Here is a 57671-nt window from a genome sequence, read left to right as displayed (position 1 = left end):
TCAAAATGTAGGTCCGCTGAAGCAATATTTTAATAAAATTGATGAAACAGGATTTCCGTATTTAGATGTTCACGTGGTGACGGAGAAAGAAAAGATGGAAGAAGAGTTGTTCTTAGGACTTCGAAAAACAAAAGGTGTATCTAAAATAGCATTTCAAAAGAAATTTAATATGGAGATGGATCAAGTTTTCGCGAAGCAGTTACAAAACAACCAAGAACAAGGATTGCTTGAAGAGAGCGATGGATATGTTCGTTTAACGCGAAAAGGAAAATTATTAGGGAATGAAGTATTCCAATCATTTTTAATTGACTAATTAAATGTTCCATTAACGTGAAAAAGTTTCATTATTTCGTGACGTTTCCGTTGACAATTGAATGTCAATTTTGGTAAGTTATTAATAGATTTAGCACTCAAAGACAAAGAGTGCTAACAGAGGTGATGATGAGATGCTTACGGAACGTCAGCTCTTAATTTTACAAACAATTATTGATGACTTTATTGGATCAGCGCAGCCTGTTGGGTCTAGAACGTTGGCTAAAAAAGATGAAATTACATTTAGTTCAGCTACTATTCGAAATGAAATGGCGGACTTAGAAGAATTAGGTTTTATTGAAAAAACGCACAGTTCTTCTGGACGTGTTCCTTCTGAGAAAGGCTACCGATTTTATGTAGACCATCTTTTAGCGCCGCAAAACTTACCGAACGCTGAAATTGTACAAATTAAAGATTTATTTGCTGAAAGAATTTTTGAAGCGGAAAAAATTGCACAGCAATCTGCTCAAATTTTATCAGAACTTACGAATTATACGGCCATTGTTCTTGGACCGAAGTTAAGCACAAATAAACTTAAAAATGTACAAATTGTGCCGCTTGATCGTCAAACTGCAGTCGCTATTATTGTAACTGATACAGGGCATGTACAAAGTAAAACGATTACCGTTCCGGAATCTGTTGATTTATCAGATTTAGAAAAAATGGTTAATGTTTTAAATGAAAAGCTATCTGGCGTACCGATGGAAGAACTTCATAATAAAATCTTTAAGGAAATTGTTACAGTTTTACGTGGGTATGTTCATAATTATGATAGTGCAATAAGAATGTTAGATGGTACATTTCAAGTTCCGTTATCGGAAAAGATATACTTTGGAGGAAAAGCAAATATGCTTTCGCAGCCAGAGTTCCATGACATTCAAAAGGTTAGATCTTTGCTTACCATGATTGATAATGAAGCTGAATTTTATGACATTTTGCGTCATAAACAAGTCGGGATTCAAGTGAAAATTGGTAGGGAAAACACTTCGACGGCTATGGAGGATTGCAGTTTAATTTCTGCAACATATTCGATCGGCGAAGAGCAACTTGGAACAATTGCTATTTTAGGTCCGACAAGAATGCAATATTCTCGTGTAATTAGTTTGTTACAGTTATTTACGAGACAATTTACAGATGGACTTAAAAAGTAAATGAGAGTAATACATTCGCTCAAGTGATGAAATTTTCATTGCTGTGTGTAATATATAATGCTTAGGTAATCATGCTATGCATGATACCTAATACCTTTTAAGGAGGTGAATATTGTGGAAGAGCGTAACGAACAAGTGGTAGAAGAAGTAAAAGAAGCGCAAGTTGAAGAAGCTGTCACGCCAGAAAACAGTGAAGAAACTGTAGAAGAAAAAAGTGAGGCTGCTCTTTTACAAGAAAAAGTAGATGAGTTACAAGCGAAACTAACGGAAACGGAAGGTCGCACATTACGTCTACAAGCTGATTTTGAAAATTATAAGCGCCGTGTCCAAATGGATAAACAGGCTGCTGAAAAATATAGAGCACAAAGTCTAGTTTCAGACATCTTGCCAGCTCTTGATAATTTTGAAAGAGCAATGCAAGTGGAAGTGACTGATGAGCAAACGAAATCCTTGTTACAAGGCATGGAAATGGTGCATCGTCAATTGTTAGAAGCGCTGACTAAAGAAGGTGTGGAAGTGATTGAAGCTGTTGGTAAACAGTTTGATCCTAATGAACACCAAGCTATTATGCAAGTGGAAGATAGTGAATTTGAATCAAACGCGGTTGTGGAAGAATTCCAAAAAGGTTATAAATTAAAAGACCGTGTGATTCGCCCATCAATGGTAAAAGTAAATCAATAATTTACATAAAACTAGGAGGATTCGCCATGAGTAAAATTATCGGTATTGACTTAGGTACAACAAACTCTTGTGTAGCTGTTATGGAAGGTGGAGAACCAAAGGTTATCCCAAATCCAGAAGGAAACCGTACAACACCTTCTGTTGTAGCTTTCAAAAATGAAGAACGTCAAGTTGGGGAAGTTGCAAAGCGCCAAGCAATTACAAACCCAAATACAATCATGTCTGTTAAACGTCATATGGGTACAGACTACAAAGTAGAAGTTGAAGGTAAAGATTATACACCTCAAGAAATTTCTGCAATCATTTTACAAAACTTAAAAGCTTCTGCTGAAGCATACTTAGGTGAAACAGTAACGAAAGCTGTTATTACAGTACCTGCATACTTCAACGATGCAGAGCGTCAAGCAACGAAAGATGCTGGTCGTATCGCTGGTTTAGAAGTTGAGCGTATCATTAACGAGCCAACAGCAGCAGCACTTGCTTACGGTTTAGAAAAACAAGACGAAGAACAAAAAATCTTAGTATATGACTTAGGTGGCGGTACATTTGACGTATCTATCCTTGAGTTAGCAGACGGCACATTCGAAGTTATTTCAACTGCTGGTGACAACCGTCTTGGTGGCGATGACTTTGACCAAGTTATCATCGATCACTTAGTAGCTGAGTTCAAAAAAGAAAATAACATTGATTTAAGCCAAGATAAAATGGCGCTTCAACGCTTGAAAGATGCAGCTGAAAAAGCGAAAAAAGATCTTTCTGGTGTAACACAAACTCAAATTTCATTACCATTCATTAGTGCTGGAGCTGCTGGTCCATTACACCTAGAATTAACGTTAACAAGAGCGAAATTCGAAGAGCTTTCAGCAGGTCTTGTTGAAAGAACATTAGAGCCAACTCGTCGTGCATTAAAAGACGCTGGTTTTGCTCCAAGCGAATTAGATAAAGTTATTCTTGTTGGTGGATCTACTCGTATCCCAGCTGTACAAGAAGCTATTAAACGTGAAACTGGTAAAGAGCCATATAAAGGTGTAAACCCTGATGAAGTTGTAGCATTAGGTGCTGCAGTTCAAGGTGGCGTACTTACTGGTGATGTAGAAGGCGTTCTATTATTAGACGTAACTCCACTTTCTTTAGGTATTGAAACTATGGGTGGCGTGTTCACGAAATTAATCGAGCGTAACACTACAATTCCAACAAGTAAGTCACAAGTATTCTCGACAGCTGCTGATAATCAACCAGCAGTAGACATTCACGTATTACAAGGTGAGCGTCCAATGTCAGCTGACAACAAAACGTTAGGTCGTTTCCAATTAACTGACCTTCCACCAGCACCACGTGGTATTCCACAAATCGAAGTAACATTCGATATTGATGCGAACGGTATCGTTAACGTACGTGCGAAAGACTTAGGAACAAGCAAAGAGCAAGCTATTACAATCCAATCTTCTTCAGGTCTTTCTGATGAAGAAGTAGAACGTATGGTACAAGAAGCGGAAGCAAATGCTGACGCTGACCAAAAACGTAAGGAAGAAGTTGAACTTCGTAACGAAGCTGACCAACTTGTATTCCAAACAGACAAAGTTGTAAAAGATTTAGAAGGTAAAGTAGATGCAGCTGAAGTTGCAAAAGCAACAGAAGCGAAAGAAGCATTACAAGCTGCAATTGAGAAAAACGAGCTTGAAGAAATTCGTGCGAAAAAAGATGCTTTACAAGAAATCGTACAACAATTAACTGTTAAATTATACGAGCAAGCTCAAGCAGCTGCTGGTCAAGCAGAAGGTGCGCAAGGTGCACAAGACGCTGGCACGAAGAAAGACAATGTAGTTGACGCTGAGTTTGAAGAAGTAAAAGAAGACAAGTAATTCAACTGTAAACATAATAAGTAAGATGACAAAAAGTCAAAGTCAAGCGTGCCTTGACTTTGGCTTTTTTCACGAATGAGAAGTGATGTGTGAGGATCTTAAGTTTTTCGCTTTGCATACTGTAAGTGAGGAAACTTTGTTGCAAAGCACTTTCTTTCGGTGTTAAAATTACGTTTATGTGAAAGATTCGGGGGTTGTAAATTTATGAGTAAACGAGACTATTATGAGGTCCTTGGACTTAGCAAGGGCGCTTCAACAGATGAAATAAAAAAAGCGTATCGTCGTTTGGCTAAAAAATACCATCCAGACGTAAGCAAAGAAGAAAATGCAATTGAAAAGTTTAAAGAAGTACAAGAAGCATACGAAGTGTTAAGTGATGATCAAAAGCGTGCGCAGTACGATCAATTTGGTCATGCTGGTGCAAATCAAGGATTCGGTGGATTTGGCGGCGGAGGAGACTTCGGCGGTGGCTTCGGTTTTGAAGATATATTTAGTTCTTTCTTTGGCGGTGGCGGCGGCAGACGCCGTGATCCAAATGCTCCGCGCCAAGGTGCTGACTTACAATATCAAGTCACTTTAGATTTTGAAGAAGCTATTTTTGGTAAGGAATTAAATGTGGAAATTCCAGTAGAAGATCCATGTGATACTTGTAAAGGTAGTGGAGCAAAACCAGGAACTTCAAAAGAAACATGTAAACATTGTTCAGGCTCTGGTCAAGTGAGTGTAGAGCAAAACACACCGTTTGGTCGTATCGTAAACCGTCAAGCTTGTGGTCATTGTTCAGGAACTGGACAAATTATTAAAGAAAAATGTACGACATGTCACGGTTCAGGTAAAGTTCGTAAACGTAAAAAAATCAATGTTAAAATTCCAGCGGGTATCGATAATGGTCAACAAATTCGTGTGTCTGGAAAAGGTGAAGCCGGCGTAAATGGCGGACCAGCAGGAGACTTATATGTTGTCGTTCATGTAAGAAATCATGAATTCTTCGAGCGTGAAGGAGATCACATTATTTGCGAAATGCCATTAACATTTGCGCAAATGGCGCTTGGTGATGAAGTGGAAGTTCCTACTGTTCATGGTAAAGTGAAGCTGAAAATTCCAGCAGGAACACAAACTGGAACAGAATTCCGCTTAAAAGGAAAAGGTGCTCCGAACGTACGTGGATACGGCCAAGGAGATCAATATGTAGTCGTTCGTGTTGTTGTACCGACGAAATTGACTTCACAGCAAAAAGATTTATTACGTGAATTTGCAGGACAAGAAGAGCAGGATGATAGTTTATTCGGAAAGCTTAAACGTGCTTTCAAAGGGGAATAATGGAAATAAAAAATGGAGTTGGTAAATTGTGAAATGGTCAGAAATTAGTATTCATACAACAGAAGAAGCAGTAGAAGCTGTCTCTCATATTTTACATGAAGCTGGTGCTAGCGGAGTTGCGATTGAGGATCCAGCGGAGTTAACGAAAGAGCGCGAGCAACAATATGGTGAAATTTATGCATTGAATCCAGATGAATATCCGGCGGAAGGTGTATTAATAAAAGCATATTTCCCGCAAACGGATTCTTTACATGAAACGATTGCAGGTGTAAAATCATCTATTGATGTGCTTCCATCTTACGACATTGAAATTGGTACTGGAAATATTACCGTTAACGAAGTCAATGAAGAAGATTGGGCTACTGCTTGGAAAAAATATTACCATCCAGTACAAATTTCTGATACATTCACAATCGTACCGACGTGGGAAGAATATACACCATCTTCTCCTGATGAAAAAATCATTGAATTAGACCCAGGTATGGCGTTTGGTACAGGAACTCATCCAACAACAACGATGTGTATTCGTGCTTTAGAAAAAACAGTACAGCCAGGTGACGCTATCATTGATGTAGGAACAGGTTCTGGTGTGCTTAGTATTGCAGCGGCAAAATTAGGTGCGTCTTCTGTTCAAGCATATGATTTAGATCCGGTTGCAGTTGAAAGTGCAGAAATGAATGTGCGTTTAAATAAAACAGATGATATCGTGTCTGTTGGGCAAAATAGTCTTTTAGAAGGTATTGAAGGTCCTGTTGATTTAATCGTAGCTAACTTATTAGCAGAAATTATTCTTTTATTCCCTGAAGATGCAGCGAGAGTTGTGAAGTCAGGTGGATTATTTATTACATCGGGCATTATTGCTGCGAAGGAAAAAGTAATTTCTGAGGCGTTAGAACAAGCTGGATTTACAATTGAAGAAGTGTTACGAATGGAAGATTGGGTAGCAATTATTGCACGAAATGCGTAATATAGATTTTAGTCTATAATGAAAAGGGGAGTCTCTCACTATAAGGTGAGGGACTTGCCGTTTGTTATATGAAAAATGATAATGTTTCGTTCTTTTCGTAAGTGTTGACTTACGAAAGGAACGAAACTCTACTAAGGTGATTATATGCAACGTTATTTTGTAGAAGAAAAACATGTAAGTGAAGCAAAAATTCGCATTGTAGGTGATGATGTACATCACATTGCGAGAGTAATGCGTATGACAGCTGGCGATCAAATTTATTGCTGTGTAAACGGAAAAACAGCAGTATGTTCAATTGATGAAATTACCAGTGAATTTATTAATACGGCTATTGTAGAATGGGTAGAGGCGTCAAGTGAACTTCCTGTTTTCGTGACGATTGCAAGTGGACTGCCAAAAGGAGACAAGCTAGAGTTGATTTTTCAAAAAGGAACTGAGCTTGGGGCAGCTGCATTCTTACCATTTCAAGCATCTCGCTCTATCGTAAAATGGGATGCGAAAAAAGCTGATAAAAAAGTTGAGCGTTTAAGAAAAATTGTGAAAGAAGCTGCGGAACAATCACATAGAAGTGAAATTCCGGAAGTACATGCTCCGGCATCATTTAAGCAACTGCTTACAATGAGTGGTGAGTATGATGTTTGTCTTGTTGCTTACGAAGAGGAAGCGAAACAAGGCGAGAAATCTAATTTTGCGAAAGCTTTAACGACAATGAAACCAGGTCAAAAGCTATTGATTGTATTTGGCCCAGAAGGCGGTTTAGCTGAGGAAGAGATTACAGCGCTTCGTGAACATAAATTTGTACCATGTAGTTTAGGACCAAGAATTTTAAGAACAGAAACGGCGCCGTTATACGCGTTAAGTGCTGCTTCGTATCATTTTGAATTGATGGGGTGATGATCAATGTCAACTGTTGCGTTCCATACGTTAGGTTGTAAAGTAAACCACTATGAAACAGAAGCCATTTGGCAATTGTTTAAACAAGGTGGTTATGAAAGAACAGAATATGAAAAGAAAGCTGATGTTTATGTTATTAACACATGTACAGTAACGAATACTGGGGACAAAAAAAGCCGTCAAGTAATCAGACGTGCTGTGCGTCAAAATCCAGATGCAGTTATTTGCGTAACGGGATGTTATGCACAAACATCTCCAGCTGAAATTATGGCGATTCCAGGTGTAGATATTGTAGTTGGTACACAGGATCGTGAAAAGATGTTAGGTTACATCGAAGAATTCCGTAAAGAGCGTCAACCAATTAATGCTGTCCGCAATATTATGAAAACACGTGTGTACGAAGAACTTGATGTACCTTATTTCACGGATCGTACACGTGCGTCTTTAAAAATACAAGAGGGTTGCAATAACTTCTGTACATTCTGTATCATTCCTTGGGCGCGTGGTTTAATGCGTTCTCGTGATGGAAAAGAGGTTATTAAACAAGCACAACAATTAGTGGATGCAGGCTATAAAGAAATCGTATTAACGGGTATTCATACAGGTGGATACGGCGAAGATATAAAAGATTATAACTTAGCTGGATTACTTCGTGATATGGAAGCGGAAGTAGGCGGATTAAAACGTCTTCGTATTTCTTCTATTGAAGCGAGTCAAATTTCAGATGAAGTAATTGAAGTGTTAGATAAATCTGAAGTAGTTGTACGTCACTTGCATATTCCGTTGCAATCTGGTTCTAATACTGTATTAAAACGTATGCGTCGTAAATATACGATGGAATTCTTCCAAGAGCGTTTAGATCGTTTGAAAGAAGCGTTACCAGGCCTTGCGATTACATCTGACGTAATCGTTGGTTTCCCAGGTGAAACAGAAGAAGAATTCATGGAAACATACAATTTCATTAAAGAGAACCGCTTCTCTGAGTTACACGTGTTCCCTTATTCAAAACGTACAGGAACACCTGCAGCACGCATGGAAGATCAAGTTCCTGAAGATGTGAAGAACGATCGTGTTCATCGTTTAATTGAGCTATCTAATCAATTAGCGAAAGAATATGCATCAGCGTTTGAAGGTGAAGTGCTTGAAATCATTCCAGAAGAGCAATTTAAAGACGGCGACCGTGAAGGGTTATATGTAGGGTATACAGATAACTACTTGAAAATTGTATTTGAAGGATCAGAAGAATTAATTGGTAAGCTAGTGAAAGTGAAAATTACGAAGGCTGGCTATCCATATAACGAAGCGCAATTTGTTCGTGTTCTTGAAGATGATGTGAAAAAAGAATCAGCAAGCGCATAAAAAAGAGCGTGCAACCGGAAATGGTTTGCATGCTTTCTTTATTTGAAGCGGTTAAGTACTAGAAGGTAGGGAGGCGTTTCGTGCATCCCTGTATGAAAAAAGTTGAAATGATAAAAATATAGTTGTCTTCATGAAAGAAGGATACTAGATATTTGTATAACTTTTGAAAAGGAAATGCTTCTATTCTTCTTTTATTCTGCCAAATAGTTGACCTGAAGTGATAAAATGTATTATAATCGTAAAAGACATGCTGAAGAAGTGTTTCTTTTTGCATGCTGAAGTTAGTATGTAAGTGTGATGTTTCGGAGGGAGGGAAAGAGAATGTCAAAAACAGTCGTTCGTAAAAACGAGTCTTTGGAGGATGCACTTCGCCGTTTTAAAAGATCGGTTTCTAAAACTGGTACACTTGCTGAAGCAAGAAAGCGCGAGTTTTATGAAAAACCAAGTGTAAAACGTAAGAAGAAATCTGAAGCGGCAAGAAAGCGTAAATTCTAAGAGAGGGTGTAAGTTATGAGTCTTCTCGGTCGTTTAAACGATGATATGAAACAAGCGATGAAGAATAAACAAAAAGAAAAATTAACCGTTATTCGTATGGTTAAGGCTGCTTTACAAAATGAAGGTATTAAACTGCAACATACTCTTACTGAAGAAGAGGAAGTAACAGTTTTAGCTCGTGAAGTAAAACAGTATAAGGACTCCCTCCTTGAATTTAAAAAAGCTGGTCGTGAAGACCTTGTTAATAAACTGCAAAGTGAAATTCAGATTTTAAGCGCATATTTGCCAGAGCAATTAACTGAAGAAGAACTAGTTGATGTAATCAAACAAGTTATTTCTGAAGTTGGTGCGACTTCTAAAGCAGATATGGGTAAGGTGATGACTGCTGTTATGCCGAAAGTAAAAGGTAAAACAGACGGATCACTTGTGAATAAGTTGGTTATCCAGCTATTAGCATAAAAAAACGTCTCATTTCGTATGAGACGTTTTTTTATTGTTCTTATTAAGGAAAAACACTATATTGCTTAAAAAGCGTTTCTGTAAGTGATAGAAACGCCTCTGGTATGTAAAAAAGGATAACGGCCTTAGTTATGATTAATCCCACCATAAAAAAAGCTTTTTCGTTTTCTTAATTTCTTCGACTAACTCCTCAATGCTTTCTGTTCCTTGTTCCACTATATCTGGACAAAATTCATACATTTCTTGCGCGAAAGATTGCATTTCGGCGTCTGTAGGTAACACGCTAAAAATGGTATCAACCCAGTCATAATCTGCACTGATTATGATAAAAGGATAGCGATCATTCCATTTTCTTAGTTTAAAAATAACATCTTTATTGCTAACTTCGTAATTAACGCCATTTGTTGGTTGGATTGCAAGGATATCAAATTGGCCATTTCCTTGTATACTTCCAATGCTACACTTACTCTTACTTCCTTGACTAAAACTTCTTTCACAAATAAAAGCTAAGTATGGGGGGCTGAAGTTCAGATTGAAGTTTTATAACTTGCTGTTCAGCATAATCTTCAAAGGTAACGACAGAGACTCCAGCTATTTTAGATTTTGAATCAGTTGCATAGAAGGGCTAGATGCTACTGTCAGTGACTTGTTTTATAACATTCAAAATTTCTTGACTAAATCCAATTTCCTTTCGTATTTCCTCGCTTATTAATTCATTTTTTTGTTTTTTAGTGAATCCTAATATTTTTTGAAATTCATATAACAACTACCTATAAAGTATTCTTACTTACAACGTAAAATTTAGAGTGGAGCAATTTCTTTTTCGAATTTTATTTCATTTGTCTAATGAATGACAACTACTTATTCTATGGTCAGTATGTCACGCCCAGAACAAATTGTAACAGGGTTTTTCAAGTTTCTAACTTCTCACTAGGCTCAATTTCTTCATGCAACTTGTACTGATATCCCCTAGGGGCGCATATTCTTGTATTAATACTTCTATTATTAAGGATCACATCCTCTGATCCATCATTGTCCCGATAAATATGATTTCATATAGCGACTGTTTTATTAACATGATATGAACTCTTACAGAATATAGTTATGTTAGTGAAGTCGTTATAACACGATAGGCACTTGTGAAGAAATACATATATGGGATGAGAGGGGGGTCTTTCGAGATGAAGAAATTAGAACAAATGAAAAATTGGTTAACAAAACAAGTAGACCTACCAGTGGATGTATTAATGGATCTACCTCGGATTACTCTTGTTGGGCAAATACATATTTATATAGAAAATCATCGGGGACTATTAGTGTTTTCAGATAAAGAAGTGCGATTGCTTTTAAAACACGGTCAATTACTAATTAAAGGACAATCCTTTGTTATTAAAACGATTCTTCCAGAAGAGCTTTTGCTCGAAGGGATAATTGAGCAAGTAACATTTTTAGAAAATGAAAAAAAAGGTGATTGAAGTGAAACTTCCATTAGTGAAGTTTTTCTTCTTTATCCTGTAAAAGTTTCGTTGATAGAGATCGATTACAGTTTTACTTTGTTTCATTTTAGTACGAGCTATTTTAATGCTTCAAATCTACTTTTAGAAAGGTAGTGAAGGTGGTAAATGAAAAATAAATGGTTTATAAAGTGGCTTGGATATGTAAAAGTGCGAATTGAAGGTAGAGGAGCGGAACGGTTTGTTAATGAATGTGTACGGAGGAATTTATTAGTTTGGGATGTTAAGAAGATAGCTGATGAAACGTTAGTTTTTTGTATGTTGTTACGCGATGTGAAAAAAATAAAACCAATTTATAGAAAAAATGAATGTAAATTATACTTTATTGGACGTTATGGTTTTCCTTTTTGGAATAAGCGTTTAATTAAAAACAGTGGATTTTTAATTGGGTTTTTAATTTTCTTTTTTGGCGTGATTGCAATGTCCAATATGGTTTGGAAAATTGAAATTACAGGAGCAAAACCTGAAACAGAATATATATTGATGAAAGAATTGGATAAAATGGGTATTAAAAAAGGAAAACTACAGTTTCAAATGCCGAATGTAGAAGATGTACAACGCCATTTGACAGATAATATTAATGCCATTACTTGGGCGGGATTAGAAGTAAGAGGAACGACGTATCATTTTAAAATTGTTGAAAAAAACGAACCGAAAAAAGAAAAGGAACAAATGCCGCAAAATTTAGTAGCAAAAAAAGAAGCGATTATTACAAAAACGTTTGTAGAAGTTGGAAAGCCGGTTGTACTGAAAAATGATCATGTGGAAAAAGGGCAGATTCTCGTATCGGGAATATATGGTAATGAGGAAAGTCCAACGATTGTTTCAGCGAAAGGTATTGTGTATGGCGAAACGTGGTATACATCTAAGGTGGATGTCCCGTTAAAGACGCAATTCCAAGTGTATACTGGTAATGTATACAATGAACATTTTCTTAAATTTGGGGGTACGAAAATAAAAATATGGGGATTTCAACATGATAAGTATAAACGCTCTCGTACTGAAAGCGTAAAGCATGATGTGAAATTATTTGGTTTTACACTGCCGATTGCATATGAAAAAGATGTTGTGAGAGAAGAGGAAGAAGCGAACCGAGAATATACAGAAAAGCAAGCGCTGAAAGTAGCGAAAGAGATGGCCGAAAAAGAACTAAAGAAAAAATTGGATGAACATGCTATGATTGTAAGTGATAAGATTTTGAGTAAAGAGGTTGAGGCGGATCAACTAAAAGTCACATTGCATTATACTGTGATTGAAAATATTGCAGAGCCACAACCAATATCCGAATCCGATATTCAAGGAGACTGAGTAATGGCAGAACAATTAGTAGAAATGAACCAACAATTGGAAAATACTAACGAAGCAATCGCTCTTTTTGGAGTCAATGATGCGCATTTAAAAGTAATTGAACGAGAACTGAATGTATCGATCGTAACTAGAGGAGAAACTGTTCATGTATCTGGGGCAGTTGAAACGGTGACACTCGTAGAAAAAATCTTACAGCAATTACTTGTTGTAATTCGTAAAAGTATATCAATTTCAGAGAGAGATGTTGCGTATGCAATTCAGCTCGCACAACAAGGGAAAGTTGCTCAATTTGAAGAGTTATATGAAGAAGAAATTTTCAAGACTGCAAAAGGTAAATCCATTCGTGTAAAAACAATGGGGCAAAGACGATATATTCATGCAATGAAGAAGAATGATATTGTCTTTGGGATAGGGCCTGCAGGAACTGGAAAAACATACTTAGCCGTAGTAATGGCTGTGAGAGCTTTAAAACAAGGATATGTAAAGAAAATCATTCTAACAAGACCTGCTGTAGAAGCTGGAGAAAATTTAGGTTTTTTACCAGGGGATTTGAAAGAGAAGGTAGATCCATACTTACGCCCATTATATGATGCCTTACATGATATTCTTGGACAAGAATATACGCAGCGTATGATGGAACGAGGAGTAATTGAAATCGCGCCGCTTGCTTATATGAGGGGGCGTACGCTTGATGATTCATTTGTTATTTTAGATGAGGCTCAAAATACAACGGGTGCTCAAATAAAAATGTTTTTAACAAGATTAGGTTTTAGTTCTAAAATGGTTATTACAGGGGACCCTTCACAAGTAGACTTGCCAAAAGGGGTAAAATCAGGGCTATCTATAGCTGCTAATATTTTATCTGGTGTATCAGGTCTGTCATTTATTACATTAGAACAAACAGACGTTGTCAGACATCCATTGGTGCAACGTATTATTGAGGCATATGATAAAATGGAATGATCCTATTTGTCAGGATCATTTCTTTTTGTATGATAAGGTTGGCGAACGGCATATTTTTTACTATCATGAAAGATAAGGAAAATAAACTATAGGTACTGGTGTATAAAATGTTACCTCAAAGTATCTTTGGGTAGAAGAAATGAAAGCTATAAATAGTTTCACTTTATTTCTGGAGAGGAGAAGGTATTGAAATCATGTCAAGATCTCAAGAAATTTCTAAGTGGTTTCGTAATTTACAACATTCGAAAAAACTAAGTTGGATTTCTTACGTTGTATTAGGAGCAGTGCTGTTTTTTGCGCTTATGAATAATGTAAAACCAGAGCAATTAGATGTTAACATGTATTCTATTGCGAAAAAGACAATCCATTCTCCTATAAAAATTGAAGATAAAGTTACAACGGATAAAAAGAAAAAAGAAGCCTCTACAAAAGTTGAAGATCAATATACATATAAAAGTGAGTATAAACAAAATAAAGTTGATATTGTGAATGACGTCTTTGCTAAAGTGGATGAAGTGGTGCAAGAGATTAAAGCTGTTGGACCGGATGATCAAAAAAAGATGACTGATGCTGAGAAAGTGGACAAGTTAAAAAAGAAACTACCCGCTGACTTAACGAAAGAATTATCTGATTCAAACTTACTAAATTTGATTAATGCAGATTCGAGCCAATTAGTATTAGCGAAAGATGCTGCGGTCACAGCGATTAATAGTATCATGACTGAGCACATTAAAATGGACGAATTGAAAGATGCGAAAGAACGATATGTAAGTGAGATGAATAGTGTTAATGTTGATAATGGTTTAAAAGAGTCAATTAAGGCGCTAGGAAGATATGCAATTTCAGCGAATTATTTTTATGACCCGATCTTAACGAAAGAGAAGAGAAAAGCAGAGGAAGATTTAGTTCCACCTGTTTATATTCTTCAAGGACAAGTTCTCGTTAGAGAAGGTGAAACAATTTCAAGTGATGTGTATAATCAGTTGAAATTAGTTGGCTTGTTAGAAAAAGGGAACGGTTTTCAACCTTATGTTGGATTAGCGGTACTCATTGGTGTGTTACTATACTTTATGCATAAACAATTTGAATTATTTTTAAAGAGAAAAAGAGAAGATAGACCGTATGTTTTAGCGTATATCACAATTTTGTCTATCACAATCGTTTTAATGAAAATCATTAGTTTGTTTCAAAAACTTGAATATGCAGGGATTGCATATGTTGTCCCGGTTGCGATGGGAACAATACTTGTGAAATTAATGATTGGTGATCGATTTGTCTTTTTAACGAGTATGATTTTTTCTGTATGCGGAAGTATTATGTTTAATGAAGGAGTAACGAGTACATTAAATTATAGTGTAGGGATTTACGTATTGTTAAGTTCATTATCGGTTAGTATTTTCTTGAGAGAAAAAAATCGTCGTACAATGATTTTACAAGCTGGTATACTCGTTTCTGTATTAAATGTAGTCGTATTGGCGGCGCTCTTATTATTACGTAATGGGAATTTTTCGCCTCTTGAAATTGGTACGCAATTATTAATGGCTTCACTTTCAGGGATTATATCATCCGTTTTGGCTATGGGGATTTTACCATATTTAGAAAGTGGACTTGGAATCGTATCAAGTATGAAGCTTATGGAACTATCAAGTCCAAATCATCCGCTTTTACGCAGAATTTTGTTAGAAGCGCCAGGGACATATCATCATAGTGTAATGGTAGCGAATCTTTCTGAAGCTGCTTGCGAAGCAGTCGGGGCAAATGGTGTATTAGCGCGTGTAGGGGCATATTATCATGATGTAGGAAAAACAGTACAACCACAATTCTTTATTGAAAACCAAATGGGGATTGAAAACCCGCATGATAAATTAGATCCTGTAACGAGTAAAGATATTATAATTGCTCACGTAACGGATGGAGTAAGAATGCTCGAAGAATATCATATTCCACAAGAAATTATTGATATCGCTGGGCAACATCACGGTACAACGTTACTGAAATATTTTTATTATAAAGCGATTAAAGAAGATAAAGAAAAATATACAGAAGAGATGTTCCGTTATCCGGGTTCAAAAGCAACTTCGAAGGAATCGGCAATTGTTGGTATTGCTGATAGTGTAGAAGCTGCGGTACGTTCTATGAATCACCCAACGCCAGAACAAATTAATAATTTAGTGCAAAGCATTATTAAAGATCGATTGCAAGACGGTCAATTTAGTGAATGTGATTTGACGTTTAAGGAACTACAAATCGTTGGGAAAACGTTATGTGAAACGTTAAATGGTATTTTCCATTCGCGTATTACATATCCGGAAATTCCGGAAGAAAAGGAGAAAGAATGAGTTTGTTAATTGATTTTATTGATGAAACAGAAGAAGTAAAAGAAGCGTATATGAGTTTAATTCGTGAAGTGTTAGAAAAGGCAGCTCAAATGGAAAATATCGAGGATGGCGCGGAGGTATCGGTGACATTTGTAGATAATGAGCGCATTAGAGAAATTAATCGTGATTACCGAGATAAAGATCAACCTACAGATGTAATATCCTTTGCCATGGAAGAGATGGGAGAAGGGGAAATGGAGATTGTTGGTGCAGAGATGCCGCGCATGTTAGGTGATCTTATTATCTCTATTCCAAGGGCGAAAGAGCAGGCTGAAGAGTACGGCCATTCTTTCGATCGTGAACTTGGATTTTTGGCGTTACATGGCTTTTTACATTTGCTTGGTTATGATCACATGACAGAAGAAGAAGAAAAAGAAATGTTCGGAAGACAAAAAGAAATTTTAGAAGCTTTTGGATTAGGACGATGAAAAAAGGAAAACTTATAGATAGTTTTGGATATGCTATAGCTGGTATGTTCTTTTGTCTTCGTCATGAACGAAATATGAAAATTCATTATTTAGCCGCAGTCATTGTTATATGCTGCGGCTTTTATTTCCATATTACGAAAATAGAGTGGATGATATTACTTATTGTAATAGGGAGTGTAATGAGTTTAGAAATGGTAAATACGGCTGTAGAAAAAACAGTAGATTTAGCGACTGCTGATATTCATCCGTTTGCAAAAATTGCAAAGGATGTTGCAGCAGGAGCGGTTTTATTGTTTGCAATTATAGCTGTTATAATTGGTGCTATTATCTTTTTACCGTATATGGTATAGTTGCATTCCGAAGCTTTTATTAAGCTTTGGAAGTGCCGTAAGGGCCTTTAATGAGAGAGTGTATCTCTTCATAGCTGTGAACAGGAAGGATGCGGGAATATGAATAGTAAACAATTAATTTTAGAAGCAATCGAAGCGCGTAAACAAGCGTACGTACCATATTCTAAATTTCAAGTAGGTGCAGCATTATTAACGAGCGATGGAAAAGTATATCGTGGATGTAATGTTGAGAATGCATCATATGGCTTATGTAATTGTGCTGAAAGAACAGCTTTATTTAAGGCGGTTTCTGAAGGAGATAAAGAATTTGTAGCCATTGCGGTTGTAGCAGATACAAAGCGTCCAGTACCTCCTTGTGGAGCATGTCGACAAGTTATGGTAGAATTATGTAAACAGGATACGAAAGTATACTTATCAAATTTACATGGTGACGTTCAAGAGACGACAGTCGGAGAATTGTTACCAGGAGCATTTTTAGCGGAGGATTTACATGAATAGAAAAGGTTATAAATCAGGTTTTGTCTCTATTATTGGCAGACCGAATGTTGGAAAATCTACATTTTTAAACCGTATTATCGGCCAGAAAATTGCTATTATGAGTGATAAGCCACAAACGACTCGTAATAAAATTCAAGGTGTATATACAGAAAATGATTCACAAGTTATTTTCATTGATACACCAGGAATACATAAACCTAAACATAAATTAGGCGACTTCATGGTAAAGATGGCTCAAACGACATTGAAAGAAGTTGATATTGTTCTGTTTATGGTCAATGCAGTTGAAGGATTTGGTCGTGGTGAGGAATTCATCATTGAGAAATTAAAAGAAACGAAACAACCAGTATTTTTAGTAATTAATAAAATTGACCAACTTCATCCAGAACAATTACTAGAGTTAATTGATCAATATCGTAAACTACATGAGTTTGCAGAGATTGTACCAATTTCTGCGTTAGACGGTAATAATGTGGATGCTTTAATTGGAACAATTAAAAAGTATTTACCAGAAGGACCACAATACTATCCAGATAATCAAGTAACGGATCATCCGGAGAGATTTATTATTGCGGAGCTTATTCGTGAGAAAGTACTACATTTAACACGTGAAGAAGTGCCGCATTCTGTGGCTGTTGTTATCGATGCGATTCAAAAGCGTGAGGGCGGCGCAGTTTATATAAATGCAACGATTGTTGTTGAACGTGCATCGCAAAAAGGAATCATCATCGGAAAACAAGGGAAAATGTTAAAAGAAGTTGGTAAGCGAGCTCGTTTTGATATTGAAGCGCTACTTGGTTCTAAAGTATTTTTAGAAGTATGGGTAAAAGTGCAAAAAGATTGGCGTAACAAGCTGTCACAGCTTCGAGACCTTGGTTTCCGTGAAGACGAGTATTAAAATATAGTAAAGCTGTAATCAGTGGATGGTTTGTTCATCCGCTGATTATTGGTTTTTATGAACTTTGATAAATTAGGAAAAATTTTTCTCACATGAAAATGGACAAAATGGGTCAATTTAATAACAACAAAGGAAATTGGTTTATAGGCTACGCTTATTGAGAAAGGTGGATTCTTATGCTAGATTTTACCTGGAAGTTTTTCTCCAAAACAGGAAGCATTGAAACGTACTTGCTTTTGAAAGAAATGGAAAAAGACGTAAACGATGAGATGGATCAACATGAAGAGGAGCTAGCACATCTAGACTCTCCAATTTCTTGACCCGTTTTGTTCAAACCTTGGATGGTGACGAACATGTTTCAAAAAGTTGAGGGCATCGTTATCCGTACGACAGATTACGGAGAAACGAACAAGATTGTTACAATATTCTCAAGAGAACTTGGTAAGATAAGTGCAATGGCAAGAGGGGCAAAAAAACCGAAAAGCCGGTTAGCATCTGTGTCGCAATTAATGACACATGGCCATTTTCTTATTCAAATGGGATCAGGGCTTGGAACATTGCAACAAGGCGAGATTATTTCAACTATGAAAGAAATTCGCGAGGATATATTTTTAACTGCTTATGCATCATTTATTGTTGAGTTAACTGATAAAGCAACAGAAGATAAAAAACATAATCCGTATTTATTTGAAATGTTATATCAAACGTTGCATTATATGTGTGAGGGTGTTGATTCAGAAGTATTATCATTAATTTATCAAACGAAAATGCTTCCGGTATTAGGGATGCGCCCGTACTTTGATACATGTGCGATTTGTCATCAAGAAACAGACTTTGTCGCCTTCTCCGTCAGGGAAGGCGGTTTTCTGTGCTCACGTCATGCAGAGCAAGACCCATATCGTATACCGGTAGGAGAAGCTGTTCATAAATTATTACGTCTTTTCTTCCATTTCGATTTACATAGGCTCGGAAATGTATCGGTAAAGGATAGCACAAAAAAACAAATGCGTTTAGTATTGAATACATATTATGATGAATATTGCGGAATTTATTTGAAATCAAGACGTTTCTTAGAACAACTTGATAAGTTTCAAATATAATTTTGGGCCGTATACGGTCCTTTTTACATACTTTCTTTTTCGAATAGCATATTTAGTATATAATATTTAAGAGATAGTATAACTTTTTTCGTTGTGCATTAAAGGTGGTGATTATCATAGAGCTGAATAAACGGCAAGAACATATCATTCAGATTGTAAAAGATCACGGTCCTATTACAGGGGAATCAATTGCAGCGCAATTGGGTCTAACACGTGCGACGCTAAGACCAGACTTAGCAATTTTAACGATGGCTGGTTATTTAGAAGCACGTCCACGTGTAGGTTATTTTTATACGGGTAAAACTGGGGGACAGCTATTATCTGAAGCTGTTAAGAAAATTAAAGTACAAGATTATCAATCTAGACCGGTTGTAATTGATAAAAATGTTTCCGTATACGATGCAATTTGTACGATGTTTTTAGAGGACGTTGGTACATTGTTCGTTGTAGATCAGATGACTCTATTAGTTGGGGTTGTGTCTCGTAAAGATTTATTAAGAGCGAGCTTAGGAAAGCAGGATTTAACCTCTCTTCCGGTTAATATTATCATGACAAGGATGCCAAACATTGCGATGTGTCGTAGAGAGGATTCTTTATATGATATTGCGATGGAATTAATAGAAAGACAGATTGATGCAATGCCAGTTGTAAAAGATACGAAACAAGGTTTAGAAGTGATTGGGCGAATTACAAAAACAAATATTACACGTGCGTTTGTAAATTTAGTAAATAACGAATAAGTGTAATTTGTTTAAAGTGAGGTAATGTAATGGATAATAAAATCGTATATGTCGTATCTGACTCTGTAGGGGAAACGGCTGATTTGGTTGTTCGAGCAGCAATGGGGCAATTCCCGTTTGCTCCTGATATTAGACGTGTACCGTATGTAGAAGATACAGGGACATTAAAAGAAGTGATTTCGATTGCTAAGAGTAATCAAGCACTTATATGTTTTACGTTAGTTAAGCCTGATATGCGCCAGTATTTAGTGACGGAGGCTGCAAGAGAAGGGGTAGAGGCATACGATATTATCGGCCCTCTTATTGATCAAATTGAAGAAATTACGGGGCAAGTGCCGAGGTATGAGCCAGGTGTTGTCCGTAGGTTAGATGAAGAATACTTTAAAAAAATTGAAGCGATTGAGTTTGCTGTGAAGTATGATGACGGCAGAGATGCAAGAGGTATTTTAAAAGCAGATATCGTGTTGATTGGTGTTTCGCGTACATCAAAAACACCACTTTCTCAATATTTAGCTCATAACAAACGCTTGAAAGTTGCGAATGTACCACTCGTACCAGAAGTTGACCCACCTGAAGAACTATATCAAGTGGCAAAAGAAAAATGTTTCGGTTTGAAAATTACGCCAGATAAGTTAAATCATATTCGAAAAGAACGATTAAAATCACTTGGATTAAGTGATGGAGCAACGTATGCAAATATTAATCGTATTCAAGAAGAAATTGATCACTTTGAGGAAGTAATTAGTAAAATAAATTGCCAAGTAATCGATGTATCCAATAAAGCGATTGAAGAAACAGCAAATATTATTGTGAATGCAGTGCAAAACCAAAAAATGTTTTAGCACATTTACCAAAGGTGAATGTGCTTTTTTCGCTCTGGTGAAATATGATATCTATGGATTTTGTAATAGATTGTAGTGTAATGGTTATACTTATACTCCTTTGTCTTTTAGTATATTCAAGGTGTGAGTTTGTCATCCTGAAATGTAAGATGAAAAAATAAAGGGATATGTAGCGTAGTTGAAGAAAATATATTATAATAAAAAATTGTGATAAAAACCTATATTTTACGTTTAGACTTTAATTTTTCAGAATAAACTAGGGATAGGATTTACGAAAAAGACATGTAATTACGTTAAATCGACAAAATCTATACAAGAAAACGCACATTATGGAAGGATTCACAGAAGGGATGTAGAATACAGAAATATGCAAAACATCAACAACATATTAGTTGGTATAGATGCATGTCCCGTGAAGAATGAAATTGTGCAAGTTGGAGCGGAATTTCATGTCGGAATTTTGTTTGTCGCATCATATGCTCATCCTTTAAGGAAATAGCAAGGCAATTGGATCTTTGTAGATACTGAACAAAATGGAGTTGATTGTTATATGGATCAACATGAAAAAGCTACAGATCTCAAGATCAAACAGTATATGTGACTTGCTACTCTTCTTGTAAAAAGGTGTATATGTATTGTTTCTAAGAGGTACATTTGTAACAGATGAGCAAATGTATACAATTTTATATAGCAGGTATGTATCTGCGATTTATGCAGATAAAGGACCTATAGGAAAGGTTCAAAACCGTTTATACAATGTAATCGGCAACACTTTCTAACAAGTTTAGAAAAATATTGTCGAATTATAAAGGAATTTTTTAATTTATATCGAATACAAAATACGACACGGAGATGGAGTTATGGGGAACAGAATTCCCGAAGAAGTTGTTGAACAGATTCGGACATCATCCGATATTGTAGAAGTAATTGGTGAATACGTCCAACTTAGAAAACAGGGGCGTAACTATTTCGGCCTTTGTCCATTTCATGGTGAGAATTCTCCTTCATTCTCTGTTTCATCTGATAAGCAAATTTTTCATTGCTTCGGATGTGGAGAAGGCGGAAATGTATTTTCATTTCTAATGAAAATGGAAGGACTGGCTTTTACCGAGGCTGTTCAAAAGCTAGGCGAAAGAAATGGAATTGCGGTTGCAGAGTACACATCAGGGCAAGGACAACAAGAAGACATATCTGATGACACTGTCATCATGCAACAAGCTCATGAATTATTGAAAAAGTATTATCATCATTTATTAGTAAATACGGAAGAGGGAAATGAAGCACTTTCATATTTATTAAACCGTGGTATTACGAAAGAGATGATTGAGAAGTTTGAAATTGGTTATGCATCACCTGCTTGGGATGCAGCGACGAAAATTTTACAAAAAAGAGGTTTATCGCTGTCTAGTATGGAACAAGCTGGCCTTCTAATAAGAAGTGAGAAGGATGGTAGTCATTACGATCGCTTCCGTGGAAGAGTTATGTTCCCGATCTATACGTTACAAGGTAAGGTGATAGCGTTTAGTGGAAGGGCGTTAGGAGATGACACTCCAAAATATTTAAATAGCCCGGAAACGCCAATTTTTCACAAAAGTAAATTGTTGTATAACTTCCACCAAGCAAGACCGTTTATTAGAAAGCGTGGGCAAGTGGTTCTTTTTGAAGGATATGCCGATGTACTAGCTGCGGTAAAAAGTGGCGTGGAAGAAGCCGTTGCGACAATGGGAACGGCTTTAACTGAAGAACAAGCAAAACTTCTGCGACGTAACGTTGAAACTGTTGTTCTTTGCTATGATGGTGATAAAGCAGGGCGAGAAGCGACGATGAAAGCAGGGCAATTATTGCTAAAAGTTGGTTGCCAAGTGAAAGTCACATCCTTGCCAGATAAGCTTGATCCTGATGAATATGTGCAACAATATGGGACTACCGCTTTTGAAAATCTTGTGAAATCAAGTGTGAGTTTTGTTGGTTTTAAAATAAATTATTTGCGTTTAGGGAAAAATTTGCAAGATGAGTCTGGCAAAGAAGAATATGTGAAAAGTGTTTTAAAAGAGTTATCGTTGTTACAAGATGCGATGCAGGCAGAGTCATATTTGAAGTCATTATCGCAAGAATTTTCGTATTCAATGGAAACACTTTTGAATCAATTGCACCAATATCGCAAAGAACAAAAGGTACAGCAAAAACAAATAAAGCAGGTTGCTAAACCGTCTCAAGTCGTTCAAACAAAACCGAAGTTAACAGGTTTTGAAAGAGCGGAAAGAGAAATTATTTACCATATGTTGCAAAGTGCAGAAGTAGCTGTTCGTATGGAATCCCATATAGAAGATTTTCATACAGAAGAACATAAAGGGATTTTATATGAACTATACGCATATTATGAAAAGGGAAATGAACCTTCAGTCGGAACATTTTTAAGTTGGCTCTCTGATGAAAAGTTGAAAAATATTATCACTGATATTTCGACGGATGAATTTATTAATCCAGAATACACAGAAGAAGTGTTGCAAGGCCATTTGGAGACGCTTAGACGCCATCAGGAAAAACTTGAAAAGATGGAGATCATCTTTAAAGTGAAACAAATGGAAAAAACAGATCCTGTAGAGGCTGCTAAATATTATGTAGCATATTTACAAAATCAAAAAGCGAGAAAATAGCTTTTTTGATAAAGTTTTAGTATAATGAATGTTTGTATCTCGCGTAAGGAGGGGAACAGATGGCTGACAAACCAGCTCGTTCTAAACAAATTGAAACTGAAATGACCCTTGAGCAAGTGAAAGAGCAACTCACTGAGCTCGGAAAAAAACGTGGCGTTCTTACATATGAAGAGATTGCAGAACGCATGAATGGATTTGAAATTGAATCCGATCAAATGGATGAATACTATGAATATTTAGGTGAACAAGGCATTGACTTAGTTGGTGATAATGACAACGAAGAAGGCCCTAATAATCGCCAAATTACAAAAACAGAAGAAGAGTTTGACCTCAATGATTTAAGTGTACCACCTGGGGTTAAAATCAACGATCCTGTTCGTATGTATTTAAAAGAAATTGGTCGTGTAGACTTACTATCTGCAGAAGAAGAAATTCGACTTGCAACGCGTATTGAAGAAGGCGATGAAGAAGCGAAACGTCGTCTTGCAGAAGCAAACTTACGTCTTGTAGTAAGTATTGCAAAGCGCTACGTAGGCCGTGGTATGCTTTTCTTAGACTTAATTCAAGAAGGTAATATGGGTCTAATTAAAGCTGTTGAAAAGTTCGATTATCGTAAAGGTTTCAAATTTAGTACGTATGCAACTTGGTGGATTCGCCAAGCTATTACACGTGCCATTGCAGACCAAGCGCGAACAATTCGTATTCCAGTTCATATGGTTGAAACGATTAATAAGTTAATTCGTGTACAACGTCAATTATTACAAGATTTAGGTCGCGAACCGTCTCCTGAAGAGATTGGTGAAGAAATGGATCTTGCTCCAGAAAAAGTACGTGAAATCTTAAAAATTGCACAGGAGCCAGTTTCTCTTGAAACACCAATTGGTGAAGAAGATGACTCCCATTTAGGTGACTTTATTGAAGACCAAGAAGCAACATCGCCTGCGGACCATGCAGCCTATGAATTGCTAAAAGAACAATTAGAAGATGTGTTAGATACACTAACAGATCGTGAAGAAAATGTTCTGCGTCTTCGTTTCGGTTTAGATGATGGACGAACTCGTACGCTTGAAGAAGTTGGGAAAGTATTCGGCGTAACGAGAGAGCGTATCCGTCAAATTGAAGCAAAAGCACTTCGCAAATTAAGACATCCAAGTCGTAGTAAGCGTCTTAAGGATTTCTTAGAATAGGTTATTTTTTAAGTTTACTTCACCTTTGTGAAGTAAACTTTTTTATTTTGTTAATTTTTGTTAAAATTTAGCTATCGGCAACGATTACAATTTCTTGTAATTTATTTTACAGAATTGTCTTTTGATTTGCAAATGCTCATTTTTCGATTTTTCGATTAATTTTGTTTATTCTATACAAAAATATATGTAGAAAAGCGAAAAATATGATGAGAAACGTTAATAATTATCGAAATAATAAGCTATATGACAATAAAAAACAATAAACTGAATTTATGGAATATTTTTAACAAGTAGTAGTTTACTCTTTTCTGATAGAGCGTTTTCAAGTACAATGGAAATGACTGAATCATCTAACTATTTAGGGGTATAGAGGGGGGAGAAGAGATATGAAACGTAATCCGCTGATTCCGTTCGCTCTTATTGCAGCACTAGGTATTATCGTTATGTTTGTATTTTCATTTCAGGGGCTAAATAAATCTAAAGAGTTAGCTGATGCAAAAAATGGCGGGAAGCCAGCACAAACAGCATCAAAACCAGAGGATATTGTGAAGCAAAGCTGTACGAGCTGCCACGGTGATCAGTTACAAGGGGCGGTAGGACCTAACTTACAAAAAATTGGTGGGAAACTTTCAAAGGATGAAATTAAAGAAATTCTTTCGAAAGGAAAGGGCAATATGCCTGCCAATATAGTTCCAGCTGATCAAGCCACTAAAGTAGCTGATTGGTTATCGAAGAAAAAATAAAGTCCCGTATGACAAGCCTTTTGCTTATGCAAAGGGCTTGTTTTTCTATATTTTCTAAAATACGATGAATGATATAGAAGTGAATTGTTGTTATGGGCTTGCAACAACTACTATAAATTCATTATCATGGAGACAGACTGACAAGAGAAGGAGTAATGGAAATACATGAATGAAGTAAAGCTTTCAAAACGATTAGAAGAAGTTGTGCGTGAAATACCAGTAGGATCTACAGTTGCTGATATTGGATCGGATCATGCGTATTTACCGTGTTATACAATTATAAATAATATTGCTACAAAAGCAGTTGCAGGAGAAGTTGTAGATGGACCATTTCGTTCTGCACAAGCAACTGTAGCTGAAAGTGGCTTACAAGATAAAGTAGATGTACGTAAAGGGAATGGATTAGCTGTTATCGCGCCAGGAGAAGTAGATGTTATTACGGTTGCTGGAATGGGCGGAGCGTTAATTCGTGACATTTTAGAAAGTGGTAAAGAAAAATTAGAAGGTGTAACACGTTTAATTTTACAGCCGAATATTGCAGCACATCATATTCGTGAATGGTTTGTTGAAAATGGTTGGGAGCTTATCCATGAAAAAATCGTAAAAGAAGATGGGAAAATTTACGAGATTTTAGTAGGAGAGCGAGGAAATGTCGAAGCACCTTACTCGGAAAATAAACAAGCGGGATTGTTTATGGGGCCATTTCTAATAAAAGAGAAAAATGAAGCTTTTGGTGAGAAATGGGAAGGGGAATTGAAAAACTTCCAAAATATTTTAAAACAGTTAGAACGTGCGGCTAATTCTGAAGAAACAAAAGCGAAACGTGCAGAAGTAGAAGCGAAAATGAAAATGATAGGGGAGATTTTATCATGAGTAAAATTCCAAACGGCCATGAAATTATTTCTTTATTTGAAAGTATGTATCCGAAGCATTTGGCGATGGAAGGAGATAAAATTGGTCTGCAGATTGGAGCGCTTAATAAATCTGTACAACACGTATTGATTGCGTTAGATGTAACGAAGGAAGTTGTGGAGGAAGCGATTCAATTAGGAGCGAATGTCATTATCGCGCATCATCCTTTAATTTTTAATCCGTTAAAAGCGATTCATACAGATAAAGTGTACGGAAGAATTATTGAAACGTGTATTAAAAATGATATTGCCATTTATGCAGCGCATACAAATGTGGATGTTGCCAAGGGCGGAGTAAATGATTTACTTGCTGAGGCGTTAGGGTTGCAAAATACAGAAGTTCTAGCACCGACATATGCGGAAGAAATGAAAAAAGTTGTTGTGTTTGTGCCAGTAACTCATGCAGAAGAAGTACGAAAAGCATTAGGAGACGCAGGTGCTGGTCATATCGGCAATTATAGCCACTGTACGTTTAGTAGCGAGGGTACAGGTACGTTTGTACCTCAAGAGGGGACAAATCCTTATGTAGGGGAAACTGGACAGTTAGAGCGCGTAGAAGAAGTGCGAATCGAAACGATTATTCCAGTTTCACTACAACGAAAAGTGATTAAAGCGATGGTAACGGCACATCCATATGAAGAAGTAGCGTATGATGTGTATCCACTTGATAACAAAGGCGAAACATTAGGGCTTGGGAAAATAGGATACTTAAAAGAAGAAATGACACTTGGACAGTTTGCAGAACATGTAAAGCAATCATTAGATGTAAAGGGTGCACGAGTTGTTGGGAAATTAGATGATAAAGTGCGCAAAGTAGCTGTACTTGGTGGTGATGGTAACAAATACATCAATCAAGCTAAATTTAAAGGAGCGGATGTATATGTAACAGGTGACATGTATTATCATGTTGCTCATGATGCGATGATGCTCGGTTTAAATATAGTTGACCCAGGACATAACGTTGAAAAAGTAATGAAGCAAGGTGTGCGAAAGCAATTACAAGAAAAAGTGGATGCAAAGAAACTCAATGTACACATTCATGCTTCGCAATTACATACAGATCCATTTACATTTGTATAAGAAAAATAAAAACCGTTGCTCATATAGGCAACGGTTTTTATTATTGTTCTTTTTTCACTTTTACACGAGGTAATATTTTTTGTAACGGTACTTTTCGAACTCTCTCCCATGTAGCGGGATTCATTGGGTCATATTGATCTAAGAAAGCGATAACTTCTTTTGTAATTGGAGTTGGAGTAGAAGCGCCTGCTGTAACAGCTACGTTTTCTACACCTTGTAGCCACTCTAATTGGATTTCGCTTACATCAGCAACTCGATATGCTTTTGTACCTGCGATTTCTTGTGATACTTGTGCTAAGCGATTTGAATTGTTACTTTTCGGATCACCAACAACAATTGTTAAGTCTGCAACATCAGCTTGTTTAGCGACAGCTTCTTGGCGAACTTGGGTTGCTAAACAAATTTCTTTATGGAATTCTGCTGTTGGGAATTTTTTTTGAATGTCCTCCATCAAATGTTGAACATCCCATTGACTCATTGTTGTTTGATTCGTTACTAAAATTTTATCTGTTGGGATTTCTAATGTTTTTAAATCATCGGCTCTTTCGATAAGGTGAACGATGTCAGGTGCAATACCGACTGCGCCTTCTGGCTCTGGATGATTTTTTTTACCGATATAAATGACATGATACCCTTCCGCTTTCTTAGCTTCGATAAGGTCATGCGTCTTGGTAACATCTGGACAAGTGGCATCGATTGTTGTTAAACCTTTTTCTTTTGCACGTTGTTTAACTTCTGGAGAAACACCGTGTGCAGTGAAAATAACAGTACCAGAATCAATTTTATCTAAAATTTCTAAGCGACTTGGACCGTCTAATGTGATGATTCCATCTTCTTCAAAAGCGTCTGTAACATGTTTATTGTGAACAATCATACCTAAAATATAAATGGGTCTCGGCAATGATTTATCTAATGCGGCGTTACGTGCAATTACCATTGCATCGACAACACCGTAGCAATAACCACGAGGGGAAATTTTAACAATTTTCATATGAGTAATCCTCTCCTTCTAAACAAGGGATACTTTTGTGCATAGTCTTTTACATTATAAAGGAGGAGTGGATAGAAAACAAAGGATTGTTACACATATAGTTTTGGTTTTGTTGCTGTTTGTTGAACTGGTTCTTTCGGTAACTCTTTTTCTATTACAGGTTCAATCACTATTTTCTTTCGTTTTCGTTTCTTTTTTTGAGGTGTAGGAGGCGGATTTTTTACCTCAACTGGCTCTGTTACATTTTCCGTTTGATTTTCTTCCGTACTTTTTCCAGAGGTGAGGATTTTAACAATGCTTGGTAGACTACGCATAATAGGACCGTACTGTTCGACGACAGGACCTACAGATTGAACGACTTGGGATACTTTTTCGATGTTATTTATCATATTAGTTGGATTCGAAATTAAATTCGAAAAAAAACTGCCGATGCCACTGCTTGCTGCAGCTGTAGTTGCTGCCCCGCCGCGCGTTTCATTTGATTCATACATTTGAGGCGGTATCATTTGCTCAGGATGTTGCTGCATGTATGGTTGATATTGTGGATGTTGCTGAGGATATTGTTGCTGGTATTGCTGCTGATATTGCTGCGGCGGTGGTTGCTGATGCATCATCGGTGGGCCTTCCATTTGTCGGTAAGGCGGAACCATTTGCATAAAAGGCTCGGTTGGATCGTGTTTTTTAAAAAGCTTAGCAAGAAAACCTTTCTTTTTTTGCGCCATTGGTGGTAGTTGTGGAATGGGATATGGTGTATAAGGTTGTTGTCCTTGATTCGGATACATTTGCCTTGTAGGGGATTTCGGAAACATGTGAGAAATCCTCCTTTCTTCAGTTAGGTATATACACATACAATATGCAATAAAAGGGAAGAAGGTTAGTTTTTGAAGTGAAAACCTAAACTAAAGATGGATTTTACTTGTAGATTTCGATATAATGTAGACTTGACTGATTTGTGCGCGCAGTAGAAATTTTAGAAAGAAGGTGTAACTTATGACACAAAAAACTTTTACACAGTATGATTTTAAACCATTTTTAATAGATGCAGTTCGTGAACTACGCTTTACAGAGCCGACAGGAATTCAGCAGAAAATTTTCCCGGTCGTGAAAAAAGGTGTAAGTGTAATTGGGCAATCCCAAACAGGTTCTGGGAAAACACATGCATACTTACTTCCTACATTAAACAGAATTAATGCAAGCCGTGAAGAAGTACAACTTGTTATTACAGCACCTACTCGTGAGTTAGCACAACAAATTTACGAAGAGATTGTGAAATTAACAAAATTCTGTGCGGAAGATCAAATGATTACAGCGCGTTGTTTAATTGGTGGAACTGATAAACAACGTTCAATTGAAAAATTGAAAAAACAACCTCATATCGTAGTTGGGACACCAGGGCGTATTAAAGACTTAGTTGAAGAACAAGCATTATTTGTTCATAAAGCAAATACGATTATTGTCGATGAAGCAGACTTAATGCTTGATATGGGATTTATTCATGATGTAGATAAAATTGCAGCACGTATGCCTAAAAACTTGCAAATGCTAGTTTTCTCTGCAACAATTCCTCAAAAACTAAAACCGTTTCTGAAGAAATATATGGAGAATCCAGAGCATATTCATATCAATCCAAAACAAGTTGCAGCTGGAAACATTGAACACTATTTAGTGCCTTCTAAACATCGTAATAAAATTGATTTAGTGAATAAAATGCTACTTCAATTTAAACCGTATTTAGCAGTTGTTTTCACGAATACGAAAAAGATGGCGGATCAAGTTGCTGATGGATTAATGGAACGCGGCTTAAAAGTTGGACGAATTCACGGGGATTTATCACCACGTGATCGTAAAAAAATGATGAAACAAATTCGTGACCTTGAATTCCAATATATTGTTGCGACTGATTTAGCAGCACGTGGTATTGATATTGAAGGGATTAGCCATGTTATTAACTATGAGCTACCATCAGATTTAGATTTCTTCGTTCACCGCGTTGGAAGAACAGCACGTGCGGGGCATTCTGGTATTGCAGTGACGATTTATGATCCAGCAAACGAAGAAGCGTTAGATAGCTTAGAAAAACAACGTCATATCGAGTTTAAACATGTAGATTTACGTGGAGATGAGTGGGCGGATTTAGGTGAGCGTCGTCGTCGTAAGAGCCGTAAAAAACCAAATGACGAACTTGATGTTATGGCAACGAAAGTTATTAAAAAACCGAAAAAAGTAAAACCAAACTATAAACGTAAACTTGCAACAGAACGTGACAAAGTGAAGAGAAAATATAGCAATAAAAAAAGATAAGGGGTTTCCCTTATCTTTTTTTAATCCCGCTAATTTAAATGAAGAGTATAGTCTGTTTAAATAGTCAAATAAATTTGTGTAGTGCGTCTTTTGTGAACAAACAATTCACTACATATTTCTACAAATTATGCTATCATTATATCTATTGTATATTGAAGAGGTGATTGTATGTTAAAGATTGGATCTCATGTTTCCATGAGTGGTAAGAAAATGTTATTAGCAGCAAGTGAAGAGGCTGTTTCATATGGTGCAACGACGTTTATGATTTATACAGGTGCACCGCAAAATACACGAAGAAAACCAATTGAAGAATTGAACATAGAAGCAGGAAGAAAACATATGGAGCTGAATGGAATTGAGGAGATTATCGTCCATGCACCGTATATTATTAATGTTGGGAATACGACAAAGCTAGAAACATTCCAATTAGGTGTAGACTTCCTTCGTATGGAAATTGAAAGAACATCGGCATTAGGTGTAGCGAAACAAATTGTTCTTCACCCAGGAGCGCACGTTGGTGCTGGAGCAGATGCTGGTATTCAACAAATTATTAAAGGGCTTAATGAAGTACTAACGCCAGAACAGACGGTTAACATTGCATTAGAGACGATGGCAGGAAAAGGAACAGAATGCGGTCGTAGCTTTGAAGAAATTGCAAAAATCATTGATGGTGTAAAATATAATGAAAAGCTATCTGTATGCTTTGATACGTGCCATACGCACGATGCAGGATATGATATTGTAAATGACTTTGACGGCGTGTTAAACGAATTTGATAAGATCGTTGGTATAGATCGTTTACAAGTACTTCATATTAACGATAGTAAAAATGTACGCGGAGCAGGAAAAGACCGTCATGAAAATATTGGATTTGGTCACATTGGGTATAAAGCATTGCATCACATTGTACATCATCCACAGTTAATGCATGTACCAAAAATTCTTGAAACACCGTATGTAGGGGAAGATAAAAAAGATAAGAAACCACCATACAAATTGGAAATCGAAATGCTGAAAAACGGTAATTTTGATGAAGGGATTCTTGAAAAAATTAAAGCACAATAAGGAGGGGAAATCCCCTCCCTATTTTAGTAGTTGCTGAAATAATGTATTTACTTGTTGGGCAGTGGCAGGGGAAGTTACTCTTGCGATCTGTTTTAAGAGCTCTAGTCGCTCGTTGTTATCGTAAATATTAATATTTTTACCTTTCATAAGTAAAACGATTTGGTCAGCTTGTGCAGTCGTAATAGAAACTTCATATTCTTTGCTATATTTTAATAACTCTTTTGTAGAAATATGATTTAATTTTTTATTAACAATTTGTTTTATGAGGTTCATCTTGTTATCCTCCTTCACGTGTTCTTCTATCGAAATATATGAGCATATAGCTTGTACATATTCGTATGGAGTTTCTTTTTTCATGAGGAAAAGAAGCGTATGTTATAATATAAGGACAAAACTACAGAAAAAGAGTAAAGGGAGGACCTATGGAGCAAAAGCAACATCGAAAAGAAAGTGTTATTCATCTCATTTATCGTTTAGTTATGATTATTTTTGGAGCAGCATGCGCGGCGGTAGCGATTGAACTATTTTTAATGCCAAATAAAATTATTGATGGTGGAATTATTGGTATTTCTCTTATATTAGATTATCTTACTCCTAACATTTGGTGGTTAAGTTTTTCTACTTTAGTCGTTGTTCTCAATATCCCATTTATGTATTCGGGTTATAAGCAAATTGGAAAAACATTTATGTTATCTTCGACATTTGGTATTGTAGCGTTAGCTTTCATTGAGTCAACGTTACATGCGGTGCCACCATTTACAACAGAACCTATTTTAGCGACAGTGTTTGGTGGGCTTATTTTAGGTCTTGGTGTAGGACTTGTAATTCGTCATGGTGGGTCGTTAGATGGAACTGAAATTATGGGGATTTTATTAACGAAGAAATTACCGTTCTCTGTTGGTGAATTCGTAATGTTTGTGAACTTATTTATTTTTGCATGGGCAGCATTTGTGTTTGGTGTGGAACAAGCGATGTATTCTGTTATGACCTACTATATTGCATTTAAAACGATCGATACAGTAATTCAAGGGCTAGATGAAACGAAGGCGGTTTTAATTGTATCTGATCAATACGAGGAAGTATCAAACGCGATTTTGCATCGTCTTGGCCGTGGAACTACAAAGCTGGTAGCAAAAGGTGGTTACACGGATAAAGAAAAAGAAGTTATTTATGCAGTTGTAACGCGTCTAGAAGTGACGAAGTTAAAATCAATTGTGCATGAAATTGATGAAAATGCGTTTGTGACGATTATGAACACGCAAGAGACAAATGGTGGTAAGTTTAAATCGGCTATTCACTAAAAAATTATAGGAATATTTTTCGAAAGCAGAGAATTTTTCTCTGCTTTTTGTTATAATAGTAAGGTTTCTTGAAAAAATAGATATATTTTAGGCAGATTGGTTTACAACTATAATAAGCTGTACTATAATTCAAATAGATATAAATCGGAATCATTCTGAATTAAAATAGGTGAGATGCTATGAATAATATATTAGAGATTGAAGGTTTAACATTCCGATACGAAGATCGGAATGTGTTAGAAAATATTAATTTGCAAGTTCCGAAGGGAGCTTTTTTAGGTTTAGTGGGACCGAATGGTTCAGGTAAATCAACTTTACTTAAGTGTTTATTAGGCGTTTTAAAGCCAAAAGAAGGAAGCATTCGCGTGTTTGGCGTTGATAGTAAGAAGTTTAAGGAATGGAACAAAGTTGGTTATGTATCCCAAAAGGCAAATAGTTTCAATTCTGGTTTTCCAGCAACTGTTTCTGAAGTTGTGTCAATGGGACTTGTTTCGAAAAAAGGGCTTTTTCGCTTTTTCACAAAAGAAGATAAGAAAAAGGTAGAAAAAGCAATTGCTGATGTAGGGATGAGTGAGTTTCAAGGTCGTAACATTGGAGAGCTTTCTGGTGGACAGCAACAGCGTGTATTTATTGCTCGTGCGCTCGTTAGTGATCCTGAATTGCTTATTTTAGACGAGCCTACTGTTGGAATTGATGTAAAAAATGTGGAAAGTTTTTACGAAATATTAGAGGATTTAAACAAAAGGTTGGGAATCACATTAATTCTTGTTACTCATGATATGGGAGCTGTTACCGAAAAAGTAACACATGTTGCATGCCTAAACCAACATCTACATTTCCATGGAAATGTAGAGAAGTTCCGAGAGTTAGAAGATGCAGAAATGTCCGTCTTATATGGACATCATGTTCATCGTTTAGAACACGAACATGAGCATCACGGGAGGATATAATGATACAAGATTTTTTACAATATGACTTTTTACGTAATTCTTTATACGCAGGTATTTTAATTGGACTTGTTGCACCGCTAATTGGTGTGTTTGTTGTTATTCGTCGTTTATCTCTTATTGCGGATGCATTAAGTCACGTGACGTTATCAGGTATTGCAGCAAGTTTATTACTTGAAAAAACCATTTTTACAGGTGGATTTTTAAACCCCTTATATATGGGGATGGTTTTTTCAATTGGTGGAGCGCTACTAATCGAAAAGTTAAGAACTGTATATAAGCACTATCAAGAATTAGCAATTCCGATTATCCTTTCGGCAGGGATGGGAGTTGGAGTTATTTTCATTTCACTTGCAAATGGATTTAACACAGACTTATTTAGTTATTTATTTGGTAGTGTTAGTGCTGTAACAAGTACGGATTTAATTATTATTGGGATTGTAGCAATTGTTGTTGTTGCGACAATTATTTTATTATATAAAGAGCTGTTTCTACTATCATTTGATGAGGAATACGCAGTATCAACTGGTTTAAGAGCGAAATGGATTCACTTTATTTTCATTATATTAGTTGCTCTTGTCATTGCAGTATCAATGCGTGTAGTAGGGGTTCTTCTCGTATCATCATTAATGACGTTGCCAGTTGCAGCGAGTATTCGTATTGCTAAAGGATTTAAACAAACAATTTTCTTTTCCATTTTATTTGGTGAAATTGCAGTTATTGGTGGAATGTTTGCTTCGTATCAACTTGATTTAGCGCCAGGTGGTACAATTGTTATGATAGCAGTTCTTATTTTAATCGGTGCGATTTTATGGAAGAAGAAAAAAACTGCATAAAGTAGGGATAGGTATGAATCTAACGGAAGCTTTACGCCTAATGAAAGAAAAAGGATACAAACATACTGGAAAAAGAGAAGAGATGCTCAGATTATTTGCAGCACATAATCGTTATTTAACTGCGAAAGACGTTTTAGAGCATATGAAAGACGACTATCCAGGGCTTAGTTTTGATACGATTTATCGTAACTTAACAGTTTTTGCTGAGATTGGTGTTTTAGAACAAACGGAATTAAATGGTGAAAAACATTTTCGTTTTACTTGTTCTATTATGGAACATCATCATCATTTTATTTGTTTGGATTGTGGGGGGACGAAAGAGATTACTTCCTGCCCAATGGATTTTATGAATAAAGATTTTACTGGTTATGAAGTAACGGGTCATAAGTTTGAAATATATGGTCGTTGTCCAAAATGTGCAAAGTAAAAGCTCGTCGGTTATATAACTGACGAGCTTTTTTACGTAGAAAAGAAGGTTGCTCACAAATATTGTGGCAACCTTCTTTTTATTGTTCTTGTGTCTCTTTTTCTTTTTCTTTTTCTCGTTCAGCAGCCATTTCAGCAGCAATTACGTCGATTTCTTTTTTCAGTTCTTCTACCATTGTTTCTTCTGGTACTTTACGAACGACTTGCCCTTTACGGAATAATAATCCCTCTCCACGTGCACCAGCAATACCGATATCAGCTTCACGAGCTTCACCAGGGCCATTTACAGCGCAACCAAGTACTGCAACTTTAATTGGTACTTGAAGTGTAGAGATGTATTCTTCCACTTCGTTAGCGATGCTAATTAAATCGATTTCAATACGACCACAAGTTGGACAAGAGATAAGTGTCGCTGCGTTAGACGCAAGACCGAATGATTTTAATAATTCACGAGCAACTTTTACTTCTTCAACTGGATCAGCACTTAATGAAATACGTAGTGTATTTCCGATGCCTTTACTTAAGATTGCTCCAAGACCAGCGGCACTTTTTACAGTTCCAGCAAACAATGTTCCAGATTCTGTAATACCTAAATGTAATGGGTAATCAAAAGCGCGAGCAGCTTTCTCGTATGCTTCGATTGCTAAGTTAACATCAGAGGCTTTCATAGATACGATAATATCGTGGAAATCTAAGTCCTCTAAAATTTTAATATGATGTAGCGCGCTCTCAACCATACCATCTGCAGTTGGGTACCCGTACTTTTCTAAAATGTGACGCTCTAATGAACCGGCGTTTACACCAATACGGATTGGAATACCGCGCTCTTTTGCTGCATTTACAACAGCTTCTACTTTATGGCGACGACCAATATTACCTGGATTGATACGTACTTTATCAATGCCACCTTCAATTGCTTTTAAAGCAAGGCGATAATCAAAATGAATATCAGCAACAAGTGGAATGTTGATTTGTTTTTTTATATCAGCAATAGCATCTGCTGCGCGTTCATCTGGAACGGCAACGCGGACGACTTGACAGCCGGCTTCTTCTAAACGCTTGATTTCAGCAACTGTTGCTTCAACATCATGTGTTTTTGTTGTTGTCATACTTTGTATAATTAATTCATTATTACCGCCGATTGTTAAATTACCGACTTTAACTGGACGTGTTTTTGTACGATGAGTCATTTCATTCACGAATAGATCGCTCTCCTTATAAAAGAAGTTTCTTATTTAGTCCCTCATATCAATGATAGTATACGTGATATAGGGCTATAGAAACCGAAGTGCTCGGTTTCACTTTTACTATTGTATCAGCGCCTTTATGTAATTGACAAGGATTAAGTGATAGCTTATTGATATAACGGGAATTTATAAGACTTTCCAATTTGGATTTTTGTAGCAGATGTACTTTTGTTTAATAGTTTAAAGTCGTCAATGACTTTTTCTATGGAAGGAATTTTTTTCTTGTTAATTTGTTCTGTAATAGAAAGAACTGTCTCACCAGTTTTTACTTCAATTGTTTTATAAGATGTATCCGTTTCTTTTTCTGTTTTATTCTCTTTATTTTGTTGGCTGTCTGCGTTCTCTTTTTTAATCGTTTGAGCAGAGGTTGTTTTTTTATATGAACTTAACATCGGTAAAGTACCGATTTTTATATCGTAATAAAATACATAACCGAGAACAAGCACGAATAGGAATATACCTAACCTCTTCATATTCTTCACTCCTTTGCTAGGAATATATGCTTGTCCAAAAAAAAAATGCCTATTTAGGCATTTTTTTATTTTTCTTTCGGTTGGGGTACCTCTTTAATCGTTAAGTATAGAACGATTAAAACAACAGCGATATAAATGAATGTTGCCCCAGGTACGACGATTTTGAATAAATCCATAATCATGAAGAAAATGGTTGGGATTGTGTAGCTGTATGCAGTTAGTGTCCAAACTTGTTTATAGGATAGTTTACGTTGACCGCTCATAGCAGAACCGATGAACGCAAGTAAGGTCACGCCTACAAAAGTGATGAATAATTGGAATAGGTACACTAAGAATCCGATAACGAATAATAAAATTGGATAAATATTATCGAATAAAGAAATAAATTCTTGTAGATCTTTTTTCTCAAGAGATGCACCTAACAAATCGTTATAAGAATACGTTTGTGTTTGACCATTTCCCATAGAGACTACTTTATCTTTTAAAACAAATAAACCTGTTTTATTTTGATATTTTTCTAGGTCTGTTGAATTTGGATCAAATACGAAAAGTGCATTTCCTTCTTCTTTTTCAATGGGTTGATCAATATCGGCTTTTAGTTCGCCATTTTCAATCTTAAAGTCAGGTAAATCTTTATCGATGACTTGATTTACCATGCCTACACCATCTTGGATAAAACTACCGTACAAAAAAGTTCTTGGAATAGTAGTAATTAAGCAAAGTAGCATAATATACAAAATGGTTTTACCGATTTTTTGAAAACGGAATAGCGCCATATCTTTAGGCGAGTATATGCTTTTTACGAATTGGGTAAATATGGACATAGATTCACTTCCTTTATGTATGTATAAAATCATTGTAACGTAGGAATCTAGAGAATCTCAAGATATATTATATTTACATATAGTGGAGATAACTAAATTTCTTTTTATTAACTTTCTTCTTTTAAATAAGAAAAATACAATTGACACTTTTCTTTTCTATATGGTAAATTTATCTTACCTTTCTTAAAGGGCATATCCGATAGGAATTCCTTTATTTGATATGTTGTTACATACATAATTGTGGACCCTTAGCTCAGCTGGTTAGAGCAGACGGCTCATAACCGTCCGGTCGTAGGTTCGAGTCCTACAGGGTCCATATCCATTTCGCATGTTTATTATGTTAGCAGGAAGCTTCCTTGTAGAAGGAAGCTTTTTTTACGGAATATATGAGCATTTTAATTGAAAAGAAGTGGGAATTTTGCTACTTTAATGATAGCAAGACAATGTGATTTATTTGTTTGCACCCTATGGCAATTAGGGTAGAATGAAGTTGTATGTCACTAAGTGGCAATACATAAACTGGGAGGAATATAACAATGGCAAAACACGAATTACCAAATTTACCTTATGCGTATGATGCTTTAGAGCCTCACTTTGACAAAGAAACAATGAACATCCATCATACAAAACATCACAACACGTATATTACAAACTTAAACGCTGCTTTAGAAGGTCATGCAGAATTAGCTGACAAAAGCGTAGAAGAATTAGTTGCAAACTTAAACGAAGTACCAGAAGCGATCCGTACAGCAGTACGTAACAATGGTGGCGGACACGCTAACCATACATTCTTCTGGACAATCTTATCTCCAAACGGCGGAGGACAACCTGTAGGTGAACTTGCAACTGCAATTGAAGCGAAATTCGGTAGCTTCGATGCATTCAAAGAAGAATTCGCAAAAGCTGGCGCAACTCGCTTCGGTTCTGGTTGGGCTTGGTTAGTAGTAAACAATGGTGAGTTAGAAGTAACAAGCACTCCAAACCAAGATTCTCCTTTAACTGAAGGTAAAACTCCAGTTATCGGTTTAGATGTTTGGGAGCACGCTTACTACTTAAACTACCAAAACCGTCGTCCAGACTACATCGGCGCATTTTGGAACGTTGTAGATTGGAACGCTGCTGAAAAACGTTACCAAGAAGCAAAATAATCGTAATAAATATAGAAAAAGCTAGGGGAGAGCCCCTAGCTTTTTTCTATGCTTTCCTTTTACATAATTGGGCTTGTCTTTGGAAGACTAGAACATGAAGTAAAGGAGAGTTGTGTATGAAGTGGAAACATATAATTGGTGACGTTGAAGTGAATCGGGATTTAGTGTTATTGCTCCTTATAGGAGGTTTATACACGCTCGCAATTTCTTTATCGAATACGTTTGTAAATATTTATTTATGGAAGCAAACACAAAATTATGTGAATCTTGGCTTGTATAATTTGGCCAGCGTTGTATTACAGCCTCTCACATTTCTTGTAGGGGGGAAATTAGCGAAACGTATCGATCGCTCGATTTTATTACGAATAGGAGTAGGAACGCTCGCAATTTTTTTTATCGTTGTTTTAGTGGCTGGAAAAAGTGCTTCTCAGTATATTTTATTAATGGGGGCTCTTTTAGGAGTAGGATACGGTTTTTACTGGTTGGCTTTTAACTTATTGACATTTGAAATTACAGAACCAGAAACAAGAGATTTCTTTAATGGATTTCTTGGACTTCTTACATCTTTCTCTGGGATGATTGGACCAATAGCAGCAGGATACACAATTTCACGCATGGAGAAATGGAGTGGTTATACTGTTATATTCTTTCTTTCATTAGTTTTATTTGCAATTGCTGTCGTCTTAAGTTTCTTTTTATCTAAAAGAGAATGTGAAGGGCGTTATGAAATTGTGCAAGTATTGAAAGAACGAAGAGTTGATAAAAATTGGGGAAAGATTACACGAGCTCATTTTTTCCAAGGATTGAGAGAAGGAACGTTTATTTTTGTCATTTCAGTATATGTGTATTTAGCAACTAATAGTGAGTTCGCATTAGGGAAATATAGTTTAGTGAACTCTGCTGTATCCTTTGTATGTTATTACTTGGTCGCTCGCATGTTAAAGAAAGAGTGGCGAAAAAAAGCAATTTTACTTGGGGGCATTATTTTATATGCTGTCGTCTTTTTAGTTATTTTCAATGTTACATACACGAAATTACTTATTTATGCGGCATGTATTGCGGTTGCATATCCTATTTTACTTGTTCCATACGGGTCAATGACATATGACGTAATTGGTAGAGCTAAAAATGCGAGAGAATGGCGTGTGGAATATGTCGTTGTCCGGGAGTTATGGTTAAATGCCGGAAGAATCTGTTCCATTTTAAGTTTTTTATGTGCTGTACTATTCTTTCCACCTGAAAAAAGTTTACCTTACTTATTATGTATTTTAGGTGCTGGACATTTTCTTATTTATTTTGCAGTTAAAAATGTCAAATATGATGGGGAAAATGCAGATAAAACAAGTGTTGTAACGCAAGGAACTACGCAGAATCAAACTGAACCAGAAGGTTAACTTCTCGTTTGTTTTATGCTAGAATAGAAAAAGATGTAAAACAGCAGTGAGGACACCTGTATGAAGGTGTCCCTTTCACATTACATAGCTGTTGGTAGAGGGGGTTTGTATGAGCAAGAAGCAGAAGCAAAATAAGAAAAAGACCCACGTTCCTTTTCGGTTAAACGTGCTGTTTTTCTGCGTGTTTTTAATGTTCTCCGCGGTTATTGTAAGGCTCGGATATGTACAAATTGTTCGCGGTGAAGAATATAAGAATGAAGTGGAGAAGAAAGAAAACTCAACGATAAGTAATCCTGTACCGCGTGGGAAAATATTTGACCGTTATGGGCGACCTGTAGTAGATAATGCAGCCATTCGTACTATTACATTTACAAAAATGAAAGGATCAACGGCAGAGGATCGCTTAGAAACAGCGAAAAAGCTAGCAGATTTGATTGAAGTACCGACAGATAAATTAACAGATCGCGATAAAAAAGATTATTGGCTTGCTATGCATAAAGAGGAAGCTAAAGAAAAAATTACGAATAAAGATCGTCAAGAGTTTAAAGATAAAAAAATTGATGATAAAGAATTAGACGAGCGTCAGCGAAGTCGTGTAACAGAAGAAGAGATTAATCAATTATCCGCAAAAGATCTAGAAATATTAGCGATTAAAAGTAAGATGGACGGCGGATATGCAATGACACCTCAAGTTATTAAAAAGGATGCTACAGAAAAGGAATATTCGATTATTAGTGAAAACCTAGCAGCATTACCAGGTGTAGATACGAATGTTGATTGGGATCGAAAATATACGTACGATGATTTATTCCGAAGTGTACTTGGTGGGGTGTCGACATCTGATGAAGGCTTACCAAGAGAAAGACTAGATTACTATCTTGTTCGTGATTATAATCGAAATGACCGAGTAGGAAAAAGTTATCTTGAACAACAGTATGAAGATAGCCTGCACGGTACGAAAGCAGAAGTTAGAAATGTTACAGATAAAAACGGTAATATTTTAGAAACGATTAATGTATCAAAAGGACAAAGTGGTAATGACTTGAACTTAACAATTGATATGGAATTACAAAAGCGTGTGGAAGATATTCTTGCGAAGAATTTAATGAGATTTAAAGGAAGCGAACCTCTTTTAGATCGCGCATTCGTTGTAATGATGAATCCAAAAAATGGTGAAGTTTTATCTATGGCGGGGAAACAATTAGTTAACGAAGATGGTCAAACGAAAGTAAATGACTTTGCATTAGGTACCATGACAAGTTCTTATCCGATGGGATCAACTGTAAAAGGTGCAACAGTACTTACTGGATATCAAACTGGTGCGATTCAACCAGGATCGGTGCAATTGGATGAACCAATTAAATTAAAAGGTACACCTACGAAATCGTCTTGGAAAACGATGGGATACATTAATGACCTTACAGCTTTAAAAATGTCTTCTAACGTTTATATGTTTAAAACAGCGATGAATATCGCCGGTGTTCCATATGTGAGAGGTGGTACGTTAGATATACCTCAAAAAGCATTTGATACGATGCGTTATTATTTCGGACAGTTTGGACTGGGTGTAAAAACAGGAATTGATTTACCCAATGAATCTGCTGGTCAGATGGGTAGAAGTAGTCAACCAGGTTTCTTACTAGATTTATCAATTGGACAGTATGATACGTATACACCGCTTCAATTAGCGCAATATATTTCGACGATTGCCAATGGCGGATATCGTATGCAACCACAAGTTGTAAAAGAAATTCGTCAACCAGCAGTGAAACCAGATGAAGTTGGGAAAGTTGTTCAATCTATGGAACCGAAAGTATTAAATCGTGTTGATATGCCAGAATCGCAAATTAAACGTGTTCAAGAAGGATTTAGACAAGTGTATAATGATTCAGGTGGTACAGCTACAAAATACTTTACAGGTGCAAAATATAAAGCGGCAGGGAAGACAGGTACCGCGCAAACTGTGTATGGCGGAGATAAAGAGATTGGTAGAAAGGCAAACGGTGAACGTGTGGAAACATATAACCTAACATTAGTAGGTTATGCGCCACTTGAAGATCCAGAAGTAGCATTCTCTGTTGTCGTTCCGTGGGTACATGATGATAAGACTGGTATTAATGGATATATTGGTCGTGAAATTATGGACGCTTACTTTGATTTGAAAAACAAAGAAGTAAATGGTGAAACTCCAAAAGATGACAAAGACAATAAAAATAAAGATCAAGATGATGAATAAAAAAATTGTAAAAAAGCACACTATCTGAAAAGATAGTGTGCTTTTTTTTATGGTTTATGCATATCGTGTAATAAATGTGGACAAGTATACAACACTGAAAAACACGCGGCCGTATAAATGATACTTGTATATGATGAGATAGGGGGTAACTGTTTTATAGGGAAATCATTAGAGAAAATGAATAGCTACTACTGATTAAAATTGTATCGTATGTTGATCTTTGTGGAACTTTACAAAACTTTTACAAACAATTAAAACCGAATTAATAGTTTAGCAGTATTCTTATATCTGTAATCCTGTTATTTCCGGTTACTTCTAGGAGGAAGAACACGTGAAATGGATGCGTACACCGATTAAAATTTTCGTACTATCAATATGGTTCCTCTGTTTTGAAATGTCTACTGCATTTGCTTTAAATGATACGGGAGAAGTGAGAGTTGATGGATCCTCAACGGTTTTTCCTATTATAGAAGCAGTAGCGGAGGAATATACAAAGGTGCATCCAGACGTGAAAATTTCCATCAGTATTTCTGGAACTGGGGGAGGATTTAATCGTTTCGGTAAAGGAGAAGTAGATATAAATAATGCTTCGAGAGTAATGAAACAAGTCGAGAAAAATGAAATGAAGAAAAATTCTATTCAATTCACACCTTTTGAGGTGGCTAACGATGGTCTTACAATTGTTGTGAATTGGCACAATACATGGGTAGACGATATGTCAGTAGACGAGTTACGTCTACTGTGGAGTGAAGATGGAAGTGAGAAGCGATGGTCACAAATTCATTCAACATGGCCACGTGAACAAGTGAACTTTTATGCACCAGGCGTAGACTCTGGTACGTATGATTATTTTCAAAATGTCATCTTACAAAATCATCGCATTGTAAAAAAAGTCTCTTTGTCTGAAGACGATCAAGTTATTATGCAAGGGGTAATGAATGATAAACATGCCATTGCTTTTGTAGGATATGCTTATTATATGGCTAATCGAGATAAGGTGAAAGCAATAAAAGTAAATGGTGTATTTCCGACGAAAGAGACCATTCAATCAGGTAAATATAAGCCGTTATCTAGGCCGCTACTTACTTATGTGAATAATGCATCTATCCGAAATAAAATGAATGTAGCAAACTATGTTGAGTTTATGATTCAGCATGTTGGTAACCTCGCTGAAGAGGTCGGTTATGTAAAATTGCGAAAAGAAAAATACAATGAACAGCTGCGTATGTTAACAGAAATAAAAAGGTAATGTCAGGGTGGAAAGGGGTTTTCATCTTTGGCTCATAATGACAAAAATCAAATTACATTTTCTGTACAACATTTGATTGAAAGAAATAAAAAGCAAAGAAAAAAAACGCAGCGAATCAATCGAATAGTACCTTTATTACTAAAAATAATTGCTAGCGTTTCTATTGTGACGACACTTGGAATTGTTTTTACGCTCTCTAATGAAACAATCATGTTTTTTCAAAAAATATCACTATACTCCTTTTTGACGGAGAAAGAATGGTTACCATTTTTTGAAGATCCTAAATTTGGTATAGTACCACTTATATGTGGAACGTTCCTTGTAACAGCGCTTGCTATGTTTGTGGCAATTCCTATCGGTTTAGCGTGTGCTGTATTTTTAAGCGAATATGCTTCAAATAGTGCACGGAAAATATTAAAGCCGATGTTAGAGCTATTAGCAGGTATCCCGACAATTGTATACGGTTTTTTTGCATTAACAATTGTTACACCGCTTTTACAAAGGATTATACCAGATTTACAGTTTTTTAATGCGATTAGTCCAGGAATCGTTATCGGATTTATGATGATGCCTACAGTTGCATCTCTATCTGAAGATGCGATGAGATCTGTGGCGAAAGGGACGAAAGAAGCTTCATTAGCACTCGGAGCGACGCGGTTTGAAATGGTAAAACAAGTGGTGTTTCCGTCCGCTTTTACAGGGATTATGGCAGCAATTATATTAGCGGCTTCTCGTGCAATTGGTGAAACGATGATCGTTGTAATTGCAGCAGGATCCACACCAAATGTATCGCTTGATCCGACACATTCTATTCAAACGTTAACAGCCTATATTGTGCAAGTAAGTTTAGGTGATGCTCCGCATGGAACGGTTACGTATTACAGCATGTATGCTGTAGGTGCAACTTTATTTATGTTTACTTTTATTATGAACATCATTTCGCAGTCTATTATGCGCCGTTTTAGGAGGATGACATAATATGCGAATGTTGAATCATAATAAAATACAAAAAAACATGGCATCACGCTTTTTAAAAGATCGAATTTACAAATTGTTATTTTATATAGCAATTTTATTTTCAATCGTAATTTTGTCTGTGTTACTGTTTCAAATTGTTGAAAAAGGCATAAGTTATCTTTCAATAGATTTCTTTACAAATTTCGCTTCACGTAATCCGAAAGAAGCTGGTATTGCTGCAGCTTTGTCAGGGACAATATTATTTATGAGTATTGTTATACCTGTTTCTTTTATATTTGGAGTTGGAACAGCTCTTTATTTAGAGCAATATGCGAAGGAATCTCTATTTAAAAAAATAGTAGAGATTAATAATCAAACGTTAGCAGGAGTACCATCCGTTGTATTTGGATTGCTTGGTTTAACTATTTTTGTATATGCTCTTCATTTAGGAGAGAGTATAGTTGCAGCAGCACTGACGATGAGTTTACTCGTCTTACCAACAGTTGTTGTGGCGAGTCAAGAAGCAATCCGATCAGTACCAAGTGTATTATTAGAGGGTTCTTACGGATTAGGTGCTACGAAGTGGCAAACGATGTATCAAATTGTATTGCCATATGCTTTTCCAGGGATTATAACGGGCTGTACGTTAGCGATATCAAGAGCAATTGGAGAAGCAGCACCACTATTAGTGATCGGGGCACTTGCGTTTGCGAATTATGTTCCATTTAGTATGTTTGATAGATTTACAGTTTTACCAATCCAAATTTTTAATTGGATGAGTAGGCCACAAGAAGAATTTCAGTATGTAGCAGCAGCTGGGATGATTGTTTTGTTAGGTTTGTTGCTATTTATCAATATATTTGTTTTATGGTTACGAAATCGAAAATAAGTTGGAAGTGGATGAAAGGGGAATTCAAATGGTAGCAACAGTAGTAAATGTACAGGTGAAAAACGAAGAGAAAATCGAGACTGCGCCAAAGAAAGTAGTATTTGATACGAAAAACTTAAATTTATGGTACGGGGAAGACCATGCTTTAAAAGATATTAATTTAAGTATTCATGAGAATGAAGTTACAGCCATTATCGGTCCAAGTGGCTGTGGTAAATCAACGTACTTAAAAACGTTAAATCGCATGGTAGAGTTAGTACCGATCGTTCGAACTACAGGTGTAATTGAATATAGAGAACGCAATATATTTGATAAATCATATCCAGTTGAAGAATTAAGAACACATGTAGGAATGGTGTTCCAAAAGCCAAATCCATTTCCAAAATCTATTTATGAGAATGTAGCATACGGTCCAAAAATCCATGGTATTCGTGACAAAAAGACATTAGATGAAATTGTTGAAAAAAGTTTACGTGGAGCAGCGATTTGGGATGAATTAAAAGATCGTTTGCACGATAATGCATACGGTTTATCTGGTGGACAGCAACAGCGTCTATGCATCGCACGCTGCTTAGCTATTGAGCCAGACGTTATTTTAATGGATGAGCCAACATCGGCATTAGATCCAATTTCAACATTAAAAGTAGAAGAATTAATTCAAGAGTTAAAGAAAGACTTTAGTATTGTTATCGTAACGCATAATATGCAACAAGCAGCGCGTATTTCAGACAAAACTGCTTTCTTCTTAAGCGGGGAAATTGTGGAGTATACAGATACAAACAAATTATTTACGACTCCTTCAGATAAGCGTACAGAAGATTATATTACAGGTCGCTTTGGCTGATATCGTCGCAAAGCTAAGAGAAAATGCCCTCTTAACAGAGGGCATTTCTTATTTTTATCTCACTTTAATAGGGAAGTAATACTTCCTTTATTTTAAGTTTTATTACAAGTGTAAGAGGCTATGTAGGAGATTTATCCCGCTATTTGCGGGCAGTAAGACCGGATTTCAAAATTCAACAAAAGCAAAGAAGTTAGATGGCGGGCCGCCTGTAAAAGCCCGATTGATGAGGGTTGATTAAAGTTTCACTTTATATATAATGGCACATAATATTGAGGGGGAAGAAAAAATGGTAAGAGAACAGTTTCAAGGTGATTTAAAAGTGTTACAGCAAAAGGTAATCGAGCTTGGAGAATTAGCAAATGCGGCTTTATTGATTGCTATGGAAGGTCTGCATACAAGGGATGTAGAGAAAGCGTTAGAGGTCATTGATGGTGATTACCGCATGGATAATTTAGAAGAGGAAATAAACGATCTTGCACTTATGCTTATTACGAAGCAGCAACCTGTAGCAAGTGACTTAAGAAGGATCTTTATTTCAATTAAAACAGCGACAGATTTAGAGCGTATTGCAGATCATGCTGTTAATATTGCAAAGGCTACAATTCGTCTTGGGGAAAAAGAAGTGGCTGTTAGTTTGCACAACCTGGATGAAATGTTTGCGATTGCAAATGAGATGTTGCATTTAGCGTTAGAAGCATATGAACAAGAAAATTTAACTTTTGCGAAACAAATCGCTGAAATGGATGATTCTGTTGATGAAATATATGGAAAATCAATTCGTGAGTTTATATCTTCAGTTCCGGAACAACCAGAAGCAATTACGCAAATTACACAATTATCATTTGTGGCGAGATATATTGAGCGTGTAGCAGATCATATTACAAATATTGCTGAAAATGTCTTTTATTTAGTAAAAGGAAAGCATTATTTATTGAATGAGTAGGAATTAAAGCGGGTGATGAGAAATCACCTGCTTTTTTTAGTCAAAACATGACAAAAAAAGCTCGTTGTTTCCTTTAGTTTATGATGATAAGATGTATCATAATGTAATGGGAAAATTAGTATATATGTTGTTCGTTAATAAGTATTATTTATCAATTAATAGTAAGCGCTTTCTTTGAGTTTGAACCGTACGTTTTTATAGGTGGGACATTTAATTATAGGGTCTTTTAAATGAGGATTCGTTTAACTAATCAAGTTTATGCTGCTAGTTCATGTGGGATAGAGAATATACATATGGTATATGGAGCTACTGAACATTATATAAGTGGAGGCTGAAGTATATGAAGGGGGTTATTTTAGCTGGAGGAAAAGGAAGACGCCTTAGACCATTAACATGTAATACTCCAAAGCCGATGTTACCGTTATTAGAAAAACCAGTTTTAGAATACAATATTGAGTTATTACGCCAGCATGGTATTCGTGAAATTGCAATTACTGTTCAATATATGAGTACGACCATTAAGCAATATTTTGGTGATGGTAGTAAATGGGGAGTTAACTTGTATTATTTTGAAGACTCTCCTCCGCTTGGTACAGCAGGGAGTATTAAACAAGCAGAACAATTTTTAGATGAAACATTTGTTGTGATAAGTGGGGATGCATTAACTGACTTTCAATTATCAGAAGGAATTAGGTTTCATGAACAAAAGAAAAGAATAGTAACAATGTTTGTGAAAGAAGTAGAAAATCCACTCTCATTTGGATTGGTTGTAATGAATAAAGACCAGGAGGTTACACGATATATAGAAAAGCCGGGCTGGAATGAGGTAGTCTCTAATGTTGTGAATACAGGCATATATATTATGGAGCCAGAAATCTTTTCTTACATACCGCCTAGGCAATTTTTTGATTTTAGTCATGATGTGTTTCCGTTATTGGCAAATAAAAATGTGTTATTCGCATATTTGTCAGAAGGTTATTGGTTAGATATCGGCACATTTAATCAATATCGACAAGCACAATTTGATTTGTTAACGAAAAAGTTACAAGTACCTATTCCTTATACGGAAGTATTACCGATGGTATGGATGGGAGAAGGGGTGACGATTGGCAAAGGGACGAAAATTCATGGCCCCTCTTTTATTGGAGAAGGAGCAAAGATTGGTACAGGAGCTGTAATTGAGCCATATTCTATTATTGGGAAAAATAGTATCGTTTCAAATTATTCTCATCTTCAAAAAAGTATTGTTTTTGCAAATGCCCACATTGGGAAGTATTGTGAACTATTAGAAACGACAATAGGAGAGCGTACAATAGTTGAAGATGACGTTACACTGTTTCAAAAAAGCGTTGTAGCGGATCACTGTCATATTGGGAGAAGCACGGTAATTAAGCAAAAAGGAAAACTATGGCCTTATAAGGCCATTGATAGTCATTCGATAGTAGGAGCAGCTGGTATTCAAGAGAGTGAAATGAGTGCAGGTTGGTTACAAAAAAGCCGCATTGTAGGAAGAGGGAATGTTGAAATTACTCCCCAGTTTATCGTGAAGATTGCGATGGCGTATGGATCTCTTTTTACAAAAGGAGAGAGTATATTAATTGGAAGTCAAGAAAATATAGAAACAACCTCTTATAAAAATTTATTTTTACATGCTATTCATGGTATAGGGATTCATACGATGGAATGTAAAGAAATGAACGAGTCACTTTTTCAATATAGTGTTCATCATTTGCAATGTGCAGGTGGTGTTTTCATTCAAGTGGAGAATGAGAATGAGATTGTTATAAAGTTATACAGTCAAGCTGGCATACCGTTAACGTATAAGCAGCAAAAAGAGATAGAACAAGTATATATGTCCGAATTGTTTTATTACGTACATGAGAAAGAAATGGGGCGTAATGAGCTGGTTCATGTTTCTATGAATGAGTATATAGAAGTTATATTGGAGCATATTGATATCGAGAAAATACAGATGCAGAAGTTTCATCTTCTTATTAATAAGAGAAATGATACGTTGCAACATTTACTTATGCTCTTTCTGCAAAGACTTGGTTGTACAGTTACATGGATTTATGCAAGCGAACAAAAAGATCATGTGAAAGCTTTGATGAAATCAAGTAAAGCGAATATGGCTCTTATGTTTTCTGAGCAAGGAAATCATTTCGAGTTATACGATAAACATAGTAATATTTACCAGGGTACAGATTTGGAAGAGGTAGATATTCCGGATTTCTTACTCGAATCGACAGGAAATATTTACCCGATGTCTTTGAAGTTAGGAGAATGTTATCTTCTATTTTATACGCAGGATGAAAGAAAGTCGTTTCAAGTAAGGTGGAAGCGAGATATTTTATATCGAATTGGAAAATTATTCGAGCTAATAGCATTGCAAGGAAAAACGTTTCTCAGCATAGTAGAGCAATCACCGCCGCTCTATTTACTTTATGATGAAGTGGTATGTTCATGGAATGAAAAAGGGGAAATTATGAGGAAATTATTGGATGATATAGAAAGGAAGGGAGAAGGTATATTTGAAGGAGTACAGTTCAAATATACTGAAAAAGAGTGGTCTTATATCGTTTCTGACACAAAACAACCAAAATTTTTAGTGTATTCACATGCTAGAAACCCAGTAATAGCAAGGGAAAACATGAAAAATCTTATAGAAAAAATTAGACAATATCAAAAGGTGTAGAATTTTTATTTTAAAAGTGGTATTATAGTATAGTCTGATTTAAGTTATTAGTACTGGAGGGAAATAAGAATGCGTGTGAATATTACTCTAGCATGTACAGAATGCGGAGATCGTAACTATATCTCAAAGAAAAATAAACGTAACAACGCTGAGCGTATCGAGCTTAAAAAGTATTGCAAGCGTGACAAGAAGTCTACGTTACACCGTGAAACAAAGTAAGCAGTAGGAATATTTTCCTACTGTTTCTTTTTTTATTCGATTCCTATGTTAAAAGTGATACACTATCATCATAGAGAAAAGTGTCACTGTAGGGGGGAAATGTGTGAAAGAAGAGAAAGTGCGTTTGCGTAAACAAATAATAGAACACATGAATTCTTTATCAGAAGAACAGTATACAACTTTATCAGAACAGATTGCATTTTTGCTGTATGCGCAAAAAGAGTGGGTTGAAGCTAAAACAATTGGAATTACTCTTTCAATGGAAAATGAAGTGAATACATATCCTATTATTGAAAAAGCTTGGGAAGAAGGAAAGAAAGTTGTAGTTCCTAAGTGTAATAAAGGAACAAGAACGATGTCCTTCCGGCAAATTAATAATTTTGATCAATTAGAAACGGTGTATATGAATTTACGCGAACCGATTCCCGGGCTTACGGAAGAAGTGAATGTGGATGGAATTGATCTTCAAATTGTGCCGGGCGTAGCTTATACAGAACGAGGAGAGCGAATTGGGTACGGCGGTGGCTATTATGATCGTTATCTCGTGCATTATAAAGGGAAAACGCTATCATTAGCGTATGGTTTTCAAATGGTAAAACACATTCCGGTAGAGCCATTTGATAAAAATATAGAAAAAATTATTACAGAAAAAGGAACAATGCTCATAAATGAGCTTGTCTAGACAAATAAAAATTGACGAGACTTTTTCTTCTTGATTATAATAAAATATGTGAACGTTTTCTTATTATAATTTTTTATAGTAAGCGAGCATAGAGGGTGATGAAATGGTATCTATTTATGATATTCAGCAATTGCTAAAGAAATTTGGTACGATTATTTATACGGGAGATCGAATTGCAGATTTACAATTAATGCAAGATGAATTGCGTGAATTAAATCAATCACAGCTAATCGATCCACAAGACTATCAAACAGCTTTATTTTTATTGAAGCAAGAAATTCAAAAAGAGCTAAATAAGAATTAGATAAAGGTAGGTAAGCAACATGGAAGAGAAATGGTTAGTTGGTGTTGACCTTGGTGGTACAACGATTAAATTAGCATTTATTAATGTATACGGTGAAATTTTACATAAGTGGGAAATCCCTACGAATACAGGTGAGCAAGGAAAACATATTACACTTGATGTTGCGAAAGCAATTGATAAAAAGCTAGAAGAATTAGGCGAATTGAAGAGCAAGTTAATTGGTATTGGTATGGGAGCTCCTGGCCCTGTACATGTGGCATCTGGAATGATTTATGAAGCGGTTAATTTAGGGTGGAAAAACTATCCGCTAAAAGATTTATTAGAAGTAGAAACAGGATTACCTGTTGTTATTGATAATGATGCAAACTTAGCAGCGCTTGGTGAAATGTGGAAAGGTGCTGGTGAAGGTGCAAAAGATTTAATCTGCATGACACTTGGTACGGGCGTTGGTGGTGGTGTAATCGCCAATGGTGAGATTGTACACGGCGTGAGTGGTGCTGCTGGTGAGATTGGACATATTACAGTAGTTACAGAAAATGCTTTCCCATGTAATTGCGGGAAGTCTGGTTGCTTAGAAACAGTAGCATCTGCAACAGGTATTGTACGTGTTGCTATGCAAAAAATACAAGAGACTAATAAAGAAAGCATGTTGCGTTCTATGTTAGCTGAAGAAGGACGTATTACATCAAAAGATGTCTTTGAAGCACTTGGACAAGGTGATGAATTAGCAGGCGAAGTAGTAGAAAAAGTAGCTTCTTATTTAGGATTAGCTGTAGCGAACCTTTCTAGTACGTTGAACCCAGAGAAAATTGTTATTGGTGGAGGCGTGTCTAAAGCTGGAGATGCGCTATTAGAACCAATTCAACGCTATTTCGAGCAATACGCTTTCTCACGTGCTGTAAAGAGCACGAAGTTAGCTATTGCAACACTTGGTAATGATGCAGGTGTTATCGGAGGAGCTTGGCTTGTAAAAAAGCACAAATACGAAGCGAAGATGATATAAGATGTGAAATATGAAAAGAGGAAGGGGGAACCCTTCCTCTTTTTGTGTGAAATCTCGATGAAGAATAAAGTGTAAACGAATTAAGCTGCTGGTGGATACCCGTTATATAGAACAGTCATGATCGTAAACCATCCGAAAACGAGTACAGTTGCAATTGCAAAGCCGCTCGCGAAAAAGTTTTTTTCACGAAGTGTTCTAAGCGTAGCAAATACAGCTAACAGAGTGACAAGTGTAAAAATAATAACAAGGCCCATACAATATCCTCCTCTGTCTACCCATTTCTTATTATGAGTTTTTGGAATATTTACTCTTTTATATTGTACATGTTTTAAAAATGATTGTCGAGATAGCATCCTTTCTTTTCCTCAGAGAAAGAAATGTTGTATCATTAAAAGTAAGTTTAATAATTGGAGGAGATTTCATATGAAATGGATACAAATGCCGTTAGGCCCATTGCAAACCAATGCTTATATTTTAATGAACGATCAAAAAGAGTGCATTATCTTTGACCCTGGTCATGAAGGTGAAAAGCTCGTTACATATTTACAAGAAGAACAATTAAAACCATTGGCGGTTTTATTAACACATGCTCACTTTGATCATATCGGTGCTGTTGATGCGGTAAGAGACGCTTTTTATATTCCTGTATACGTACATAAAGAAGAAGCAGATTGGTTAGGAGATGCAACTGTAAACGGCTCTCAAATTTTTATGATCAACCGCAGTATTACAGCAAAACCAGCGGATCATATTATTGATGCAGAAGGTACATTAACAATTGGATCATTTAATTTTGAAATTTTTGAGACGCCGGGACATTCTCCAGGAAGTATTTCTTATTATAGTAAAGAGGCGAATGCTGTATTCTCAGGAGATGTATTGTTCCAAATGAGCATTGGAAGAACAGATTTGCCTGGTGGAAGTTTTGCTGAATTAATTGGAAGTATTGAAGAGAAATTATTTGTATTACCAGATGAAACAGCGGTGTTATGTGGACATGGTCCAGAAACAAGCATTGGCTTTGAAAAAGAAAATAATCCGTTTTTACAATAAGGAGTCATTATGGGAATGGAGCTCATTTTAAGAGAATGGATGGGGAAAGAAAAGGATTATTCAATTTCATATAGTACGTATATGAACCTTGTATTGTATACAGAAGGTCATGGATATTATATGAAAGAACGTGAAAAGATTGGAAGAAAAGGGGATTTTTTTACAAGTAGCAATGTATCCTCTGTTTTTGCAAAAACTTTTGCTAAACTTTTTATTCGTCTTGTTGAAAATGGTGAAGTTGCTTCGAATATTTGTGAGGTTGGTGGGGGAACTGGAAAGTTTGCCTATGATGTTTTACAAGAATGGAAGCAATTATCTCCAAAAACCTTTATTGATTTAAACTATTCAATGATTGAAGTGAGCCCTTTTCATAGGAAATTACAGCAGGAGCAACTTGGCTCATTTTCTAATGTATCGTACTATACCTCCTATAGTGAAATGGGAGATTCTTTCGAGGGAATTCTTTTTTCGAATGAGTTGTTTGATGCATTTCCTGTTGAAATAATTGAGAAAAGAAATGGTATGTTGTATGAAGTACGTATTACATATACAGAGGAAGGAAACCTTTCAGAAGTATGTAGGCCGTTAGATAAAAGAATTGGTCGATATTTATTGAAATATAATATTCATATTGCTGAAGGGCAACGTTTTGAAGTACCAATTGTGATGGAGGAGTATATAAAAGAAATTGCGAAATGGTTTCAAAAAGGTATATGTATTACAGTTGATTACGGATACACAAAAGAAGAATGGATGCATCCAGCACACCGTGAAGGAAGTTTGCGAGGGTATTATCAGCATAAGCTAATACGAAACCCACTAGCGTATCCAGGTGAAATGGATCTTACTACTCATATTCATTGGGACGAGCTAACTGAGATGTTTAGTCTGCAGGGAATGAGTGCAGTATGGCATAAGAAACAATCTGAGTTCTTGTTAGCTGCAGGAATATTAGAACAGCTTACGAGCCATCAAGATACGAATCCTTTTTCTGAAACGCAAAAAAAAAATCGAGCAGTTCGTTCTATGATTTTGAATGGAGGAGTAGGGAGTGCGTTTGATGTTGTTATACATACAAAAGATATGCAACATTTGCATTTGGAGCAGTATGTAACAATATAAAAAAACAAGACACAGTATATACTGTGTCTTGTTTTTTAATACGACTTATGTAGTATTATATATTTCCTCTCATGATATATATTTATATTAAAGATATGAGATGAAAAATATAGAATACGTTCTTTTTCTTTGATTATTAGTCCCTAACCTAATAATACGCGAACGAGTTGAATTATTGTTTCGTTCTCTACTTTGTAATAAATTTCTAATCCTTTTCTTTCACTAGAAACGATTTTAGCGCTTTTTAATTTTGCTAAATGCTGTGAAATTGTAGATTGTGGCATGTTTAAGCCAGTATACATTGTAGAAACGTTGCTTGGACCGCGCTCAATTAATCCTTTTACGATACATAAACGAACAGGATGAGCTAGTACTTTTAATAATTCTGCATTACTTTCATATAGTTCTAATTCTTTTTGAAAGGTTTCTAACATGTTCTTTTCCACCTCCGTGTGAGCTATTATACCATACTATACATACCAAAAATTTAAAGAAAAGAAAATAGTTGTTGCAGAAAAAAAGTCTTAAAGTAAAGAAATTGTAAGAAAAGAGACCCTGATGTAAATAAAATAGGTAAATTAGCACGTTTTTGTAAAATAAAATTTTTGGGTGAAAATTTCGATGCGTTTTAAAAATTGAAAGATATAGATATATTTGTAACACAATTTTATCATGATTTTCTTATTCTTTCAAATGAATATACAAAATTTTTAAAATAATATGACAAAGGAATTGTAATGATATATATAGAATATAAAACAGTTTAAAAGAAAAGAAGCTGAATGTAATTCGCTTCTTTATGATGATAACGAAATATTTGATTACAGCTGATAAATCTTAGGATAATCAAGTCATTAGTCATTTATTCTAAAATTCATCTTTTAGCAACGTTAAAAACCTGTGATTCCATATGTTCTCGTAAAAATCAATCGTCTCTTTTGCGGACATAAAAGGATTCTTCAACGTAGAGGTTGTTTTCTGTGCCATAAAGTTTTCGTATCCCAGTCCGTGGGCAAACTTAATCGTAGCATCCATACAGTACTCTGTTTGGGCACCAAAAAATTCAATGCGCTTTACAGATAATTGATCTAAAATTTCTTTTAAGTTTGTTTTATAAAATGAATTTGCATGTGTTTTTCTTACAAAAAAATCTTGTTCTTGAACATCTAGATCGGTATGAATAGCCCAATTTTCTTTCTCGGGTACTAAATCATCATCACAATGTTGAACAAAAAGGATTGGTTTATTTAATTTTCTGTATGAAGAAATTCTTTGATTTACTTTTGTTAGTAAGTTCTGTAAATCAAATAAATGCTCTCCGCTATAACATACTCCATTTTGTAAATCGATAACGATTAAAATATCTGTACAAGTATCCATTATTTTTGCTCCTTTTTTATTTCTTAATATATCAATTAATAAATTACTTGGAAATAGATAAAAATTTTATTTTTTAATGAACTATATAGACAGAAAAGCACTAAAACGAGTATGGTAGACAGCATAAAAAAAGATATGAAAACTTAATTTCATATCTTCTATTCATTCTATACATTTACAGGTTCTTCTACATAAGAAAGGGCATTTTCAAAATCGGATATTAAATCGTCAACATTTTCAAGGCCAACTGATAACCGAAGTAATGAATTAGAGATCCCTCTTTCATCACGAGCTTCTTGCGACAGTGCTGCATGTGACATTTTTGCTGGGTAAGAAAGAATTGACTCTACCGCTCCTAAACTAACTGCAAAAACGGGTAATTTTACTTTTGACAAAAATTGGCGGAGTGCATCTTCTGACTGCAAAGTAAACGATAAGACCGCTCCAGCTGATGTTGCTTGAGATTGTTGAATATCAAATCCGAGATGCGTTTGTAATCCAGGATAATAGACATTTTGTACTTTAGTGTGCTCTTGTAAATAATGTGCAATTTTATTGGCATTTTTAGCTGAATGCTCGAGGCGTACATGCAATGTTTTTAGGCCACGAAGTACGAGAGAACAATCTTGAGGCCCTAAAATAGCACCGAATGCATTTTGTAAAAATCCAAGCTTTTGAGCGAGTTCTGCATCTTTTACTACTGCTAATCCGGCAGTAACATCACTATGACCAGCAATAAATTTTGTAGCACTATGAAGAACGACATCAGCTCCAAGTTCAAGTGGTTTCTGGAATAGTGGTGTCAAAAAAGTATTATCAACAAAAGTAAGAGCGCCAATAGATTTTGCAAGTTTAGAAACTTCGCGGATATCTGTCACTTTTAAAAGTGGGTTAGAAGGTGTTTCTACATAAAAGAGCTTTGTATTTGGTTTAATGTTTTGTTTTATTTCTTCTAAATTGGTCATATCAACAAATGTATGTGAAACACCGTAACGGGAGAGTACCTCAGTTATCACTCTGTAAGTGCCTCCGTATACATCTTCTGAAATGAGTACGTGATCACCTTGTGAAAGAAGGAGGAATGCAGTGGAAATCGCTGCAATGCCTGATGCAAAGGCGAATCCCTTTGTTCCACCTTCTAATAAAGCAATGATATCTTCAAGAGCTTCACGAGTTGGATTTCCTGACCTGCTATAGTCATATTTTCCGAACGTATCTACATCAAACTGGTGAAAAGTTGATGTGTTATAAATGGGAACGTTCACAGCGCCCGTTTGTGAGTCATGTTTATATTGGTTGTGTAGTAAGAGTGTATCTATAGAATAGCTCATATTTTTACACCTTCTTTTACGAGTTTAATGGCTTGCTTTAAGTCTTGAATTAAATCGTTACTATTTTCAATGCCAACGGAGAATCGAAGAAGACGATTGCATACACCGTTTGCTGTTCTAATATCTTCAGGAATATCAGCATGTGTTTGCGTTGCTGGATAAGTTATTAAACTTTCTACACCACCAAGACTTTCTGCAAATGTAATTAAGGATAAAGATTGTAAGAATGGATTAATCCAAGCTTCATCTTTAAGGCGGAATGAAATCATGCCGCCTCTTCCTGGATAAAATACATCTGTCACCCCGTTTTCATCATTTAAATATGCAACAACTGCTTTCGCATTTTCTTCATGTTGTCTCATGCGAAGCGCTAACGTTTTCATACCGCGAATTAATAACCATGAGTCAAATGGGCTTAAAACCGCGCCTGATGCATTATGATAATGAGCGATTTCCTCGCAAAGTTCCATTCCTTTTGCAACGACAAGTCCGCTTAGTACATCGTTATGTCCCCCTAAATATTTCGTTGCGCTATGGAGTACAATGTCAGCACCTTCTGTTAATGGTTGCTGTATATAAGGTGTGTAGAATGTGTTGTCTACAATAAGAAGTAGTCCGTGCCTTTTCGCTACAGTTGCGACAGCAGCAATATCAGTAACTTGCATTAATGGATTAGTTGGAGTTTCTATGAAAATAGCCTTCGTTTCAGTTGTG

General features: G+C 36.0%; 60 protein-coding genes, 1 tRNA gene and 1 pseudogene (2 of these 62 cut by a window edge). 50 read left to right on the top strand and 12 right to left on the bottom strand.

What is annotated here, in order from left to right; all coding sequences use genetic code 11:
- The 10 genes from hemW to CN409_RS16465 form a co-directional block, all read left to right on the top strand.
- Window positions 1-313: the final stretch of a radical SAM family heme chaperone HemW gene (gene hemW, locus CN409_RS16510; protein WP_000249440.1), read on the top strand. 827 nt of this gene lie to the left of the window's left edge; only the last 313 of its 1140 coding nucleotides appear in the window; the start codon falls outside the window, past its left edge; it ends in the stop codon at window positions 311-313.
- Between the two features lie 133 nt (window positions 314-446).
- Window positions 447-1463 carry a heat-inducible transcriptional repressor HrcA gene (gene hrcA / locus CN409_RS16505; RefSeq protein ID WP_000954943.1) on the top strand — a complete coding sequence of 339 codons (1017 nt, stop codon included), beginning with the start codon at window positions 447-449 and terminating at the stop codon, window positions 1461-1463.
- Window positions 1464-1577: 114 nt separating this feature from the next.
- The gene (gene grpE / locus CN409_RS16500; protein ID WP_097981585.1) at window positions 1578-2144 is read left to right on the top strand and encodes a nucleotide exchange factor GrpE; all 567 of its coding nucleotides are present in this window, start codon (window positions 1578-1580) and stop codon (window positions 2142-2144) included.
- A gap of 26 nt (window positions 2145-2170) precedes the next feature.
- Entirely contained in the window at window positions 2171-4006 is a 1836-nt protein-coding gene (gene dnaK / locus CN409_RS16495) for a chaperone protein DnaK (RefSeq protein WP_000034701.1), read from the top strand.
- A gap of 204 nt (window positions 4007-4210) precedes the next feature.
- Window positions 4211-5326: a chaperone protein DnaJ gene (gene dnaJ, locus CN409_RS16490; RefSeq protein ID WP_000043947.1), complete on the top strand. Its 1116-nt coding sequence runs from the start codon at window positions 4211-4213 to the stop codon at window positions 5324-5326.
- 28 nt (window positions 5327-5354) lie between these two features.
- Complete coding sequence (gene prmA, locus CN409_RS16485) at window positions 5355-6293, top strand: 50S ribosomal protein L11 methyltransferase (RefSeq protein ID WP_000872098.1); 939 nt, start codon at window positions 5355-5357, stop codon at window positions 6291-6293.
- A gap of 144 nt (window positions 6294-6437) precedes the next feature.
- Window positions 6438-7187: a 16S rRNA (uracil(1498)-N(3))-methyltransferase gene (locus CN409_RS16480; protein WP_001190142.1), complete on the top strand. Its 750-nt coding sequence runs from the start codon at window positions 6438-6440 to the stop codon at window positions 7185-7187.
- A 6-nt stretch (window positions 7188-7193) separates the two neighbouring features.
- Complete coding sequence (mtaB, locus tag CN409_RS16475; protein WP_000108679.1) at window positions 7194-8546, top strand: tRNA (N(6)-L-threonylcarbamoyladenosine(37)-C(2))-methylthiotransferase MtaB; 1353 nt, start codon at window positions 7194-7196, stop codon at window positions 8544-8546.
- A 321-nt stretch (window positions 8547-8867) separates the two neighbouring features.
- A complete protein-coding gene (gene rpsU / locus CN409_RS16470) occupies window positions 8868-9041 on the top strand; it encodes a 30S ribosomal protein S21 (RefSeq protein ID WP_000048061.1) in 174 nt (57 codons plus the stop codon).
- 15 nt (window positions 9042-9056) lie between these two features.
- The gene (locus CN409_RS16465; RefSeq protein ID WP_000054582.1) at window positions 9057-9500 is read left to right on the top strand and encodes a GatB/YqeY domain-containing protein; all 444 of its coding nucleotides are present in this window, start codon (window positions 9057-9059) and stop codon (window positions 9498-9500) included.
- A gap of 135 nt (window positions 9501-9635) precedes the next feature.
- Here CN409_RS16465 and CN409_RS32670 read toward each other — a convergent pair.
- A pseudogene (locus CN409_RS32670) lies at window positions 9636-10266 on the bottom strand (DUF4253 domain-containing protein).
- Between the two features lie 415 nt (window positions 10267-10681).
- Here CN409_RS32670 and yqfC point away from each other — a divergent pair.
- The 18 genes from yqfC (at window position 10682) to CN409_RS16365 (ending at window position 27097) form a co-directional block, all read left to right on the top strand.
- On the top strand, window positions 10682-10975 hold the full coding sequence (gene yqfC, locus CN409_RS16455) for a sporulation protein YqfC (RefSeq protein ID WP_000732269.1): 294 nt from the start codon (window positions 10682-10684) through the stop codon (window positions 10973-10975).
- Between the two features lie 147 nt (window positions 10976-11122).
- Complete coding sequence (gene yqfD, locus CN409_RS16450) at window positions 11123-12322, top strand: sporulation protein YqfD (RefSeq protein WP_000792496.1); 1200 nt, start codon at window positions 11123-11125, stop codon at window positions 12320-12322.
- Between the two features lie 3 nt (window positions 12323-12325).
- Window positions 12326-13285: a PhoH family protein gene (locus CN409_RS16445; protein WP_000840522.1), complete on the top strand. Its 960-nt coding sequence runs from the start codon at window positions 12326-12328 to the stop codon at window positions 13283-13285.
- A gap of 194 nt (window positions 13286-13479) precedes the next feature.
- Window positions 13480-15624: an HD family phosphohydrolase gene (locus tag CN409_RS16440; protein WP_000091515.1), complete on the top strand. Its 2145-nt coding sequence runs from the start codon at window positions 13480-13482 to the stop codon at window positions 15622-15624.
- Window positions 15621-16091 carry an rRNA maturation RNase YbeY gene (ybeY, locus tag CN409_RS16435; protein ID WP_000054680.1) on the top strand — a complete coding sequence of 157 codons (471 nt, stop codon included), beginning with the start codon at window positions 15621-15623 and terminating at the stop codon, window positions 16089-16091. Before CN409_RS16440 ends, ybeY begins: the two co-directional genes overlap by 4 nt.
- The gene (locus CN409_RS16430; RefSeq protein ID WP_000715475.1) at window positions 16088-16441 is read left to right on the top strand and encodes a diacylglycerol kinase family protein; all 354 of its coding nucleotides are present in this window, start codon (window positions 16088-16090) and stop codon (window positions 16439-16441) included. The genes ybeY and CN409_RS16430 overlap by 4 nt, the downstream gene beginning before the upstream one ends.
- A 99-nt stretch (window positions 16442-16540) precedes the next feature.
- A complete protein-coding gene (locus tag CN409_RS16425) occupies window positions 16541-16939 on the top strand; it encodes a cytidine deaminase (protein WP_001086287.1) in 399 nt (132 codons plus the stop codon).
- Window positions 16932-17837 carry a GTPase Era gene (era, locus tag CN409_RS16420; RefSeq protein WP_001080236.1) on the top strand — a complete coding sequence of 302 codons (906 nt, stop codon included), beginning with the start codon at window positions 16932-16934 and terminating at the stop codon, window positions 17835-17837. The genes CN409_RS16425 and era overlap by 8 nt, the downstream gene beginning before the upstream one ends.
- Window positions 17838-18013: 176 nt before the next feature.
- Window positions 18014-18157, top strand: coding sequence for a YqzL family protein (locus CN409_RS16415; protein ID WP_000883924.1), 144 nt, complete (start codon window positions 18014-18016; stop codon window positions 18155-18157).
- Between the two features lie 33 nt (window positions 18158-18190).
- Window positions 18191-18937, top strand: a complete 747-nt coding sequence (gene recO, locus CN409_RS16410; protein ID WP_000487007.1) for a DNA repair protein RecO — start codon at window positions 18191-18193, stop codon at window positions 18935-18937.
- A 107-nt stretch (window positions 18938-19044) separates the two neighbouring features.
- A complete protein-coding gene (gene ccpN, locus CN409_RS16405; RefSeq protein ID WP_000583756.1) occupies window positions 19045-19677 on the top strand; it encodes a transcriptional regulator CcpN in 633 nt (210 codons plus the stop codon).
- A gap of 29 nt (window positions 19678-19706) precedes the next feature.
- On the top strand, window positions 19707-20519 hold the full coding sequence (locus tag CN409_RS16400) for a pyruvate, water dikinase regulatory protein (protein WP_000368949.1): 813 nt from the start codon (window positions 19707-19709) through the stop codon (window positions 20517-20519).
- Window positions 20520-21154: 635 nt separating this feature from the next.
- Window positions 21155-21298, top strand: coding sequence for a hypothetical protein (locus CN409_RS31885; protein ID WP_000479749.1), 144 nt, complete (start codon window positions 21155-21157; stop codon window positions 21296-21298).
- 81 nt (window positions 21299-21379) lie between these two features.
- Window positions 21380-23176 carry a DNA primase gene (gene dnaG, locus CN409_RS16385; protein WP_000528221.1) on the top strand — a complete coding sequence of 599 codons (1797 nt, stop codon included), beginning with the start codon at window positions 21380-21382 and terminating at the stop codon, window positions 23174-23176.
- A gap of 59 nt (window positions 23177-23235) precedes the next feature.
- Window positions 23236-24363, top strand: coding sequence for an RNA polymerase sigma factor RpoD (gene rpoD / locus CN409_RS16380; protein WP_000764066.1), 1128 nt, complete (start codon window positions 23236-23238; stop codon window positions 24361-24363).
- Between the two features lie 386 nt (window positions 24364-24749).
- Window positions 24750-25106 carry a cytochrome c550 gene (gene cccA / locus CN409_RS16375; RefSeq protein WP_000828142.1) on the top strand — a complete coding sequence of 119 codons (357 nt, stop codon included), beginning with the start codon at window positions 24750-24752 and terminating at the stop codon, window positions 25104-25106.
- A gap of 165 nt (window positions 25107-25271) precedes the next feature.
- Window positions 25272-25979: a tRNA (adenine(22)-N(1))-methyltransferase gene (locus tag CN409_RS16370; protein ID WP_001006546.1), complete on the top strand. Its 708-nt coding sequence runs from the start codon at window positions 25272-25274 to the stop codon at window positions 25977-25979.
- Window positions 25976-27097 (top strand): Nif3-like dinuclear metal center hexameric protein, encoded by a 1122-nt coding sequence (locus CN409_RS16365; RefSeq protein WP_097981586.1) that lies wholly within the window; start codon window positions 25976-25978, stop codon window positions 27095-27097. The genes CN409_RS16370 and CN409_RS16365 overlap by 4 nt, the downstream gene beginning before the upstream one ends.
- 40 nt (window positions 27098-27137) lie before the next feature.
- Here the strand turns inward: CN409_RS16365 and CN409_RS16360 are convergent, their stop codons facing one another.
- Both CN409_RS16360 and vrrA read right to left on the bottom strand, forming a co-directional pair.
- Entirely contained in the window at window positions 27138-28088 is a 951-nt protein-coding gene (locus CN409_RS16360; protein ID WP_000706658.1) for a 4-hydroxy-3-methylbut-2-enyl diphosphate reductase, read from the bottom strand.
- An 89-nt stretch (window positions 28089-28177) separates the two neighbouring features.
- Window positions 28178-28897: a VrrA/YqfQ family protein gene (vrrA, locus tag CN409_RS16355; protein ID WP_074789178.1), complete on the bottom strand. Its 720-nt coding sequence runs from the start codon at window positions 28895-28897 to the stop codon at window positions 28178-28180.
- Window positions 28898-29078: 181 nt separating this feature from the next.
- On the opposite strand from vrrA, the gene CN409_RS16350 reads away from it, so the two are divergent.
- Both CN409_RS16350 and CN409_RS16345 read left to right on the top strand, forming a co-directional pair.
- Complete coding sequence (locus CN409_RS16350; RefSeq protein ID WP_000192443.1) at window positions 29079-30389, top strand: DEAD/DEAH box helicase; 1311 nt, start codon at window positions 29079-29081, stop codon at window positions 30387-30389.
- 168 nt (window positions 30390-30557) lie between these two features.
- Entirely contained in the window at window positions 30558-31454 is an 897-nt protein-coding gene (locus CN409_RS16345) for a deoxyribonuclease IV (protein WP_097981588.1), read from the top strand.
- An 18-nt stretch (window positions 31455-31472) separates the two neighbouring features.
- Here CN409_RS16345 and CN409_RS16340 read toward each other — a convergent pair whose 3' ends face one another.
- Window positions 31473-31727, bottom strand: a complete 255-nt coding sequence (locus tag CN409_RS16340) for a DUF2624 domain-containing protein (protein WP_001048959.1) — start codon at window positions 31725-31727, stop codon at window positions 31473-31475.
- A gap of 149 nt (window positions 31728-31876) precedes the next feature.
- On the opposite strand from CN409_RS16340, the gene CN409_RS16335 reads away from it, so the two are divergent.
- The 4 genes from CN409_RS16335 to CN409_RS16320 all read left to right on the top strand — a co-directional run bounded on the left by CN409_RS16335 (window position 31877) and on the right by CN409_RS16320 (window position 34965).
- Complete coding sequence (locus CN409_RS16335; RefSeq protein WP_000435962.1) at window positions 31877-32755, top strand: YitT family protein; 879 nt, start codon at window positions 31877-31879, stop codon at window positions 32753-32755.
- Window positions 32756-32934: 179 nt separating this feature from the next.
- The gene (locus CN409_RS16330) at window positions 32935-33705 is read left to right on the top strand and encodes a metal ABC transporter ATP-binding protein (protein WP_001059662.1); all 771 of its coding nucleotides are present in this window, start codon (window positions 32935-32937) and stop codon (window positions 33703-33705) included.
- Window positions 33705-34538 (top strand): metal ABC transporter permease, encoded by an 834-nt coding sequence (locus CN409_RS16325; protein WP_000613817.1) that lies wholly within the window; start codon window positions 33705-33707, stop codon window positions 34536-34538. The genes CN409_RS16330 and CN409_RS16325 overlap by 1 nt, the downstream gene beginning before the upstream one ends.
- A gap of 13 nt (window positions 34539-34551) precedes the next feature.
- On the top strand, window positions 34552-34965 hold the full coding sequence (locus CN409_RS16320; protein ID WP_001054516.1) for a Fur family transcriptional regulator: 414 nt from the start codon (window positions 34552-34554) through the stop codon (window positions 34963-34965).
- A 79-nt stretch (window positions 34966-35044) separates the two neighbouring features.
- On the opposite strand, the gene ispG is transcribed toward CN409_RS16320, so the two are convergent.
- From ispG to yqgB, 3 genes are all read right to left on the bottom strand, one after another.
- Window positions 35045-36154: a flavodoxin-dependent (E)-4-hydroxy-3-methylbut-2-enyl-diphosphate synthase gene (gene ispG / locus CN409_RS16315; RefSeq protein WP_170955788.1), complete on the bottom strand. Its 1110-nt coding sequence runs from the start codon at window positions 36152-36154 to the stop codon at window positions 35045-35047.
- Window positions 36155-36318: 164 nt separating this feature from the next.
- A complete protein-coding gene (gene yqfZ / locus CN409_RS16310; protein ID WP_000825421.1) occupies window positions 36319-36684 on the bottom strand; it encodes a protein YqfZ in 366 nt (121 codons plus the stop codon).
- A 65-nt stretch (window positions 36685-36749) separates the two neighbouring features.
- Entirely contained in the window at window positions 36750-37508 is a 759-nt protein-coding gene (gene yqgB, locus CN409_RS16305; protein WP_000021895.1) for a protein YqgB, read from the bottom strand.
- Window positions 37509-37750: 242 nt separating this feature from the next.
- Here yqgB and CN409_RS16300 point away from each other — a divergent pair.
- From CN409_RS16300 to glcK, 14 genes are all read left to right on the top strand, one after another.
- Window positions 37751-37824 (top strand) — tRNA-Ile (locus tag CN409_RS16300).
- A gap of 220 nt (window positions 37825-38044) precedes the next feature.
- Window positions 38045-38656, top strand: a complete 612-nt coding sequence (gene sodA / locus CN409_RS16295) for a superoxide dismutase [Mn] (protein ID WP_001052031.1) — start codon at window positions 38045-38047, stop codon at window positions 38654-38656.
- A gap of 116 nt (window positions 38657-38772) precedes the next feature.
- A complete protein-coding gene (locus CN409_RS16290; protein ID WP_000871388.1) occupies window positions 38773-40050 on the top strand; it encodes an MFS transporter in 1278 nt (425 codons plus the stop codon).
- A 109-nt stretch (window positions 40051-40159) separates the two neighbouring features.
- Window positions 40160-42286 (top strand): peptidoglycan D,D-transpeptidase FtsI family protein, encoded by a 2127-nt coding sequence (locus tag CN409_RS16285; protein WP_063675686.1) that lies wholly within the window; start codon window positions 40160-40162, stop codon window positions 42284-42286.
- A 331-nt stretch (window positions 42287-42617) separates the two neighbouring features.
- Entirely contained in the window at window positions 42618-43535 is a 918-nt protein-coding gene (locus tag CN409_RS16280; RefSeq protein WP_000871820.1) for a PstS family phosphate ABC transporter substrate-binding protein, read from the top strand.
- Between the two features lie 27 nt (window positions 43536-43562).
- A complete protein-coding gene (gene pstC, locus CN409_RS16275; RefSeq protein ID WP_000940890.1) occupies window positions 43563-44513 on the top strand; it encodes a phosphate ABC transporter permease subunit PstC in 951 nt (316 codons plus the stop codon).
- A 1-nt stretch (window position 44514) separates the two neighbouring features.
- Window positions 44515-45381, top strand: a complete 867-nt coding sequence (gene pstA, locus CN409_RS16270; protein ID WP_001242568.1) for a phosphate ABC transporter permease PstA — start codon at window positions 44515-44517, stop codon at window positions 45379-45381.
- A 28-nt stretch (window positions 45382-45409) separates the two neighbouring features.
- Window positions 45410-46225, top strand: coding sequence for a phosphate ABC transporter ATP-binding protein (gene pstB / locus CN409_RS16265; protein ID WP_097981589.1), 816 nt, complete (start codon window positions 45410-45412; stop codon window positions 46223-46225).
- A 286-nt stretch (window positions 46226-46511) separates the two neighbouring features.
- The gene (gene phoU / locus CN409_RS16260; RefSeq protein ID WP_000251245.1) at window positions 46512-47168 is read left to right on the top strand and encodes a phosphate signaling complex protein PhoU; all 657 of its coding nucleotides are present in this window, start codon (window positions 46512-46514) and stop codon (window positions 47166-47168) included.
- A gap of 340 nt (window positions 47169-47508) precedes the next feature.
- Window positions 47509-49863 (top strand): sugar phosphate nucleotidyltransferase, encoded by a 2355-nt coding sequence (locus tag CN409_RS16255; RefSeq protein WP_086390479.1) that lies wholly within the window; start codon window positions 47509-47511, stop codon window positions 49861-49863.
- A 69-nt stretch (window positions 49864-49932) separates the two neighbouring features.
- Entirely contained in the window at window positions 49933-50082 is a 150-nt protein-coding gene (gene rpmG / locus CN409_RS16250; RefSeq protein ID WP_001265616.1) for a 50S ribosomal protein L33, read from the top strand.
- Between the two features lie 103 nt (window positions 50083-50185).
- Window positions 50186-50764: a 5-formyltetrahydrofolate cyclo-ligase gene (locus CN409_RS16245; RefSeq protein WP_000656859.1), complete on the top strand. Its 579-nt coding sequence runs from the start codon at window positions 50186-50188 to the stop codon at window positions 50762-50764.
- Window positions 50765-50867: 103 nt separating this feature from the next.
- Window positions 50868-51068 (top strand): YqgQ family protein, encoded by a 201-nt coding sequence (locus tag CN409_RS16240; RefSeq protein ID WP_000253699.1) that lies wholly within the window; start codon window positions 50868-50870, stop codon window positions 51066-51068.
- Between the two features lie 19 nt (window positions 51069-51087).
- Entirely contained in the window at window positions 51088-52071 is a 984-nt protein-coding gene (gene glcK / locus CN409_RS16235; protein ID WP_000391701.1) for a glucokinase, read from the top strand.
- An 80-nt stretch (window positions 52072-52151) separates the two neighbouring features.
- Here the strand turns inward: glcK and CN409_RS16230 are convergent, their stop codons facing one another.
- The gene (locus tag CN409_RS16230; protein ID WP_000524852.1) at window positions 52152-52325 is read right to left on the bottom strand and encodes a DUF2759 domain-containing protein; all 174 of its coding nucleotides are present in this window, start codon (window positions 52323-52325) and stop codon (window positions 52152-52154) included.
- A 169-nt stretch (window positions 52326-52494) separates the two neighbouring features.
- Between CN409_RS16230 and CN409_RS16225 the strand changes: the two genes are divergently transcribed.
- Both CN409_RS16225 and CN409_RS16220 read left to right on the top strand, forming a co-directional pair.
- The gene (locus CN409_RS16225; RefSeq protein WP_000871228.1) at window positions 52495-53124 is read left to right on the top strand and encodes an MBL fold metallo-hydrolase; all 630 of its coding nucleotides are present in this window, start codon (window positions 52495-52497) and stop codon (window positions 53122-53124) included.
- A gap of 9 nt (window positions 53125-53133) precedes the next feature.
- On the top strand, window positions 53134-54246 hold the full coding sequence (locus CN409_RS16220; RefSeq protein ID WP_000525134.1) for a class I SAM-dependent methyltransferase: 1113 nt from the start codon (window positions 53134-53136) through the stop codon (window positions 54244-54246).
- 143 nt (window positions 54247-54389) lie between these two features.
- On the opposite strand, the gene CN409_RS16215 is transcribed toward CN409_RS16220, so the two are convergent.
- From CN409_RS16215 to metI, 4 genes are all read right to left on the bottom strand, one after another.
- Window positions 54390-54680 (bottom strand): ArsR/SmtB family transcription factor, encoded by a 291-nt coding sequence (locus CN409_RS16215; protein WP_000894377.1) that lies wholly within the window; start codon window positions 54678-54680, stop codon window positions 54390-54392.
- 433 nt (window positions 54681-55113) lie between these two features.
- Entirely contained in the window at window positions 55114-55626 is a 513-nt protein-coding gene (locus tag CN409_RS16210) for a cysteine hydrolase family protein (RefSeq protein WP_097981591.1), read from the bottom strand.
- Window positions 55627-55793: 167 nt separating this feature from the next.
- Window positions 55794-56957 (bottom strand): cystathionine beta-lyase, encoded by a 1164-nt coding sequence (metC, locus tag CN409_RS16205; RefSeq protein ID WP_000122298.1) that lies wholly within the window; start codon window positions 56955-56957, stop codon window positions 55794-55796.
- Window positions 56954-57671: the 3' portion of a cystathionine gamma-synthase/O-acetylhomoserine thiolyase gene (gene metI, locus CN409_RS16200; protein WP_097981592.1), read on the bottom strand. Its footprint extends 395 nt past the window's final position; only the last 718 of its 1113 coding nucleotides appear in the window; its start codon lies off the right edge, out of view; its stop codon occupies window positions 56954-56956. Before metI ends, metC begins: the two co-directional genes overlap by 4 nt.

This window comes from Bacillus sp. AFS012607 (assembly GCF_002558005.1).
Taxonomy (GTDB): domain Bacteria; phylum Bacillota; class Bacilli; order Bacillales; family Bacillaceae_G; genus Bacillus_A; species Bacillus_A thuringiensis_S.
This window is presented reverse-complemented; position numbering and strand designations above follow the sequence as displayed.

What these genes read in the sequence shown, in the direction of transcription:
- ispG (WP_170955788.1), bottom strand. Translation starts at nt 36,154, where the DNA reads ATGACTCATCGTACAAAAACACGTCCAGTTAAAGTCGGTAATTTAACA.
- phoU (WP_000251245.1), top strand. Translation starts at nt 46,512, where the DNA reads ATGGTAAGAGAACAGTTTCAAGGTGATTTAAAAGTGTTACAGCAAAAG.
- CN409_RS16225 (WP_000871228.1), top strand. Translation starts at nt 52,495, where the DNA reads ATGAAATGGATACAAATGCCGTTAGGCCCATTGCAAACCAATGCTTAT.
- CN409_RS16220 (WP_000525134.1), top strand. Translation starts at nt 53,134, where the DNA reads ATGGGAATGGAGCTCATTTTAAGAGAATGGATGGGGAAAGAAAAGGAT.
- CN409_RS16330 (WP_001059662.1), top strand. Translation starts at nt 32,935, where the DNA reads ATGAATAATATATTAGAGATTGAAGGTTTAACATTCCGATACGAAGAT.
- vrrA (WP_074789178.1), bottom strand. Translation starts at nt 28,897, where the DNA reads ATGTTTCCGAAATCCCCTACAAGGCAAATGTATCCGAATCAAGGACAA.
- dnaJ (WP_000043947.1), top strand. Translation starts at nt 4,211, where the DNA reads ATGAGTAAACGAGACTATTATGAGGTCCTTGGACTTAGCAAGGGCGCT.
- cccA (WP_000828142.1), top strand. Translation starts at nt 24,750, where the DNA reads ATGAAACGTAATCCGCTGATTCCGTTCGCTCTTATTGCAGCACTAGGT.
- CN409_RS16445 (WP_000840522.1), top strand. Translation starts at nt 12,326, where the DNA reads ATGGCAGAACAATTAGTAGAAATGAACCAACAATTGGAAAATACTAAC.
- CN409_RS16240 (WP_000253699.1), top strand. Translation starts at nt 50,868, where the DNA reads ATGGTATCTATTTATGATATTCAGCAATTGCTAAAGAAATTTGGTACG.
- rpsU (WP_000048061.1), top strand. Translation starts at nt 8,868, where the DNA reads ATGTCAAAAACAGTCGTTCGTAAAAACGAGTCTTTGGAGGATGCACTT.
- CN409_RS16340 (WP_001048959.1), bottom strand. Translation starts at nt 31,727, where the DNA reads ATGAACCTCATAAAACAAATTGTTAATAAAAAATTAAATCATATTTCT.
- yqfD (WP_000792496.1), top strand. Translation starts at nt 11,123, where the DNA reads ATGAAAAATAAATGGTTTATAAAGTGGCTTGGATATGTAAAAGTGCGA.
- CN409_RS16215 (WP_000894377.1), bottom strand. Translation starts at nt 54,680, where the DNA reads ATGTTAGAAACCTTTCAAAAAGAATTAGAACTATATGAAAGTAATGCA.
- dnaG (WP_000528221.1), top strand. Translation starts at nt 21,380, where the DNA reads ATGGGGAACAGAATTCCCGAAGAAGTTGTTGAACAGATTCGGACATCA.
- ybeY (WP_000054680.1), top strand. Translation starts at nt 15,621, where the DNA reads ATGAGTTTGTTAATTGATTTTATTGATGAAACAGAAGAAGTAAAAGAA.
- CN409_RS16440 (WP_000091515.1), top strand. Translation starts at nt 13,480, where the DNA reads ATGTCAAGATCTCAAGAAATTTCTAAGTGGTTTCGTAATTTACAACAT.
- CN409_RS16210 (WP_097981591.1), bottom strand. Translation starts at nt 55,626, where the DNA reads ATGGATACTTGTACAGATATTTTAATCGTTATCGATTTACAAAATGGA.
- CN409_RS16350 (WP_000192443.1), top strand. Translation starts at nt 29,079, where the DNA reads ATGACACAAAAAACTTTTACACAGTATGATTTTAAACCATTTTTAATA.
- pstA (WP_001242568.1), top strand. Translation starts at nt 44,515, where the DNA reads ATGCGAATGTTGAATCATAATAAAATACAAAAAAACATGGCATCACGC.
- hrcA (WP_000954943.1), top strand. Translation starts at nt 447, where the DNA reads ATGCTTACGGAACGTCAGCTCTTAATTTTACAAACAATTATTGATGAC.
- CN409_RS16320 (WP_001054516.1), top strand. Translation starts at nt 34,552, where the DNA reads ATGAATCTAACGGAAGCTTTACGCCTAATGAAAGAAAAAGGATACAAA.
- CN409_RS16370 (WP_001006546.1), top strand. Translation starts at nt 25,272, where the DNA reads ATGAATGAAGTAAAGCTTTCAAAACGATTAGAAGAAGTTGTGCGTGAA.
- CN409_RS16285 (WP_063675686.1), top strand. Translation starts at nt 40,160, where the DNA reads ATGAGCAAGAAGCAGAAGCAAAATAAGAAAAAGACCCACGTTCCTTTT.
- dnaK (WP_000034701.1), top strand. Translation starts at nt 2,171, where the DNA reads ATGAGTAAAATTATCGGTATTGACTTAGGTACAACAAACTCTTGTGTA.
- CN409_RS16415 (WP_000883924.1), top strand. Translation starts at nt 18,014, where the DNA reads ATGCTAGATTTTACCTGGAAGTTTTTCTCCAAAACAGGAAGCATTGAA.
- metC (WP_000122298.1), bottom strand. Translation starts at nt 56,957, where the DNA reads ATGAGCTATTCTATAGATACACTCTTACTACACAACCAATATAAACAT.
- CN409_RS16430 (WP_000715475.1), top strand. Translation starts at nt 16,088, where the DNA reads ATGAAAAAAGGAAAACTTATAGATAGTTTTGGATATGCTATAGCTGGT.
- sodA (WP_001052031.1), top strand. Translation starts at nt 38,045, where the DNA reads ATGGCAAAACACGAATTACCAAATTTACCTTATGCGTATGATGCTTTA.
- CN409_RS16400 (WP_000368949.1), top strand. Translation starts at nt 19,707, where the DNA reads ATGGATAATAAAATCGTATATGTCGTATCTGACTCTGTAGGGGAAACG.
- yqfZ (WP_000825421.1), bottom strand. Translation starts at nt 36,684, where the DNA reads ATGAAGAGGTTAGGTATATTCCTATTCGTGCTTGTTCTCGGTTATGTA.
- mtaB (WP_000108679.1), top strand. Translation starts at nt 7,194, where the DNA reads ATGTCAACTGTTGCGTTCCATACGTTAGGTTGTAAAGTAAACCACTAT.
- CN409_RS16465 (WP_000054582.1), top strand. Translation starts at nt 9,057, where the DNA reads ATGAGTCTTCTCGGTCGTTTAAACGATGATATGAAACAAGCGATGAAG.
- CN409_RS16345 (WP_097981588.1), top strand. Translation starts at nt 30,558, where the DNA reads ATGTTAAAGATTGGATCTCATGTTTCCATGAGTGGTAAGAAAATGTTA.
- yqgB (WP_000021895.1), bottom strand. Translation starts at nt 37,508, where the DNA reads ATGTCCATATTTACCCAATTCGTAAAAAGCATATACTCGCCTAAAGAT.
- CN409_RS16290 (WP_000871388.1), top strand. Translation starts at nt 38,773, where the DNA reads ATGAAGTGGAAACATATAATTGGTGACGTTGAAGTGAATCGGGATTTA.
- CN409_RS16365 (WP_097981586.1), top strand. Translation starts at nt 25,976, where the DNA reads ATGAGTAAAATTCCAAACGGCCATGAAATTATTTCTTTATTTGAAAGT.
- era (WP_001080236.1), top strand. Translation starts at nt 16,932, where the DNA reads ATGAATAGAAAAGGTTATAAATCAGGTTTTGTCTCTATTATTGGCAGA.
- CN409_RS16335 (WP_000435962.1), top strand. Translation starts at nt 31,877, where the DNA reads ATGGAGCAAAAGCAACATCGAAAAGAAAGTGTTATTCATCTCATTTAT.
- CN409_RS16255 (WP_086390479.1), top strand. Translation starts at nt 47,509, where the DNA reads ATGAAGGGGGTTATTTTAGCTGGAGGAAAAGGAAGACGCCTTAGACCA.
- CN409_RS16480 (WP_001190142.1), top strand. Translation starts at nt 6,438, where the DNA reads ATGCAACGTTATTTTGTAGAAGAAAAACATGTAAGTGAAGCAAAAATT.
- CN409_RS16360 (WP_000706658.1), bottom strand. Translation starts at nt 28,088, where the DNA reads ATGAAAATTGTTAAAATTTCCCCTCGTGGTTATTGCTACGGTGTTGTC.
- CN409_RS16425 (WP_001086287.1), top strand. Translation starts at nt 16,541, where the DNA reads ATGAATAGTAAACAATTAATTTTAGAAGCAATCGAAGCGCGTAAACAA.
- CN409_RS16230 (WP_000524852.1), bottom strand. Translation starts at nt 52,325, where the DNA reads ATGGGCCTTGTTATTATTTTTACACTTGTCACTCTGTTAGCTGTATTT.
- rpmG (WP_001265616.1), top strand. Translation starts at nt 49,933, where the DNA reads ATGCGTGTGAATATTACTCTAGCATGTACAGAATGCGGAGATCGTAAC.
- glcK (WP_000391701.1), top strand. Translation starts at nt 51,088, where the DNA reads ATGGAAGAGAAATGGTTAGTTGGTGTTGACCTTGGTGGTACAACGATT.
- yqfC (WP_000732269.1), top strand. Translation starts at nt 10,682, where the DNA reads ATGAAGAAATTAGAACAAATGAAAAATTGGTTAACAAAACAAGTAGAC.
- recO (WP_000487007.1), top strand. Translation starts at nt 18,191, where the DNA reads ATGTTTCAAAAAGTTGAGGGCATCGTTATCCGTACGACAGATTACGGA.
- pstB (WP_097981589.1), top strand. Translation starts at nt 45,410, where the DNA reads ATGGTAGCAACAGTAGTAAATGTACAGGTGAAAAACGAAGAGAAAATC.
- rpoD (WP_000764066.1), top strand. Translation starts at nt 23,236, where the DNA reads ATGGCTGACAAACCAGCTCGTTCTAAACAAATTGAAACTGAAATGACC.
- CN409_RS16325 (WP_000613817.1), top strand. Translation starts at nt 33,705, where the DNA reads ATGATACAAGATTTTTTACAATATGACTTTTTACGTAATTCTTTATAC.